Origin of the sequence: Flavobacterium frigoris (genome assembly GCF_900111075.1) — a bacterium.
GTDB classification, from domain to species: domain Bacteria; phylum Bacteroidota; class Bacteroidia; order Flavobacteriales; family Flavobacteriaceae; genus Flavobacterium; species Flavobacterium frigoris.
Genome location: NZ_FOFZ01000012.1, coordinates 1 through 57671, shown reverse-complemented (window position 1 = coordinate 57671; position 57671 = coordinate 1). Strand labels below are relative to the sequence as shown.

Sequence of the window (57671 nt, the reverse complement as noted above, 5' to 3'; positions counted from 1 at the left end):
GGAAAACTTGACTTGCATATCGAAAAACATCAAATTAAAGATACTTTAAACCAAATTATTGATCTAATCCAGTATGAATCAAATCAAAAGAAACTTCACTTAGAACTCCAAGTAGCTCCAGAAATACCAGCCTATTTCTGGGTCGATAACATACGATTAAAACAAATCCTAATTAACCTTTTAGCTAATGCTGTAAAATTCACAGAAAATGGGTTTGTAAAATTAGACATTTCAATAATCGAATTTAATAAATCTACGAGTAAAATCCGTTTTGCGGTACTAGATTCCGGAATTGGAATTTTAAAGAAAAATCAACAGAAAATTTTCAAAGCATTTTCACAAGAAGATAGCTCCACAACTAAAAAATTTGGTGGCACCGGCTTAGGTCTTACAATTTCAAACAAATTGTTAGGACTCATGGATAGCCAGTTGCAACTCATTAGTGAAATTGGAGTTGGTAGTACTTTCTATTTTGATTTAGATTTACAAATAAGTAATGAATCAGAAATCGAAATTACTCCTTTAAACAAAAAGGATGCAATTGTTCGCCATTTTGATTTTCTTTCTAATGATTTTTTTACAGCAATAAAAATAATGCTAGTTGAGGACAATAAAATTAATATGTTATTGCTAAAAACAATTATTAAAAATGTCCTTCCAAAAGCCATTATTCATGAAATTTCGAATGGACAGCTTGCTTTAAATGAATATGAAAACATAATGCCAGATATTATCTTTATGGACATACAGATGCCAATAATGAATGGCTATGAAGCGACAAAAGCAATAAGAAAATTAAATACTGGCGCCTCAGTTCCAATAATCGCAATAACAGCTGGAACTGGAGTAGAAGTAAACGAAAAATGTATAGAAGCAGGTATGAACGATTATATATCAAAACCAATCATAAAGAGCGTAATCGAAGAAGCTATAATTAAGTGGACAACTTCATAGAAGTATAAAAAGTTTATTTTTAATTAAAAAATTACATATCTTCGATACTCTTTTATTAAAAAAAAGCATCAAAAATTGAAATCATATGAAATGGCAAGGCAGACGAAAAAGTGATAATTTAGAAGACCGAAGAGGAATGTCCTCTGGTGGTAAAACGGTTGTAGGAGGAGGTATCATAGGGATTATAATACTTTTGATAAATGTTTTTGGCGGTGAAAATGCCCAAATGCTTACTCCTGTTTTAGAACAAATGAATCAAGGTCAAAATACTCCTACTGAGCAAAGAGATCTAACCGCAAAAGAATTAGAAGAGCAAGATTTTATAAATGCAATTTTAGTTGACAATGAAGATGTGTGGAAGAAAATATTTACAGAAAATAATCTCAATTATAAAAAGCCAAATTTAGTTTTATTTACTGATGCCGTTGAAACTGAATGCGGTAATGCAACCTCAGATTCTGGCCCTTTCTATTGTCCGGCTGACCAAAAGGTCTACATGGATTTAACCTTTTTCGAAGAATTGAAAACTCGTTTTGGAGCTCAGGGCGGAGATTTTGCCACTGCTTATGTAATTGCACATGAAATAGGGCATCATGTACAAACTTTATTGGGTACTTCTGATAAAATGAGACGGCTGCAACAAGGAAAATCGAAGGCAGAAGCTAATAAATTATCAGTAGCACTAGAACTTCAAGCTGACTTTTATGCAGGCGTTTGGACACACTACAACCAGAAAATGAATGATATACTCGAAGCGGGAGATCTTGACGAAGCACTAAGCGCTGCACATGCCGTAGGTGATGATGCTATTCAATCTAAAATGCAAGGACACATCGTACCAGAATCTTTTACACACGGAACTTCAGAACAACGCAAGTATTGGTTTATGAAAGGCTATAAAACCGGTGATATCAAACAAGGAAATACATTTGACGAAATAAGATAAAAAATAAAGATACTACACTAATTAAAATCGGGATTTCTTCCCGATTTTTTTGTTTACTCTTTATCTTAAACAACCCTTTTTCACCACTACCCTATTATACTAATGTCTGAAAATTAAAGGATTATAAACATTTGATTATTGGTCTTATTTTAGCCGAATTAAAAACAAAGTAACATTTTTATTGAAACAAAGTCAATCATTAAAAAAACAACGGAAAAATAAGCAGTATCTTCGCGCCAAATTAAAGAAGTACGCTAAATAATATAGTTTGCTTCATAAACAGAATTTATGTCATTCAACTCATTAGGCTTATCTGATGCTTTATTAAAAGCCATCAGCAAAAAAGGGTACACAAACCCTTCTCCAATACAACAAAAAGCAATTCCACCTATACTAGAAGGTAAAGATGTATTAGCATCTGCACAAACAGGAACAGGAAAAACAGCCGGTTTCACGCTACCAATATTACAGACATTATCGCAAGGAAAACACTTAAGCCACAGACCTATTCGTGCCTTAATATTAACCCCAACACGAGAACTAGCGGCTCAAATACTTGCCAATATAAAAGAATACAGTGAATTTTTAGATTTACGCTCTGCCGTTATTTTTGGCGGTGTAAATCAAAAACCACAAGTGGCTCAACTTAAACAAGGTGTCGATATTTTAGTTGCTACTCCAGGTCGATTAATCGATTTACAAAATCAAGGTTTATTAACACTTTCAAAAGTCGAAATCTTAGTTCTAGATGAAGCAGATCGTATGTTAGACATGGGTTTTTTACGAGACATTGAGCGCATACTGAAAGTATTACCTGCAAAAAGGCAAAACTTAATGTTTTCTGCAACCTTTTCAAAAGACATTAAGAAATTGGCAATGGGTATTTTGCACAAACCAGTTCAGGTAGAAGCAACACCAGAAAACACAACTGTCGACGCTATTACTCAAAAAGTGTATCCTGTTGCAAAAGAGAAAAAAACAGAATTAATTATCAAATTGATTACGGAAGGAAACTGGAAACAGATTTTGGTATTTACTCGAACCAAACAAGGCGCCAATAAACTTACTGAAAGTATGATTAGCGCTGGTATTCAAGCAGCAGCAATTCACGGAAATAAAGGACAAGGAGCACGAACTAAAGCCTTAGCAGGTTTTAAAAATGGAAGTCTAACCGCTTTGGTTGCTACAGATATTGCAGCTCGTGGTCTGGATATCCCATTATTACCACATGTTGTCAATTTTGAATTGCCTAATATTCCCGAAGATTATGTGCACCGCATTGGTCGTACAGGAAGAGCCGGAGCAAATGGAGAAGCGATTTCTCTATTTAGCCCTGACGAAACTACTTTTTTACGCGATATAGAGAAATTGATTGGTATAAAAATACCAACAGAGAATATTGCAGGTTTTGAGCCAGATCCTAAAGCATCTACTCAACCTATTAAACAAGGTCAAGGTAGACAACAACGCAATTCAACTCCAAGGCAACCAAAAATAGACAATCCAAACCGTAGCACTAACAATAGCTTTGGCTCGAGACGTCCTAATTCCAATAATGACAGACGTTCTAACTAAGAAATTAAGATTTCTTTTTTTAAAGAGCAGAATGATTTCGTTTTTTTAGACGTCATCTCCCGCTATACAATACAATCCTTCTGAGGGCTAAACACTAGCCCTCACAAGGATTTTCATTTCTATCGGGGCTAATATTCACTGTTATTTTTCTGAAGACCATTATACAGCTCGTCTTCTAGTAATTACAATTATTTTATAGTTCACTATCGTTTCGTTAAAAATCTCAAGTACTATACTATTTGTCACGTTGGAAGCGTCTCGGCAAAGTTGCTTACGTATCTTGAAACGCTTTCAGAGAGCCAAAGTAAGTGGTGTAGTTTATGAAAGAATAGAACACTATCGATATTGGATCATACTAAATTCATAATTGGTATTAGAAATGAAAAGTGGTTATTTCATTTTATGATTTTTACTACTATTTGTTTTTAAATTTCATCTATTCTATCATTTTAGTCTTTTTTCAATTGCTTCGGACTTTAGCCAGATGTTTGAAATTTTAGTCATAGATAAAGGCTTTAGCCAAAAATTAGATTTTGGCTAAAGCGCGATTCTATTCCTTTATACTTTGTCAAAAATGCTACAATTACTTTGATAATTCATATGGTTATCTACTATTGCAACTTGGATTATAAAGCATTACTTTCTAAAGTAAAATCCTATTACTAATGCTACCCCAACCAACCATCACGATCTAAACTTCTATATTGAATCGCTTCGGCAATATGAGAGGATATTACTGTAGCAGCTGCATCAAGATCAGCTATGGTTCTCGCGACTTTCAAAATCCTGTCGTATGCGCGGGCAGAAAGATTCAAACGTTCCATTGCAGTCTTTAACAATTGTTTAGAAACATCATCAAGAGCACAATATTCCCTGATATGTTTCGTATTCATTTGCGCATTATAATGGATATTTTCCATTTGTTCAAATCGTGCCGACTGGATTTCACGTGCCGCAGTGACTCTTTTTCTGATATCAACACTGCTTTCCGCTTTTCCATCATCAGATAATTTTTCGAAAGGAACAGGTGTAACTTCGATGTGAATGTCTATCCGATCCAATAACGGCCCCGAAATTTTACTTAAATACCGTTGCATCTCATGTGGAGAGGACGTTTGTGGAGAGTCTGGGTCATTAAAAAAACCACTCGGACTCGGGTTCATACTAGCTACCAGCATGAAAGAGGAAGGATAGGTAACCGTAAACTTCGCTCTTGATATCGTCACTTCCCTATCTTCTAATGGCTGACGCATTACTTCTAATACATCCCGTTTGAATTCTGGCAATTCATCCAGAAACAAAACACCATTGTGTGCCATCGAAATTTCACCCGGTTGCGGGTAACTTCCTCCTCCTACTAATGCCACATTAGAAATCGTATGGTGCGGACTCCTAAACGGTCTTTGATTCATTAGCCCCACTTCTTTCAATTTTCCAGCAACACTATGAATCTTAGTCGTTTCTAATGCTTCTCGCAAAGTCATCGGCGGTAAAATACTAGGTAATCTTTTGGCAAGCATGGTTTTTCCAGCACCTGGAGGGCCAATAAGAATAATATTGTGTCCACCCGCAGCGGCAATCTCCATGCATCTTTTTATAGACTCCTGTCCTTTTACATCTGAAAAATCAAATTCTGGAAAATCTAAATCTTTATAAAACTCGGCTCTAGTATCGATGGTAGTTGGTTCTAAATTTCCTTTTCCTTCTAAGAAATCGATAACTTCCTGAACATTTTCAACACCGTATACATCTAATCCGGTAACGATTGCCGCTTCTTTCACATTTTGCTTTGGAAGAAAAAACCCTTTAAAGCCCTCCTCTTTGGCTTTTATGGCGATAGGTAACGCACCTCGAATAGGTTGCAAACTGCCATCGAGCGACAACTCGCCCATAATGATATATTTGTCAACATCAATTGCTTGAATTTGTTGAGACGCAACAAGGATTCCGATCGTTAAAGTTAAATCATAAGCAGAACCTTCTTTCCGCAAATCTGCCGGAGCCATATTAATGGTAATCTTTTTACCAGGCATAGAATATCCATTATTTTTTAATGCAGCAGCTATTCTATAGCTACTTTCTTTAATCGCATTATCTGGCAATCCCACTAAATGATAGCCAATACCTTTATCAATATTTACTTCTACAGTAATTGTTGTAGCCTCGACTCCAAACACAGCACTTCCAAAAACTTTTACTAACATAAAGGATAATTTTATTAAAAATAATCAATTTTAACATACCAAACCCCACAATCTTTAGAATTACTAAAAACAATTAGCAACCCAGCGTTTACGCTTGTTTAAAAATAATTTACAACTAAAAGCGACACTATCAGTCCAAAAAACACCTTTGACTCACTGTTTCTTTTGGATGAAAGTAGAGGGATAAACAATACATTCCGTTAAAAAAAGCCTTTAGAGCTAATGAATTGTTGTTCAGTACCTTTACTAGACTTTTTAAAATCCATAATCGCTCCTCTATTTATTGCTAAAACGCCAATTGTTAAAAGGCGAAAAGGAGTCTTATTACTCTATTAATAGCTTTTTGGATATATTTCCTTATATTTGCCGCTAATTACTTGCTTTTTCGGGGTTAAAAACGAATTATTATCAATAATTCTTACAACCAAATCTACGATTTCATAATCCTGAAATCAACTTGAAAAAACACACCTTTTTTGCAGTTCGCTGCATCTTTTGCCTTTTGGAAAAATTCCATTTACAGGCTACTAAATAATCTGAAATAACAAGAAATGCACATAATAGATTATATAATCTTTGTCGTTTACATGCTGGCTATGTTAGGTGTTGGTCTCTACTTTTTTAATAAAAATAAAACTGCCGAGGACTTTTATGTTAGTGGAAGAAACATGAGCAGCTGGCATATTGGTTTATCGGTAGTCGCTACTGATGTTGGGGGTGGTTTCTCAATTGGTTTGGGAGGACTTGGTTTTACGATGGGAATATCAGGATCTTGGATGTTATTTACAGGGCTACTGGGCGCCTGGTTAAGTGCTGTGTTCCTAATTCCAAAAGTTAGCCAGTTGGGACACAAATATAAATTTTTCACTTTCCCGCAAATCTTTGGTCATTTTTACAATGGAAAAGTCGCTCTTTTGGCCGGAATTATTTCTGCAATCGGGTACATCGGATTCACTAGTTCACAGGTTTTGGCTGGAGCCAAATTAGCTTCGGCAACAATTGACGGTCTGAATATTCAAACTGCCTTAATTGTTATGGGAGTTATTGCGGTGGCTTATACTTCGATTGGAGGATTAAAAGCAGTGATTTACACCGATACGATTCAATGGTTAATCCTAATAGGTGGATTAGTTTTTATAGGAATACCAGTGGCATATAATGCAGTAGGTGGATACGATGCCATTAAAGAAACATTAGATCCTAAATATTTATCGCTGACAAATGTAACCTGGTACCAACTATTAAATTGGTCGGTCACGATTATTCCTATTTGGTTTGTTGGTATGACGCTATACCAAAGAATTTATGCTAGTAAAGGAGAAAAAGAAGCGAAGAAAGCTTGGATAATTGCCGGAGTTTTTGAATGGCCAATAATGGCGTTTATGGGAGTTATTCTTGGAATGTTAGCCAAGGTAGCGGCAACAAAAGGTATGTTTGACGGAATTACAGACGCTGCGTCAATGGACAGCGAAATGGGATTGCCTATTTTACTGGCTACCATTTTACCGATTGGTTTAATGGGATTAATGCTTTCCTCCTATTTTTCGGCCATACTTTCCACCGCTGACAGTTGCTTAATGGCTGCTTCCGGAAATATCGTTACTGATATCATTGCTAAATTTTCTAAAAAAGAGTTGACTCATAAAAAGGAATTGCAGCTTTCTCAGATCGTAACTTTACTAGTTGGAATTTTCGCGATATTATTGGCTTCCCAAATGCAAAACGTCCTGGAACTGATGCTCTACTCCTACGCCTTTATGGTTTCTGGATTATTCATCCCCGTCCTAGGTGCTTTATTTTGGAAAAAAAGCCACCCAATCGCTGCTTTTTGGAGTATGCTTTTTGGAGGAGCAACTACAATTTTACTTATAATTACCGAAAATAAGTTACCTTTAGGAATAAAATTACCCGAACATTTAGACGCAAATATTTACGGAATAAGTATTTCACTATTATTGTTCGTTACAATATCAATTTATCATCATAACAAAAAAGAAAAACAAAATGGAATTCAAAATAATTAATAGTACTTCAGGAGAAGACAAAACATATACAAATCAAATTATTGCTCAGTTTCTTTTTACTCATTTAGAAGAGTACGGAGATAAAGTGGAAGACATTCTAAAATGTATCGCTTACGTTATGAACCCTGATAAAGGAGGGAATATAGTCGTAGGTTTAGACGATAATAAAATTGTTGGAGTTGTTATTTTAAACAATACTGGAATGAAAGATTTCATCCCAGAGAATATTTTAGTATATATCGCTGTTGACAATAGCCAACGTGGTAAAGGGTTTGGAAAAAAATTAATGCAAAAAGCAATCTCGATTGCTGAAGGAAACATAGCACTTCACGTCGAGCCAGACAATCCTGCTAAAGGATTATATGAAAAATTAGGTTTTACTAATAAATACCTAGAAATGCGTCTTATCAAATAGTCCAAAATGGAGAATTTAAACCAACGCGTAGAATCACTTGTTCTACTGCGAAAGGAACTACATAAATACCCGGAAGTTTCTGGAAAAGAAGTGGAAACTGCAAAAAAAATCACTTCTTTTCTAGAAAATTATCCAGCTGATGAAGTCATAACTAATATTGGAAAAACTGGAGTCATTGCCATTTATAAAGGTAAAAAACCAGGAAAAACGGTATTGTTTAGATGTGAACTAGATGCCTTACCCATTCAAGAAATCAATATGTTCGAACATCGTTCGCTGAGCAATGGTGTTTCTCATAAATGTGGGCACGATGGTCATATGGCAATTTTATGCGGTTTAGCAACCCAATTATCCCAACACAAGCCCGAAACAGGTACAGTAATTCTTTTATTCCAACCTGCTGAAGAAGATGGTAGCGGAGCACAAAAAATATTTTCAGATGCGAAATTTGAAAGATTTCGACCTGATTACGTTTTTGCCTTGCACAATTTACCTGGATATCCAAAAAATCAGATTGTAGTTAAAAACGATACTTTTACTTGCGCAGTGAATAGTATTATCATAAAATTGGATGGGATTACCGCACATGCCGGAGAACCTGAAAAAGGAATCAATCCTGCCTTAGCGATAGCTTCGATTATTACCCAATTTAATACTTTTATTCAGGCTGATATTTCAAAAGAAAATTATTGCCTGATCACTCCTATTTATACTAAAATGGGTAAAAAGGCTTATGGTGTTTCTGCGGGAGCTGGAGAAGTTCATTTTACCGTGAGAAGCGACAGTAATGCTCAGATGAGAACGATCGAAACCACTCTAGAAAATATTGCACAAGCTGTAGCAGATGAATATCGATTAAAATGCAACATACAATGGACACAAGGTTTTCAAGCCAATGAGAATGATGAAACGGCGGTTCACTTCATCAAGAAAGCTGCAAAAGAAAATCAATTTGAACTACTGGAAAAACCTACCCCTTTTACTTGGGGAGAAGATTTCGGTTTGTTTACCCAGCACTATCCAGGCGCAATGTTTGGATTAGGATCAGGAATAGACACGCCTGCTTTACACAATCCTGATTACGATTTTCCAGACGACATTATTACAACAGGTGTATCTATTTTCCACCACATAAGCAAACAGATTACAAATGCACACTAATTCAACAATAGAACTCAGCAATTCCGCTTACCAAAAAAATCTCGCTTTTCTCCGAACCACTTTTGGAAAAAAAGTACAAATTTCATGCGTCGTAAAAGGAAATGCCTATGGACATGGAGTTACAGAAATTGTTTCAATGGCCTACAATAATGGCATAACTCACTTCTCTGTTTTTGATGTCCAGGAAGCGAGAGCCGTTAAAGCCGAATTAGAAGATAAAGCTACTGTTATGGTCATGGGACTCGTTCAAGATGAAGACATGGAATGGGTCGTCGATAATAATGTAGAATTTTTTGTTTTTGACAAAGCCCGTTTGACTAAGGCAGCTAAAACAGCTAAAAAGCTCCATAAAAAAGCAATCGTGCACATTGAGGTTGAGACTGGAATGAACCGTACTGGCTTTGAAAAAAACGAACTGAATTCAGTAATTACTTTTCTAAAAAAAGAAAAAGAACATATCTCCTTTAAAGGACTTTGTACACATTATGCAGGTGCCGAAAGTATTGCAAACTATTATAGAGTCGATAAGCAAATTAAACGATTCGAAGAAATTTATCAATATCTTTGTAAGAACGATCTAAAACCAGAAATCAAACATTCAGCCTGTTCAGCAGCATCTATAATGTTTCCTGAAACTAGAATGGATATGGTTCGAATAGGAATCATTCAATATGGATTGTGGCCAAGCCCTGAAGTATTTGTCAATTTTTTGAGTACAAAAAAGAGTAAAATCGACCCTCTTCAAAGAGTTATTACTTGGAAAAGTAAAATAATGAGCGTGAAAAAAGTAAAAATTGGAGAGTTCATAGGATATGGAACCAGTTTCCTTGCAGAAAGAAAAATGACAGTTGCAATAATTCCAATTGGTTATTCCCATGGTTATAGTCGTTCTCTAAGCAACCAGGGCCGAGTTCTTATCAATGGCCACCGTTGCATAGTAGTTGGATCTGTAAACATGAATATGATGACCGTCGATGTGACAAACCTAGAGTCAGTAAAGAAAGACGATGAAGTTGTATTGATTGGCTCTCAAGGTGATCTTTCAGTATCAGTAGCTTCTTTCAGTGATTATAGTAATCAACTTAATTATGAATTATTAACCCGAATTTCTAAAACGATTCCACGCAAAATTATAAAATAATGGCCTTTATAAAACTATACAGAAAAAAATTAGAAGAGAATTATAGTTTCTTGAATAACATTTTTGAATCGAGAAATATAGAATGGGGTGTTGTTACCAAGCTTCTTTGCGGAAATACAATATACTTAAAAGAAATTATCGCATTAGGTGTACGAGAAATGCATGATTCCCGCATCAGTAACTTAAAAAAAATAAAGGCATTAGATCCTACTATCCAAACTGTTTATATCAAGCCTCCAGCAAAACGAAGCATTGATCGTATTGTAAGCTATGCCGATGTAAGTTTTAATACTGAAATAGACACTATAAAAATGCTTTCCCAAGCAGCAAAAAAGCAAAACAAAACCCACAAAGTCATTATAATGATTGAGATGGGCGATTTGCGCGAAGGAGTTATGGGTGAAGAATTAGTTGAATTTTACGGCAGTATTTTAAGTTTGGCTAATATTGAAATTTTAGGTATTGGTACCAACCTAAATTGCCTGAGCGGGATTATGCCTACTCAAGATAAATTAATTCAGTTGAGTCTATACAAACAATTGATTGAAGCTAAATTCAACATTAAAATACCCTGGGTTTCCGGTGGAACTTCTGTAGCTATCCCTTTAATACTGAAAAATGCACGTCCTATGGCAGTGAATCATTTCAGAGTTGGAGAAGCATTATTTTTTGGCAAAGACCTGTTTACTGGCGAAACCATTAAAGGAATGCATAATGATGTATTCAAATTGTACTCGGAAATTATCGAAATTACCGAAAAACCAGATACTCCAACAGGTGAATTAGGCGAAAGCGGGGTTGGGAATACCTATGTAATGGATGATAATGCCGATTTAGGTGTTACTTCTTTACGTGCGATTCTGGATATTGGACTCTTGGATATGCAACCGCAATATATTGAAGCAGAAGACCTTGACATCACTATCGTCGATGCTAGTTCTGATATGTTAGTAATTGACATTTCAAACTCTAAAAAGAAATATAAAATAGGGGATTTAGTCTCTTTTAAAATTCAATATATGGGAGCACTTTATCTTTTAAATTCAGATTATATTGAAAAAACCATTGGATAAAATTTTAAATCCATAATGATACTCTAAAAGGGAAACTGATAAAATCATTTTCCCTTTTTTTATATAAAAATAAACAACTGTTAATTCTTACAATTATCAAGGTTTAATTCTCATGAATTAATTATATTTAGCAAAAAATTAGCCATAACCAAATGAGACAAATTACTACCCTTCTATTTTTATTAATTTTTATACCAAAAATTAATGCCCAACAATATTTTCCAAATAATGAAAGTGTCCAAAATAAAAACAATAATTACACTGCTTTTACTAATGCAACCATTTTTGTAACTCCAACACAAATAATCGAAAAAGGAACTTTGCTTATTCAAAACGGAAAAGTTATTGCAGCAGGAAATTCAGTTGTAATACCAAAAAATGCAGTGACAGTAAACTTAGAAGGAAAATCAATTTATCCCTCTTTTATTGATATGTATACTAGCTTTGGAATGGACAAACCAAAAAAAACAGAAGGTTCGCGCCAAAGTCAGTCTTATGACACAAAACGAGAAGGTTACTATTGGAATGAGCACATTCGTTCAGAAGTCAATGCTTCTGATAATTTTAATTACGATAAACCAAAAGCAGAAGAGCTATTGAAAGCCGGATTTGGAGTAGTAGGAACTCATGTTCAAGACGGAATTGCACAAGGAACTGGGGCTTTGATTGCTTTAAACAACAATGAAAAAAACAATAGATTTTTAACCGCTAAAATTTCTAATCATTTTGGTTTCGCTAGAAGTATTACCTCAAATCAAGCCTATCCGAGTTCATTAATGGGAATGATAGCATTATTACGACAAGTAAATTATGACTTAAAGTGGTATAAAAACGGAAATTCTGAAACTAAGGATTTGTCATTAAACGCCTTGTCAGAAAATGAAAAGCTAATTCAAATCTTTGCTACCGAAGACAAACTAAATAGTATGCGAGCGTCAAAAATCGCGAAGGAATTTAGCTTGACTTATGTAATGAAGGGAATAGGAAATGAATTCGAAAGAATTGAAGAAATTAAAAATACTAAAGCTCAGTTTATTATTCCCATAAATTTTCCTGAAGCTTATGATGTTTCTGATCCTAATCAGGCCAATCAAATGGAATTGAAAGACTTGCGTTTTTGGAATCAAGCACCTACCAATCTTAAAGTTTTAACAGACAATGGTGTCGTTTTTGCACTGACTACGGATAAGTTGAAGAAAATAGAAGATTTTAGAACAAACCTACTTAAAGCTATAAAATATGGTTTCGATAAAACAAAAGCATTAGAAGCATTAACGACAGTACCTGCTTCGATATTAGGGAAAAGTAATGAAATTGGAAGTTTAAAAAATGGAAATTATGCCAACTTTATTATTACTTCTGGTGAAATATTTAATGACCAAACCAAAATCTATGAAAACTGGGTTCAAGGATCCAAATATATTGTCAATGATATCAATGTTAAAGATATTAGAGGAGAATATGACTTGACTATTGCCGATAAAAAATACAAATGGAAAATTACCGGCGAAATCGAGACTCCTAAATCTGAAGTCAATACTGCGGATTCTAAAAAATTAAGCTCTAAACTTTCGATTTCAAACAATTGGATTTCAAACGTAATAAAGTCATCAGATTCTACACAAACAACATTCACCCGATTAATAGGATATATTGAGGACGTGCAAACCCTTTCTGGGAAAGCTATTTTATTTAATGGAAATGAAGTAAAATGGTCAGCGAATAAAATTGCTCCGTTTGTTAAACCTGTAGATTCACTAAAGTTGCAGAAAAACAATGTTATTATGACGACGACATTCCCAAATGTAGCTTACGGTAATACAAGTAAATTAACGACTGAAACGTTACTATTTAAAAATGCAACGGTATGGACAAATGAGAAAGAGGGTATTATTGAAGAAACGGACGTCTTGGTTAAGAATGGGAAAATCGCAGCTATTGGTAAAAATCTTTCTGATCCAACTGCAACAATCATCGATGCAAAAGGAAAACACTTAACAAGTGGAATTATTGATGAACATTCTCATATCGCAATTTCTAGTGGAGTAAATGAAGGTGGACACAACTCAAGTGCCGAAGTATCCATACAAGATGTAGTAAATTCTGAAGATATAAATATTTATAGAGAACTTGCGGGTGGAGTTACTACTTCGCAATTATTACATGGTTCTGCAAATCCCATCGGTGGACAATCAGCCATTGTAAAATGGAAATGGGGACAAGATGCAGATGAAATGCTGTATAAAAACCAACCTAAATTCATCAAATTTGCCTTGGGTGAAAATGTGAAACAATCCAATTGGGGAAATATAGATCCAACTCGTTTTCCTCAGACAAGAATGGGTGTTGAACAAGTTTTTACCGATTATTTTCAACGTGCCAAGGAATATGACTTAGTATGGAAAAATTTTAATTCGAAAAAAGGAAAAGGAGATGCTCCCAGAGTAGATTTAGATTTACAAGCAGTAGCTGAAATACTGAATAAAGAACGCTTTATTAGTTGCCATTCTTATGTTCAATCAGAAATATTAATGTTAATGAACGTTGCCGATAAATTTAATTTTAGAGTCAATACCTTCACTCATATTCTTGAAGGGTATAAGGTAGCTGAAAAAATGAAGGAACATGGAGTTGGCGCTTCCACATTTGCAGACTGGTGGGCTTATAAATTTGAGGTAAATGATGCCATTCCTTACAATGGGCCAATAATGCATAATGCAGGATTAGTAGTAGCTTATAATTCTGATGATGCTGAAATGTCTCGAAGATTAAATCAAGAAGCGGCAAAAGCAGTTAAATATGGTAATCTTTCTGAGGAAGAGGCTTGGAAATTTGTCACTTTAAATCCAGCTAAATTATTACACATTGACGACAAAGTAGGAAGCATAAAAGTAGGTAAAGATGCTGACATTGTACTGTGGAACAATAATCCCTTATCTATATATGCTAAAGCAGAGAAAACAGTAATTGAAGGAGTAGTATATTATGATGTTCAAAAAGATGAGTCGCAAAGAGTAGCAATTGCCAAAGAACGCAACGAGTTAATTGGTCAATTATTACAAGAGAAAAATAAAGGCGCAACTACTCAAGAACCAAAAAGAAAAGAGAAAAAAGAATACCATTGTGATAGTGTAGAACTTGAATAAATTGAACTTTAACCATCACAATTACTTAAATAAATTATAGACAAATGAATAAAAACATATATATAGTAGTATTGCTATTAAGTTTATCAATAGCATCAAATGCACAACAAACACCTGCGCCTAAACAATCAAAATCAATATTGATTCTCAATGCCAAGGCGCATATCGGTAATGGACAAGTTATTGAAAATAGCGCTTTAGGTTTTAAAGATGGCAAAATCACCCTGATTGCAGATGCTACAGCAATTAGAATCGATAAAAGTGCTTATGATATAACTATTGATGCCAATGGCAAAGAAGTCTATCCTGGATTCATAGCACCTAATTCTACATTAGGATTAGTTGAGATTGATGCCGTTAAATCATCAGATGATGAAAGTGAAATTGGACAGATAAATCCAAATGTGAGAAGTATTATAGCCTACAATGCAGAATCAAAAGTTATTGAAACCGTTAGACCTAATGGTATTTTAATTGCTCAGATTACACCTCGTGGCGGCAGAATATCAGGAACTTCCTCTATTGTTCAACTAGATGCTTGGAATTGGAAAGATGCAATCATGAAAGAAAATGATGGAATTCATCTTAATTTTCCATCCAGCTATAAGAGAAGCGGGTCGTGGTTTGAACCTGGCACCATTGAGGAAAATAAAGATTACATAACTCAAATTAACGAAATAAATACTTTTCTGGCTAATGCAAAAGCCTATCAAGTAGAAAATGTGAAAGAACGAAATTTAATTTTTGAAGCAACGAAAGGATTATTTGATGGTTCTCAAACTTTATTTATAAATGCTAATGAAGAAAAGCAAATCATTGATGCTGTTCAATTAGCGAAAAGCAATGGCATTAAAAAAATGGTTATCGTTGGTGGTTACGAAGCATACAAAACTGCTGAATTATTACAGAAAAACAATATAGCTGTCCTTCTAAAAAGAGTTCATGATATGCCAGAACATGAGGATGACGATATTGATTTACCTTATAAAGCTGCTAAATTATTAACAGATAAAGGTGTTTTAGTAGGGTTAGAAAATAGCGGTTCGATGGAAAGAATGAATACAAGAAACCTACCTTTTTTAGCTGGAACTTGCGCTGCATATGGACTAGACAAGGAACAAGCATTGCAATTAATCACTTCTAATACAGCCAAAATTTTAGGAATAGATGACCAATGTGGAACACTTGAAATAGGAAAAGATGCCACATTATTCCTGTCTTCAGGTGATGCCTTAGACATGCGAACTAATAAAATATCACATGCTTTTATTCAGGGTAGAATGATAAGTCTTGAAACGCATCAATCTGAGTTGAATAAAAGGTATAAGGAAAAATACAATCAAAAATAGTTATTATACACTAAACTTGTTTTATACTTTTAAAAGCAGATAATTTACAACATCGTAAATTATCTGCTTTTTTTTTTGCTTTAAATCAAAAAAATAAAACTAAGTATATAAAATTCCTACCCAAATTAGAGAATCCTTATTATTAAAGCCATATTCAAGTATACCTTTAAAAAAATAGGGGTCAAAACATAAAAACCATAAAAATAAATAGATTTGATATCATTTTAATAGGGATATTAAATGATTTTATACTTTTGTCGAAATTTAATTCTAAACAACATGAGAAAAATCGTTTTAAGCATACTATTACTTTCTCTTTTAGTAGTGACCCTATTTTCAACTTCCATTCTTTCTGCACATCCTATTCCAGCAGAAGCAGTAGCATTCGATACTGGAGATACCGCATGGATGATAGTTGCTACAGCACTTGTTTTAATCATGACCCCTGGTTTAGGCTTCTTTTACGGTGGAATGGTAGGTAAAAAAAATGTAATCAGTACCATGTTGCAAAGTTTTATGGCTATGATAGTTGTTACAGTACTTTGGGTAGTAATTGGATTCGGCTTGTCTTTTGGACCTTCAATTGGAGGTATTATCGGTAATCCTTTGCCTAACTTGTTCTTTCAAGGTGTTGGTACCAATACTGCTTGGTCTTTAGCACCAACAGTTCCCTTTCTATTATTCGCTTTATTTCAAGCAAAATTTGCAATAATCACACCTGCTTTAATTACAGGAGCTTTTGCCGAAAGAATTCGCTTCTGGGCTTATCTCCTATTTATGGTTCTATTCATAATCTTGGTATATGCTCCATTATGTCATATGACCTGGCATCCAGAAGGATTATTCTTTAAAATGGGAGTGTTGGATTTTGCCGGCGGAACAGTCGTGCATATGAGTGCTGGTTGGGCTGCATTAGCTGGCGCCATGTTTTTAGGAAAAAGAAAAGCTCAAAAATCAAACCCTGCCCGTATTACATACGTATTGCTAGGAACAGGTTTATTATGGTTTGGATGGTTTGGTTTCAATGCAGGTTCAGCTTTAGGAGCGAACGGTTTAGCTGTACAAGCTCTTGGTACAACAACTGTAGCCGCAGCCGCAGCCGGAATGGCTTGGGTATTTCTAGATAAAATTCTTGGTCACAAACTTTCAGCAATGGGTGCTTGTATTGGTACCGTTGTAGGATTAGTAGCGATCACACCTGCCGCTGGATTCGTAAGTATGCCTCACGCTATATTCATTGGTATATTCAGTAGTATTGTTAGTAACCTTGTAGTAAGCACCTTTCCAAAAGGTAAAATTGATGATGCCTTAGATGTATTTGCTTGCCACGGCGTTGGTGGTATGACAGGTATGTTATTAACAGGAGTTTTTGCTTCTAAAGCAGTAAATTCAGCGGTTACAGATCAAGGTCTAATATTTGGTGAAACAACCTTATTTATTCACCAATTAACTGCTTTAATTATTGTTTCCGTATTTGCTTTTTCAGCATCGTATTTCTTATTTTTTATTGTCAATAAAATTACACCACTAAGAGTATCCGAAGATAAAGAAGAGCTAGGTTTAGACCTCTCTCAACACGGAGAGTTTTTATAATAGTATTTTTAAAAAACTTGTAGTTAGGCTAGCCTAACGCAAAAAAATCCCAATCTGAAATTCAGATTGGGATTTTCTATTTTACACAAACTTAGTATTTAATATAGTTAAAAAAAAACGGTATGATTTTCATATTTTATCGGCAGAATACTAGATAGCTTTATACCACTTAATAAATATAAATGGTATTATTTTTTGAAGTTAGAAATTCCTAATTTTAACCAGCTACCATATTCTTCTATACTCACATAACTAATAGTTGGATTTTCTTTATTTAAACTATTGCCCTCTAAATCCGTTAAAACATACAAAGGCTGTGTATTAGTTTTATATTTTGATATCATAAAATCAGTCCACTTATCCCCTACTGTTTCAATTTCTGAACCTGTCGTTTTCGATATAAACTGTTCGCTTTTAGGTAGATCTCTCTTGTCATCAACATACAAAGATATAAGTACCACTTCATTGTTTAGAATCGGTAATATCATAGCATCAGACCAGACATTATTTTCCATTTTTCTACAATTTACACAAGCATACCCTGTAAAATCAAGCATAATAGGTTTATTTACTGTTTTGGCATAAGCCAATCCTTTTTCATAATCATCAAAAACTATTATTCCATGAGGCCCACTTTTAGCGCCATCTGGCAAAATGACATTCGCAACATTACTTGCCGAACCACCTAATCCATTAGGACTTTCACTGTATTCTAATGTAGGAGGAAAAGCACTAATAATTTTTAAAGGTGCTCCCCAAAGTCCGGGAATTAAATAAATAGTAAAAGTTAAAGTTACTAATCCTAACATTAATCGTCCTACTGAAATATGCGTCAAAGGACTATCATGTGGTAACGTAATTTTTCCGAATAAGTAAAAGGCAAGTGTTCCAAAAATAGCAATCCAAATAGCTAGGAATACTTCTCTTTCCAACAAATGCAATTGCAATACTAAATCAGCATTCGATAAGAATTTAAAGGCTAAAGCCAATTCTAGAAATCCTAAAACGACTTTTACCGTATTCAACCATCCACCAGATTTGGGTAATGAATGTAACCATCCAGGAAACATGGCGAAAAGCATAAATGGTAAGGCTAATGCCAATGAAAAACCGAACATTCCAATGATTGGAGCAATTCCTCCTTTAGAAGCGGCTTCAACTAATAGTGTACCTACTATAGGGCCGGTACAGGAGAACGATACAATTGCAAGCGCCAATGCCATAAATAAAATTCCAATAATCCCGCCTCTATCAGCTTGACTGTCCACTTTATTTGCCCAAGAATTAGGTAACATAATTTCAAATGCTCCCAAAAATGAAGCGGCAAAAACAACTAATAAAACAAAGAAAATAATATTAAACCACACATTTGTTGACAATGCATTCAAAGCATCAGCACCAAAAATCCAGGTTACTAAAAATCCAAGAATTACATAAATAACAATAATTGAAATTCCGTAAATGATTGCATTTCTTATCCCTTTCGCTTTTGTCTTACTTTGCTTGGTAAAAAAGCTTACCGTCATTGGTATCATCGGAAAAACACATGGTGTCAGTAAAGCAGCAAATCCTGATAAAAATGCTATAAAAAAGATAGACCATAATCCTCTTTGTGCATCTGATTTAGGTTCTACCACCACTTCTTTATCAGGCGAAGCAACGACCCTATTACTTGCACCAAGACTCGGCGCTAATGAATCTGTTTTTATTGTATCCGTTTCAATAGGAGCTACTACCACAGCGGCTTCTTTGGGTGCAGCAATTACTGCTACACTCGCAGGTATTGCAAAAGTAAATTTCTTCTCTAAATTGATACAAACTTCTTTACAAACCTGATAATTCAACTCGGCTTCTATTGCTACAACCTTTGGGTTCGTAACATGAATTACCTGTTGAATTTGAGCTTTTCTTTGAAAAAACGTTTCGTTTACTTCAAAAACATCATTATAAGCGGTTTTAGTTTTACTTTCCTTAGCTTTACCTACAAGGTTAAAGTTACCTTTTTGATTTTTAAAAACAACTTCTAAAGCTAATGGGCCACCATCAGGTGTAAACTGGGAATACATGTGCCACTCTTTTTCGATTACCCCATCAAAAGTCAACAAGTACGTATTATCTGATTTTTTTTCAATTTTTGTTGTCCATTTTACTGGATCTAGAATTTGAGCATTTACATTGGCAAAAGCCAAAAAAGTAATAAGGATACCTACTATTTTCTTCATTCTTCTAATTGTATTTTTAATCTATTTTGTGTTTTATTATCTATTCTAAAACGTTCATCTTGTCTAAGTCCGATCAACCAAACAATTTTATTTTCTGACCATAATATCCAGACATTTTCCTTTTCTATTAAGGATAATTTTTCATCTTTAAAAAGTTTGCTCACTTTTTTAGACTTGCCTTCCATACCAAAAGGCTGAAAACTATCTCCTTCATTCCATTTGCGTAAAACTAAGGGAAAACTTAATTTATCAGCATCGACAAATATAGTTGTATTTGTAAGAATGGAAATGTCATCTACTTTACAAAAGGAAAGTTTTAAGGGAATCTTAACGTCTTGATCCTCTTTTTCAATTAAATATTCTTCCTTTTCAGCATTAAAATCAATTGGACTCAGAATTAATGAATTTCTATCTTTCACTAATCGAAACTCAGCCGAAAAAACCTGCTTCCCTGATTGACTATCTACTAAATTATACACATCGTCCCAAGCTGTAAAGCCAAATTCATGCAACCATTGGTATAAATAAGACCTATAATTGGGTAATTTCAATAACTGATTTAAATCAAAATAAATTTCGTTTTCCTCTTGCCTTACCACTTGTTGATACACCATGATTGATGCGTCTTCAATCATGGCTTGTGATTCCTGCAAATAAGATTGTGTTTTCTGGAATGAACTAATAAAGTGCGGATTAAGCTCTTTTAACAAGGGAACTAAATCATGTCGAATTTTATTTCTCAAATACTTATCAGAGGCATTGCTACTGTCTTCTCGCCATTGTATATTGTTCTCTTTGGCATAATTTGCAATTTCTGCCCTTGAAAAATGCAATAATGGTCGTATTATCTTGTCATTTTGTTCTGGAATTCCAACCAATCCTTCTAGGCCAGTTCCTCTACTAAGATTAATTAAAAAAGTTTCGATATTGTCATCTGCATGATGAGCCGTGAGAATGTAATCGTAATTTTCTGTATCTAAAAGTTCATAAAACCAATTATAGCGCAAATCACGAGCGGCAACTTGTGTCGAAAGTTTGTAATCTTTGGCGAAAGCCTCCGTATCAAATTGGGTTAAAAAAAGTGGGATATTAGTAGTGGCTGCAAAATCCTGAACAAAATTTTGGTCTCCAAAACTCTCTAAACCACGCAATTGAAAATTACAATGAGCCAAAGCAATTGGGTTGTCTAATTCATTAAATAAATGAGCCATTACAATACTGTCCAAGCCTCCACTGGTAGCCAGAAGAAGTTTTTTATTATTTAAAAAAGGGAGTTTTTGAGCAATATGATTTTTGAGTCTATCTAACATAGTTCAAAAATAAAGATTAAAATTCAATATCGAATTATGAATAGCAATTATTGCAAGACTTCGTGCATTGCTTTTGCTTTAAGCAAACATTCTTCATATTCATTTTCTGGAATTGATAGTGAAGTTATCGCACTTCCTACTGAATAAGATACATATTGCTTTTCTTGATTGTATAAAATACTTCGGATAACAACATTAAAATCAAAGTCACCATCGGGTTTAAAATACCCTACTGCCCCACTGTACAAGGCTCTTTTCGTTTCTTCCAATTCTTCAATAATGTTCATAGCTGAAATTTTTGGAGCGCCAGTCATACTTCCCATAGGGAAAGACTTCTTTATAGCATCAACAGCGCCATATTGATAATCTAATCTAGATGTAACCGTGGAAATCATTTGATGCACTTGCATAAAAGAATAAATAGCGCATAATTCTGTAACCTGTACAGATCCTTTTTGAGCGGTATGAGATAAATCATTCCGCACTAAATCCGTTATCATAATATTTTCAGATCGTTCTTTCGGATCTGATGCTAGTTTATTCTTCGATTCTTCGTCTTTAATTGGATCCAAAAATCGTTTCGAGGTTCCTTTTATAGGTTGCGAAACAAGCAATTGCCCTTCTTTTTTCAAATAACGCTCCGGTGATGCTGAAAGCAAAAAATGTTTGTTATTTTTAAAAAATACTGCAAATGGAGGCTGAGAAATTTCGTTGAGTTTAAGGAATTTATCTAGTGGATTTATAGTCGCATTTTCAGCATAAAATTCCATACAAAAATTAGCTTCGTACAAATCACCTTGATGAATATGGGTTAGCATTTTTGAAACTTTCTCAAGATACTTCTCTTTTGGTATTCTTTGTTTTATCTCAACTGATGGTGCCTGCAGTTCTGCGTGAGTCGTTTGTAGGTTTATCTCGTTGAAATCAGCCTTTAACTCATCATCACACATGTTTAGATATTGAATTTCGACTTCATTCCCTCTTAATAAAAATATTTTTTTTGGTTGAAAGAAAAATAAATCCGGAAAATGCAAACCATCAAAGTTATTTGATTCCAGATTCTCTACGTCATTTTTTAAATCATAAGACAAATAACCAAAAAGCCAATCTTTTGTTGTTTGTTGGTACTGTTTTAAATCCTCAAAAGCATTATGAAAATCTGTTTTTATAGACGTAAAAGCATCTACTGCCACAGCACAGTCAAAACTTGAATGCTGATCCGGATAATCATTACTATCCATAAAAATGACTTCACGAAACTGTTGTGACCAAATTAGAAGTTGCTTTTTAAACAATTTTGGATTTGAAATGGGCTTATGAATTGATGTTCTCAAAAAAATTTAGCTTTAAACTTCAAAATTACAATAATAAATTTCCTTTAATATGTCATTATCGGAAAAATCAGTTGTTTTTTTTCGTAAATTTACAGTAACACGTTAGTATTAAAACACTTATTAAAATAACAATTATTTTTTTCTAACGGAGACGGTAATCAATGGGGAATATACTATTAAAAATAAATGAGCTTTACCGCATCAGTACATTTTAAATTTTTAACCAATAAAACCTAAATATTATGAAAATTGCTACCATTATTATTCGAACTATACTTGGACTTTTATTTCTCTATACCTCTGTCAGCTATTTTTTACACTTAAGCCCCGAGCCTGTATCAACAGGAGATTTCAAGGCATTCCAACTTGGTTTAATGGCCTCAACTTATTTATTTCCTTTGGCAAAAAGTGTAGAGTTCTTATGTGGTTTATCATTTTTAACGGGCAAATTCACCACATTAGCTAATCTAGTTATTTTCCCTGTAACCCTCAATATATTATTAATTAATTACTTCTTGACACCAGACAACCTTCCGCTCGCCGTTTTTGTGTTTGTGGGTAACATATTCTTGATTTTTGCTCATTGGGAAAATTATAAAGGACTATTCAAAATGGATTAATTTTTAGTCTAAAAAATAAAAACCGACTCTAGATAAGAGTCGGTTTTGTTATTTAATGAATTCGTACTTTTATTTAGTATGTTGCACCCATATTAAATCAGCTGTTTTATAACCAATATCTTCTGCTATTTTCAAGTAGTCTGAGCGAACTTCTAACGGAATTGACCTTTCACGAGACAATATCCATAAATATTTAAGACTCCCTCCTGCAACCAAAGCATATTTATACTCTTTGTCAATCGCAATAACATTATAACCCCCATAAAAAGGACCAAAGAATGACACTTTTAACATGGCTACATTCTCGTCTCCCACAAACTTCGCTTTTCCGATGCTTTGCTTCCATTTGTCATTTTGCACATCATATCCTTTATTATCCACTTTTATCGTTCCATTGTCCTTTAATGAATACTCAGCAGTAGTATTGTTCAGTCCTTTCTCAAATTTAAAATCCAATCTAGCGATTTCATACCATTTTCCTAAATATTTTTCTTTCTCGAAATTTTGAACAGCCTTTGCTTTCTCTGGAATCGTTTTACGTGAGCAGGAATTAAGAAAAACCCCTACTCCAACAAGTGCTAAAGCACCTACTACATGTCTCACTTTCATACTAATTTATTTTTTAATAAAGATATTATGTAAACACCGTTATATCTTTATATAATTTAAATTGAAACTTATAAAATTTAATCATAAAACAAAAAACCCGTCAAACATAACTTGACGGGTTCATTAGTATAAAATCGTACATACTATACGTGTAATGCTCTATTATCTGTAGCCGCTAATGCCGCTTCTTTGATCGCTTCCGCAAAAGTAGGATGCGCATGTGACATTCTTGATATATCTTCAGCTGACGCTTTAAATTCCATTGCAACAACCGCTTCGGCAATTAAATCAGCGCAACGAGCTCCAATCATATGAACTCCCAGAACCTCATCTGTTTTTGCATCAGCAAGAATTTTTACAAAACCGTCTAAATCTCCACTTGCTCTTGCACGACCTAATGCTTTGAAAGGAAAACTTCCAGATTTAAATTCCACACCAGAAGCTTTTAACTGCTCTTCTGTTTGCCCCACTGCAGCCACTTCTGGCCAAGTGTATACAACACCTGGAATCAAATTATAATTGATATGCGGTTTTTGTCCAGCCAAGATTTCAGCAACCATAGCTCCTTCTTCCTCTGCTTTATGAGCTAACATCGCTCCACGAACAACATCTCCTATTGCATAAATATTAGGAATATTAGTCTGTAAATGATCGTTTACTTCCACCATTCCTCTGTCTGAAATTTTAACTCCAGCTTTATCTGCGTTTAAACCGTCTGTGTAAGGACGACGACCAACAGAAACAAGAGAATAGTCCCCTTGTAAAGTGATTGTCTCTCCTTTGGCATTTTCTGCCTGTACAGTCACTGCATCACCGTTTCTTTCTACTGACTTCACTTTATGTGAAACGTAGAATTTCATTCCTTGTTTCTTTAAAACTTTAGTCAATTCTTTAGACAATGAAGCATCCATTCCTGGAATGATTCGGTCCATGAATTCCACTACAGAAACTTGCGCTCCTAAACGTAAATACACCTGACCTAATTCAATACCAATAACTCCACCGCCAATGATGACAAGATGTTTTGGTACTTCTTTTAATTTTAATGCTTCAGTCGAAGTAATAATTCTTTCTTTATCAATTTTGATAAATGGCAAATTAGAAGGTTTAGAACCTGTCGCAATAATAATATTTTTAGCCTCTACTGTTTCGCTAGTTCCGTCCGCTTTTGCAATCGCAACGTGAGTAGCATCTACAAAAGAACCTAATCCTTCTAGAACAGTAATTTTATTTTTGTCCATTAAATATTTTACTCCGCCTGAAGTCTGGTCAACAACTGCTTGTTTGCGTGCAATCATTTTTTCCAGGTTAACTTTTACTTCACCAGAAACTTCAATTCCGTGATCAGCAAAATGTGCTAATTCAGAATAATGATGTGAGGAAGATAACAATGCTTTTGAAGGGATACATCCTACATTAAGGCAAGTTCCTCCAAGAACTGAATATTTTTCGATAATTGCTGTTTTGAAACCAAGTTGTGCACAACGAATTGCTGATACATATCCGCCTGGGCCAGAACCAATAATGACTACGTCAAATGAATTCATAGTATATTTGTTTTTGTTGTTTTTTTATAAAATGTTGCACAAAATTAAGGAATTAAGTTTTGTTTGAAGTTTAATATTAAATATATTTTGTTAAGATTTTACACAGCGACGCATTTAATATCCTGTAAACAATGTCAAATCCACACTAAAATTTCCTAAACTTCAACCACCGTTGTATTTTTAACTTCACTAATCATAAAGGTGCTTTGCGTACTGCCAATATGCTGAAGTATAGTTAATTTTGTTACTAAAAATTCCCTGTAGGCTTTCATGTCTTTCACCACAATCTTAAGAATGTAGTCATAGTCACCACTTACATGATAGCATTCTAAAACTTCTATTAATTGTGCCACCTCACTTTCGAATCTGGTTACAAATTCTTTGGTGTGCTGGATTAGTTTTAAATGACAAAAAACCACAAATCCTTTTTCAATCTTTTCCTTATTGAGCAATACCACGTATTTATCAATAATACCTTCTCTCTCTAATTTTTTAATGCGTTCGTAAACTGCAGTAACGGACAGATTCAATTTCAAAGACAATTCTTTTGTGGTTTTTTTACTGTCTGTTTGTAATAATAAGAGTAGTTTTTTGTCTATTAAGTCTAAAGTCATTTTGTAGTTTTTTTGGCGAAAGCATAAAATATTCGATAAAAATAGAAATAAAATCTACATAAACTGATTATGACGATATAAAAAACTGATTTTACACTCCATTATTGACAATAAAAACCATATAAACGTCCTTTACATTATAAATAGTACTGTTGCAATGGATGATTTAATAACTTTTGGCCTTTTATGCCTCACCTCTTTTTTTACTCTAATCAATCCATTAGGTACGATGCCCATTTTTTTGACCATGACGACTGATTTGTCGGAACAGGAACGAAGATTTACTGCTAAAAAAGCATCCTTAGTTTCCTTCATCATTATCATTTGCTTTGCCCTTTCGGGACAATTACTATTCAAGTTTTTTGGGATCTCCGTAAACAGTTTTAAAATAGTAGGAGGAGTCATTTTCTTCATGATGGGAATGGATATGCTACAGGCTAGATTAAGCACTGTAAAAATCAAAAAAAATGAAGTCAAAAACTATGTAAATGACATTTCGATAACACCTCTCGCAATTCCTATGATTTGCGGCCCAGGCGCTATAACAAACGCCATTGTTTTAATGGAAGATGCTAGCTCAATGTCAAAAATAGTGATCCTACTAGTTTCTATTGCGGTCGTAGTCTTAACCACGTACATCATTCTATTGAGCTCTTCTAAAATTATAAAACTAATAGGTCAAACAGGTATAAATGTAATGATGAGACTTATGGGACTTATCGTTATGGTAATAGCAGTCGAATTCTTTTTTAGTGGCTTAAAGCCAATTATTCACGATCTAATGAAATAACTAACTTAAAAAAAATATTATGAAATTCAACCCCGCAGACAACATTCAAGACTTACAGTATTTTGGCGAATTTGGTGGCGTAAACCCCTCTATTTCTGATTCCTCTACCTATACTTTCCTTTCGGCAAAAACTATGTTTGATACCTTTGAAGGTAACATGGAAGGCTGTTATTTGTATTCCCGTCATTCCTCTCCAAGCAATTTGTATTTAGACAAAGCACTGGCTGCAATGGAAGGTACAGAAACGGCAAATGTATCCGCTTCTGGAATGGGAGCCATCACACCTACTTTATTGCAATTATGCGGAGCTGGAGACCACATCGTCTCAAGCAGAACGATTTATGGAGGAACGTATGCTTTTCTAAAAAACTTCACTCCAAGATTTGGTATCAAAACGACATTTGTTGACATCACAAAACTAGAGGCTGTTGAAGCTGCGATCACTCCGGAAACGAAAGTATTGTATTGTGAAACAGTAAGCAATCCTTTATTGGAAGTTGCCGATATAACTGGTTTATCAAAAATTGCAAAAAAGCATAATTTGACATTAGTTGTAGACAACACCTTCTCTCCATTATCTGTTTCTCCAGTTAAATTTGGTGCTGATATTGTAATTCATAGTTTGACAAAATACATCAACGGAAGCAGCGACACTGTGGGTGGAGTAACTTGTGCTTCACAAGATTTTATCAATCAATTAAAAGACGTAAATAGTGGAGCAAGTATGTTACTAGGGCCAACAATGGATAGCATGCGCTCTGCTAGTGTTATGAAAAACCTACGTACACTTCACCTGAGAATCAAGCAACACAGTCATAACGCTGCGTATCTTGCAGAACATTTTGAAAAAGATGGAGTAAAAACGGTATATCCTGGATTAAAAAGTCATCCAAGCCACGATTTATTCGCATCGATGATTAATCCTGAATACGGTTTTGGTGGAATGATGACAATAGATGTTGGTTCTTTGGCTAAAGCCAATGCCTTAATGGAACTAATGCAATCACGCAACTTAGGATACTTAGCGGTGAGTTTAGGATTTTATAAAACTTTGTTTAGTGCTCCTGGAACCTCTACTTCGAGCGAAATTCCTTTGGAGGAACAAGTAGAAATGGGATTGACTGATGGTTTAATCCGTTTTTCAATTGGTCTAGATAATGACATTAAGAGAACATACGAAATGATGAAAGACTGTATGAAAGAATTGGATATTCTATAATCCAAGACTGTTATAAAATAATTTTTTGATTTTTCACCAAAACCCGCTTAAAAGCCATTTTAAGCGGGTTTTATCTGTTTCATAAAAACACATCCGCCCTTTTCAATTTTGCCGACCAATATGCTTTTGTATTATGGCAATGCGGACATCCAGATTTTCAGCCGAAGAGACAAAAGCAAACATTTTGAAAGCGACTATACTTCTATTTCTAAACAAAAAACTCCAGATTTCTCTGGAGTTCTTTGTTATCTACGTATTATAAATATCTTATTTTATAAGTTCTATTTTTTGAACTTCTTCTTGATGTACACTATCAAAAAATCCTTGTTCGTGCATCCAATCATCACTATAAACTTTACTCATATAACGAGAACCGTGATCAGGAAATATAGCAATAACATTACTATTTTTGTCAAATTCACCTTCGTCGGCATATTGTCTTATCGCCTGCAAAACAGCTCCAGAAGTATAGCCTACAAATAAGCCTTCTTTTCTAGTTATTTCTCTTGCGCAATGTGCACTCTCCTCATCGGTAACTTTCATAAACTTATCGATGGTATCAAAATCAGTAGCAGAAGGAATCAAATTTTTCCCTAAACCTTCAATTCTGTATGGGTAAATTTCATCGTTGTCAAATTCTTTTGTTTCATGGTATTTCTTCAATACTGAACCAAAAGCATCAACTGCAAGCACTTTAATATTAGGGTTTTGTTCTTTTAAGAATTTTGCTGTTCCTGAAATCGTTCCTCCAGTACCACTGCAAGCTACGAGATGAGTAATTTTACCATTCGTTTGCTTCCAAATCTCTGGTCCCGTAGAGTTATAATGTGCATCAATATTCAACTGATTAAAATATTGATTAATATAGATTGACCCCTTTGTTTCTTCATGCAATCTTTTAGCCACGTTGTAATAAGAACGTTCATCATCTGCTGAGACATGTGCTGGGCAAACATAGACTTTAGCGCCTAAACTGCGAAGCATATCAATTTTATCTTTGGACGATTTTGAACTTACAGCTAGTATACAATTGTATCCTTTTATGATGCTCACCATAGCAATACTAAATCCGGTGTTCCCAGATGTCGTTTCGATTATGGTATCTCCTGGAGATAGTATCCCTTTTCTTTCTGCCTCTTCAATTATGTATAAAGCAATTCTATCCTTGGATGAATGTCCTGGATTAAAAGCTTCTACCTTTGCATAGAAATTACCTTCTAACTTTTCTGTGACTTTATTTAGCCTAATAAGAGGTGTATCACCTATTAATTCTAAAACACTATTGTAAGCTTGTATTTCTTCTTTCATAAAAAAATAGTTAGTCGAGGTGAATTTTATTACACCTCGAAACATTGCAAATTTAACAAAAATTTCCGAATTACTTTTTAATTTTCTCTAAATCTAACAAAAAACTGAATTCCTTTGCTAATTCCTTAATGGCTTCAAACCTTCCAGATGCGCCTCCGTGACCTGCATCCATGTTAGTATCTAAAAACAAAAGATTGTTATCTGTTTTCAAAGTTCTCAGCTTCGCTACCCATTTAGCAGGCTCCCAATATTGTACTTGTGAATCATGCAGACCGGTCGATATATACATATTAGGATAGGCTTGGGGTTTTACATTATCATAAGGAGAGTAGGATTTCATATACTTATAATATCTTTTAACGTTTGGATTCCCCCATTCGTCATACTCCCCGGTTGTTAACGGGATAGTTTCATCCAGCATCGTCGTTGCAACGTCTACAAAAGGGACTTGAGCAATTACTCCATGGTATAGTTTTGGCGCCATATTTAAAATAACTCCCATCAATAAGCCCCCTGCAGAACCACCCTCCGCATATAAATGTTTTGTAGAAGTGTATTTTTGCTCAATTAAAAATTTAGAACAATCTATAAAATCTTTGAAAGTATTTTTCTTTTTTAATAATTTTCCGCCTTCGTACCACTGTCTTCCTAAATCTTCTCCACCGCGAATATGTGCGATAGCGTAAACAAAACCTCTGTCTAACAACGACAATCTTGTTGATGAGAAATAAGCATCCATAGAATGTCCGTAAGAACCGTATGCATAAAGCAACAATGGATTTTTTCCATCCTTTTTCAAACCTTTTCTATATACCATAGAAATAGGTATCAGGGTTCCGTCTTTTGCAGTTGCCCAAACACGTTCTTCAATATAATTGTCCTTATCAAAGTTACCACCAAGCACTTCTTGTTCTTTCTTGACTTCTTTTTCTTTGGTGTTCATATTGAAATCAATAATCGAAGCAGGTGTTGCCATCGATTGATAGGCATATCGCAAGATATCTGTATCAAAATCAACGTTTGCAGAAGCATGAGCGGTATAGGTTTCACTTTCAAAAGGCAAATAATATTCCTCTTTTCCACTCCAGGGAATTATTCTAATTTCACTCAAACCATTACTACGTTCTGAAACCACCAAAAAATCTCTAAAAATGTCAATATCTTCCAGTAAAACATCTTCCCTATGAGCAAGAACATCTTCCCAATCCTCCATTGAAGTCTTAGATTCAAGCGTTTTCATTAGTTTGAAATTAGTCGCCTTGTCCTTGTTTGTAAGAATATAAAAATGATCTCCAAAATGAGAAATACTATACTCTAAACCTCTTTTTCTTTTCTGAAAGACTTTAAATTTCCCATCTGGATTGTCGGCTAATAAAGTCATAAATTCTGTAGTCAGCGTGCTCGAAGAGCTGATCAAAATATATTTTTTTGATTTTTCTTTACCCACAGCAACATCAAAAGTATCATCTTTTTCAAAATAAACTACTTCATCTTCTACTGTATCGGTTCCTAATTTATGTTTTAGAACAGTATCGGAACGCAAGGTATTGGCATCCTGAGTAGTATAGAAAATAGTTTGGTTATCATTTGCCCAAGTAGAATTTCCGGTAGTATTCTCAATTTTATCGCTTAAAATTTCGTCTGTTATCAGGTTTTTTACTTGCAAAGTATAAATTCTTCTTCCTACTAAATCTACAGCATAGGTAGCCAGTTGATTATCATTACTAATACTCAATCCGCTTAGATTGAAATATTTTTCTCCCTTTGCCAATTCATTACAATCAAGCATGATTTCTTCTTTTGCCGAAAGGCTTTCCTTTTTTCGAGAATAAATAGGATAATCTTTCCCTACTTCAAAACGAGTAATATAATAATAGCCATTGTATAAATAAGGAACTGATTCATCGTCTTCCTTGATTCTGGCTTTCATTTCTTCAAATAAATCTTTTTGGAATTCCTGCGTATGAGCAGTCATTTTTTGATAATATTCGTTTTCTTTATTCAGATAGTCAATCACTTCAGGATTTTCTCGATCCTTTAACCAATAATAATTATCAATCCTGACGTCTTCGAATTTTTCTAATAGTGTTGGTATAATTTTAGCAACTGGTGGCTGTATATTTTCTATCATTTTTTGAGTTTTCATATTTTAAAGAATAAACAAAAATAAACAAAGCGACTCTAAAACGCGTCTGTTTTTCGTCTTATTTAATATTGCATATTTCTTCAAAATTCGTAATTTCGTATTTCAATAATTTTTAAATTATCAAAAATGGATTTAATGGGAATGATGGGTAAACTTAAAGAAACCCAACAAAAAATGGAAGAAACAAAAAAACGCCTGGATACTGTTCTTGTTGATGAGCAAAGTACAGACGGTTTGTTAAAAATTACGATTACTGCTAATAGAAAAATAAAATCAATTACAATTGCCGATGACTTATTGCAAGACAAAGAACAATTAGAAGATTATATGATTTTAGTAATGAACAAAGCAATCGAGAAAGCGACTAAGGTTAATGAAGCTGAACTTGATGCTGTTGCAAAAATGGATATGCCAATGATTCCTGGAATGGATAATTTGTTCAAATAATCTAAATAAGTTATAAAATATGAATTATGAGTTTGTATAAAAACTCATAATTCATACTTCATAATTTACAACTTTGCCAAGGTTTCTAAAACATAGGTATGCATCACTTCTCTATAATCAAGATGGGTTACCATTCGCAATTTTCCGTGTCCCATAGAACTGATGGATATGTTTTTTTGTTTTAATTTTTCAATTAAAACGTGGTCGCTTAAATTTGGCACCAACGTAAATATTAAAATATTTGTTTCTACAGGCTCGACTTTAGCCACCCAATCCAATTTATTCAATACTACGGCTAATTCTTTGGCGCGTCTGTGATCTTCAGCAAGGCGGCTGATATTGTTGTCTAAAGCATATAATCCGGCTGCTGCCAAATAACCTACCTGACGCATTCCTCCTCCTAATATTTTTCGAATACGCAAGGCACGATGAATTGTCGCTTTATCACCTAATAAAACAGACCCTATTGGCGCACCCAGTCCTTTGGATAAACATACCGAAATCGTATCAAACAATTGACCAAAAGCTTTTGGGTCTTGTTTTTTAGCAATTAAGGCATTCCAAATTCGGGCTCCATCAAGATGGAATTTTAAATTATTGGCTACACATACTTCTTTTATTTTTTTCAATTCATCTAATTCATAACAAGCGCCGCCTCCTTTGTTAGTCGTATTTTCAACACAAACTAAACTCGTTAACGGATTGTGATAAAATTCAGGGTCATTGATTGCTCCTGCCACTTGTTCTGCAGTAATCATTCCGCGATCACCGTCTAGCAAAGAAAAAGAGACTCCGCTATTAAAAGAAGCACCTCCACCTTCATAAAGGTAAACATGTGCATATTTGTCGGCAATAATTTGCTCTCCTGGCTGTGTATGTAGTTTGATTGCCGTTTGATTGGCCATCGTTCCTGAAGGGAAAAACAGCCCTGCTTCCATGCCAAAAATTTGCGCAATGGTATCCTCTAGTTCAATCACTGTGGGATCTTGCTTGTAAACATCATCACCTACTTCAGCATTGAACATGTACTGCAACATTTCATGTGTAGGCTTAGTAATTGTATCGCTAATTAAATTTATTTCCATACATTGATTTTATATTTGTTTAAAAACACAAGTCTCGTCTTGCCAATTCTTAAAATTTGTTATTTTTGTCGCACAAAATTACATAATTTATGACAACTACCGAACAAATTAAAGGTATTGTAGAGCGCCTTGGTGCGTTGAGGAGGTATCTTTGACGTTGATGCCAAACTAATTGAAATTTCTAACGAAGAAGAAAAGACTTTTGCTCCCGATTTCTGGAATAACGCAAAAGAAGCCGAACTAATTGTAAGAAATCTTCGAAATAAGAAAAAATGGATTGAAGATTACGATAAAGCAGTCGAAATGGCTGACGAATTGCAATTAGCCTATGAATTCTACAGGGAGGGAGAACTAACAGCAGAAGAATTAGACGAACAATACAGTCTTATTGCAAATCATATTGAAGCCATCGAATTCAAAAACATGCTTTCGGATGAAGGAGATTCTTTAAGCGCTGTAGTACAGATAACTGCAGGTGCTGGAGGTACCGAAAGTTGTGATTGGGCCGAAATGCTCATGCGCATGTACATGATGTGGGGCGAAAAATATGGATATAAAATAAAAGAACTGAATTTTCAAAAAGGAGAAGCAGCCGGTATCAAAACGGTTACGCTCGAGTTTGAAGGGGATTATTCTTTTGGATACTTAAAAGGAGAGAATGGAGTACATCGCTTAGTGCGTATCTCCCCGTTTGACAGTAATGCTAAACGGCATACTTCCTTTGCATCCGTTTATGTATATCCGCTTGTAGATGACAGTATCGAAATTGATATTAATCCTGCCGATATTGAAATCACGACTTCCAGATCTAGTGGTGCCGGTGGACAAAACGTGAATAAGGTAGAAACTAAAGTACAGCTGTTTCACAAACCCACAGGAATTCAAATTCAGTGTTCAGAAACCCGTTCGCAACAAGACAACAGACAACGTGCTATGCAAATGCTCCGTTCTCAGTTGTACGAAATAGAACTAAAGAAACAATTGGCGCAGCGCGCTGACATTGAAGCTGGAAAAATGAAAATTGAATGGGGTTCTCAGATTCGCAATTATGTGATGCAACCCTACAAACTAGTAAAAGACGTGCGTACGGGTTATGAAACCAGCAACGTCGACGGTGTGATGAACGGTGAAATTGACGAATTCTTGAAAGCCTACCTGATGATGATGGGACAAAGAGACGAAGAAGAATAAAATTATCAAATCAATCAATTATAATCCTACAGAGAAATTTATCTTTTTCTGTAGGATTTTTTTGTTACTTTTGATTTTGAAAAATTAATCCGATTTATGAAAAACACACTAGTATTCTTTGTTTTACTGTTTTCAATAACTTTTTACTCTCAAAAAAAAGTATATTACACTGAACGTTTTAAAGAATTACGCTCAGCCGAAGGAGCAACTTATTTCAGTACTTATGAGGACACTAAAGAAGGAACTTCGAGAACCACTTATTTTATTGATGGAACAAAACGAAATCACGATCAATTTTCAAATTTCAAAAAACGCATTTTAAATGGTACTTCCGAAAGTTATTATAAATCTGGAAATAAAGAGCTAACTTCTTTTTTTGTAAAAGGAAAACAAGAAGGTGAACTAACCCGATATTATGAAAACGGCCAAATCAAGCGTACCGAAAATTATAAAAATGGCGAATTTATTGACGGAAAATGTTTTGATGAAACCGCAAGTGAAATTGCTTTTTTTCCCTATTTTATAAAACCCCAATTTCCAGGAGGAATAAATGAGTTTTATAAATATATTAGAAAAAACTTCAAGTCTCCTAATAATGATAAAGGAAGAATAAAAGTTGATTTTGTGGTTGAAATAGATGGTACTTTAAAAGATTTTAAAATAATCGAAGGACTTAATTATGACATGAATGTTGAAGCTTTAAGGGTTTTATTTAATAGCCCATTATGGATTCCTGGTAAAGTCGACGGTAAAGATGCCCGTGTTAAATATGGCATTCCAATTACTATTAATTAAAATTCCCACGCAAATAATTTTCATTGTTTAACTCCTTTAATTTTAGTTCTAAAATTAAAGAAGCTATTTTTACAACCATTCAATTAAAGAAACACCGACACCAACAGTCGTTTGCAGATTGTTATAATCGATCAAGGTTTCACCATAGCCGTGGGAAATTAGTAAATATCCTTTTAAATTATTTCTAACGGGATAAGACCATGAAAAGGCAGCATTTCCTCTAGCTTTTGCATTAAAGTTTAGATTATGACTGCCAATAAAAGAAAGAATATTTCCGTTTTTGGTATAAATTACATTCACGTCTCCCCTACCTACATATTCTGAAATATCAGGATTATCATCAATTGCAGCTGGCATTCGAAACCAAGGTCTCACATAGACAGTCCAATTGTTACGTTCAAACCCTGCATGTAGTATAATTCTATTCCAGCTTCGAGAAAAAGGATCACTTTTTCCATTTGATTCATGATTAAATGCGACTCCCACCATTCTTGTTTTAAAACCAAATAAATTAAACTTCACTGGGAAATTTAAAATAAGTTCGGGTTCATAGTTTACTTCTCTAAAGGGGCGCGAAAGCGTATTATTATAGATTTGCCAATGTGACTTTTGAGTATAGGCGACCCATAAGTCTCCATACCCCCAGAAAATACTTTGTAGCACTTTAGTCTTAAAACTCAATTGAAATTTAGTCTCAATACTATTATATTCAACACCTGCAGGTGCTATATAATCTGGATCTATATTTCCTGATTCAGGCCGTTCATTCGGGTTATTCGTCCAGCGCACGGGTAATACAAACATAGGCTTATAAGGGGTAATCAAAAAGGTTCCTCTCACTGAAGTAGTATCCAGCTCCCATCTCTCAGTTAAATTTCGAAGTTGCGTTTTACTGTTAAATAAAGCCTGAACCTGAGCATTTACAATAACACCAGAAAAAATAAGCAGAAAAAAAGAGCATTTAATTTGAAAATATTTCATATTCTAGAATCAAAATTTAACCCGCAAAAATAATAGTTTAACATCTGATAAAGTTATACTTTTATTATAAAAAGTTATATAAAAACTACTTTTAATCGTGTTAAAGTATCGGTAAACATTTGGAACTTTAAGACTAAATCACTTTATTTGAGAATTGTACCATAACCCAATCTATTAGTAACATTATGAAATCCTACACCATCCAAGAAATAAACGAAGTCCTTAAAGGAGTCATATCTGGCAGTACCTCACAAATAATTACAGCACCTGAGCAACTAGAGGTTGCGACTGATTCTGAAATTTCATTTATTGGAAACAAAAAATACGAAAAACTTTGGTCATCATCAAAAGCTTGTGTTGCTATTGTAAATGAGGATATTTCGATAGAGCCAGGAGAAAATAGAGCCTTCATTAAAGTAAAAAATGCTGATTTAGCAATGTCTCAAGTTTTGGAACTTTTTGCTCATCCAATGCCCGTGTTTCATGTTGACATTCACCCAACGGCAGTAGTTGACAAATCAGCGACCATCGGAATTGGGACAAAAATAGGCGCCGGATGTTATGTTGGGCCCAATGTGAAAATTGGAGAAAATGCAATCCTTTATCCTAATGTCACCATTCTGGATGAATGCACTATAGGCAAGAATACGGTATTGTGGTCAGGAACTGTGGTAAGAGAGCGTTGTCACATAGGTACTGATTGTATTATACATCCTAATGCCACTATTGGAGCAGATGGATTTGGATTTCGCCCTTGTCCTCAAAGAGGCTTGGTAAAAATTCCTCAGATAGGAAATGTAATAATAGGAAATAGCGTTGAAATTGGCGCCAACTCTTGTGTAGATCGAGGGAAATTTAGTTCTACGGTTTTAGGAGATGGTTGTAAAATTGACAATTTAGTTCAAATTGGTCACAACAGTAAACTGGGACGTTTTTGTATTATGGCAGGACATAGCGGATTAGCGGGTTCTGTAACTTTAGGCGATGGAGTAATTATTGGCGGAAGCGCCTCCATAAAAGACCATGCAACATTAGGAAGTGGCGCAATCGTAGGAGCCGGATCTGGTGTTACCTGTGATGTCCCTGCCGGTAAAACAGTGCTAGGTTATCCTGCAGTTGAAGCGCGTGATGCCTTAAAACAATGGGCTATTCTAAAACGATTAGTCAATGATTCAAAAAAATAAATAAGTAAATTTTATCATATTCGTAAAAAAACAGGAGTTCGCTCCTGTTTTTTTGGTTTTAAATCGAAATTATTCGCAAAGGAACCAAAATAATAAATTTTATTTCGTTCGATTTTGTATTTTAGCACAAACTATTTATAACACTATTACAACATGGATTTAAACTTCAATAAAAACGAAGATCACAATAAACTTTTATTGTCTCAATTAAGACAAAATTTTTCCAAAGTAAAATTAGGAGGAGGCGAAAAAAGAATTCAAAAACTACATGCTGAAGGAAAAATGACAGCGCGGGAACGCATTGATTATTTACTTGATCCTAAAGCCAAGTGCATTGAAATTGGAGCTTTTGTTGGTGAAGGAATGTATAAAGAACACGGGGGCTGTCCATCTGGAGGTGTTGTTGTTAAAATAGGATATATCGGCGGAAAACAATGTGTTGTTGTGGCCAATGATGCGACAGTAAAAGCGGGTGCTTGGTTCCCTATTACAGCCAAGAAAAATCTTCGTGCACAAGAAATCGCAATGGAAAACCGCTTGCCTATCATTTATTTAGTGGATAGCGCTGGTGTTTATTTACCGCTGCAGGACGAAATTTTTCCAGATAAAGAACATTTTGGACGTATTTTTAGAAATAACGCCCAAATGAGTAGCATGGGAATTACTCAAATTTCGGCTATAATGGGAAGCTGCGTTGCCGGAGGTGCTTATTTACCTATAATGAGTGATGAAGCCATCATTGTTGAAGGAACAGGCAGTATCTTCCTTGCAGGTAGTTATCTAGTAAAAGCAGCCATTGGAGAAAGTATCGACAATGAAACTTTAGGAGGTGCCACGACCCACTGTGAAATTTCAGGAGTAACAGATTATAAAGCCAAAGACGACAAAGACGCCTTAGACAAAATAAAAAATATCGTTGATAAAATTGGTGATTACGACAAAGCTGGCTATAGCCGAGTGAAACCAGCAAAACCAGCCTTAGACGAAAAAGAACTTTATGGAGTTCTACCTAAAGCTAGAAACGAACAATACGACATGATGGAGATCATCAACCGTCTTGTGGACAATTCAGAATTTGAACCTTATAAAGACGGTTACGGTCAAACAATTATAACTGGTTATGCCAGAATTGACGGATGGGCAGTAGGAATTGTGGCTAACCAACGAAAAGTGGTGAAAACCAAAAAAGGCGAAATGCAGTTTGGTGGTGTTATCTACTCGGATAGTGCTGACAAAGCCACCCGTTTTATCGCTAATTGCAACCAGAAAAAAATCCCCTTAGTTTTTGTTCAAGATGTTACCGGTTTTATGGTGGGATCCAAATCGGAACAAGGTGGAATCATAAAGGACGGTGCCAAAATGGTTAATGCCGTAAGCAACTCTGTAGTGCCAAAATTCACCGTTATCGTTGGGAATTCCTACGGTGCTGGAAATTATGCCATGTGTGGAAAAGCATACGACCCAAGATTGATCTTCGCTTGGCCAAGTGCAGAACTTGCCGTTATGGGCGGAACACAAGCGGCAAAAGTATTGGCGCAAATCGAAGCATCTTCCTTGAAGAAAAGCGGAGAAATTGTCGATGAAGAGAAAGAGAAAGCTCTTTTTGACAAGATAAAAGCCAGATACGACGAGCAGGTTTCTCCTTATTATGCCGCTTCTAGATTGTGGACAGATGCGATTATCGACCCTCTAGACACGCGAACATGGATATCTATGGGTATCGAAGCAGCAAATCACTCCCCTATCGAGAAACAATTTAACTTGGGTGTAATTCAAGTTTAACTTACTATAATTTATTTTTAGGAGCAGAACTACTTCGGTTTCATAACTAGTTCCCTCCCGCTATTCGCTGTATTCCCCGATTTAAAAAAACAAAGCTTATTGCCTTAGTTTCTTTAAATCGGGGGATGCCGCTTCTATCGGGGCTAATCGAGTACGGACTATTTTCAGAACACATTCATTTAAAAAAACAATAGGAATCCTATCCTTATCGTGTAGCTTTTTTCTATATATTTGAAAAAGGAATAACAATGAAACAGAGTTTCGGGTATGCATCTATTTTAGATTAGCTATGCTAGGGTTTGTATCGTAGATAGATATGTTAGCCGTAATTTTAACCAAAAATCGTATATAATTGAAAAACAAAATTTTGAAGGGAATAAAATACTTATTTATCACTTTCCTTCTATGTTTGCTCTATGGCTTCTCTGTAAAAAGATATGACAATTATTTAGGTAAGGAATATGTTCAATACTGGGACGATAATAAAAGTTTGTTTGAGTCAGTTAAGCAAAATAAAACTTTAACCTTTAGAAATTTAGATGAGTATGTAAAGACAAATGATTTGTTCCTTTATGGCGAATTTCACGGAATAAAAGAAACAATAAAAATTGATTTTGAACTCATCAAGTATTTAAATAAGAATGCTGGAATGAAAATTCATTTGGCAGAGATTGATTTTAGCCAAGCCTATTTTTTAAATGAATATCTATTAACTGGAGACGAAAAACGTATTGATTACGTTTTAAACAGTTGGATAATCAATCATGGACACAATAATCTCGATTACAAAAACAAATGGATCCAAATTCGTAAGCTAAATAGTATAAATTCTGAAGATTCGCAAATTAGAGTTTATGGAATTGATAAGGTTCAAAATATAAATGTTACCCAGAATCACTTAAAAATACTATTGTCCAAACTAAATCTTTCATCTGATATACCACAAGACGAGAATTTATTTTTAGAATGGACAGAATATGAATTGCCAAAAGTGATTGCTTCAATAAATCTAAATACCACAACCATAGATTATGTAAGGGATATTGAGCATATAAGGAAAAACCTAGTCGATTATTACAAAACAACGACAAGAGAAGATGTAATGTTTTTAAATTTCATTGATTTATATAAAAGATATAATTTTCAAGGACAAAAAATTTATGGTTCTTTTGGTGAAGCACACGTTTTACAAAAAGAAATGAATAAAAAGAAGAATTTCGGGACACTTGTGACAAATCAAAATTCACCAGTCAAATCCAAAACATATACTATTATATCTAGGTATTTAGATAGTTATATGGATGCTCCATCAAAATATTTACCTTTCTTTTTGAAAAGTAACGAGGAACACACAAAAACAACCGTTTCTTGCGACAATACTTTTTTGCTTTATCACTTCGGAATTTCCGATTTAAAAAAGATAACAAATGAAAATACTAATACCTTTTTTGATATTAATAAAATAAAATCTCCCTATCAAAATTCATTAAGATTGATGGAAAGCACAGGACTATTAAGTCTATTTTCGGGAATGAAAATTACAGATAAAAACACTTCAGCAACTGACTATGCTCAAGCAGTAATTTTAATACGAAATTCTAATTGGGCTGAACCTTTAAAATAAAAAACTCCTTTTGGGCGATACATACTAAAACCTGAGAAGAAAATTAAAGTTTGATAAAAATAGCATCTATAAATTCTTAACATTAGTGCAAGCGTCCCGCTTTTGCCCACAAACATAATATAAGCAAAAAAACCTCCAATAAAAATATCATCTTACTAATGACCTACCACTTTAGAAAAGCCACAACATCCGAAATTCCACATATTTGGATCATTTTACAACAAGCGATCGCACGTAGAAAGGCAGATGGTAGCGACCAATGGCAAGACGGTTATCCAAATCCGGACGTAATACAAAATGACATAGACAAAAATGCAGGATTTGTTTTGACAGAAGATGATACTATTATCGGCTATACTGCAGTATTGATCAACGACGAACCCGCCTATGAAAATATAAAAGGAAACTGGCTTACACACGGTGATTTTGTTGTCTTTCATCGCGTAGCAATTTCAGAGAATCATTTAGGGAAAGGCTTAGCCAAAAAACTAATGAACTTCATAGAAGAATTTGCGATAAACAACAATATCTACAGCGTCAAAGCAGATACAAATTTTGATAACTTTGCCATGATGGCTATTTTTGAAAAATCGGGTTACAGCTATTGTGGAGAAGTGCATTTTAGAGGAAGCGCCAGAAAAGCATACGAAAAAGTAATCGTTAAAAACTAAATAGCTCCTCGTTTACATCCTAGAACAATAAAAAGTTAAAACCCTTTTTCAAAAACCATGAAAAAAATATTTCTATACGTTTTTATTCTCCTATACTTTACCCAGTGTAGTTCTGTAAAAAAACACAATGCACATTTAAAGGCTCTAATACCCATAGATGAGTTAAAAGCGGATGTGGATTTTACGTATAAAAAACTACAAAAATTACACCCACAACTGTATTGGTACATTAGTAAAGAAGAGTTAGATTATAAATTCGACAGTCTGAAATCAACTATTAGAGAACCCATTACTCCGCTGGAATTTTATAAAAAATTAAGCCCAATAGTAGCTGCAGTTAGACAAGGCCATAGCTACCTCTATCCTGCTTCAATGCAAATGACGAAAAAGGAAACGAAAGCACTTATTAAAAAAGGAACAGGCCCATTTTCACAATTTGACTTTGATTTTTTTGACAATAAATTGTATGTCGTAAACAATAAGTCCTACGACAAAAGCATAAAAGCAGGATCTGAAGTGATCGCTGTGAATGGCATAAAACCACTAGCTTTAATTGAGGAGTACAACAACTACTATAGTTCAGATGGTTACAATACCACATTAAAAACCCGTACTTCCGGCAAACGTTTTTCTTCTTATTTTACTGTCGAAAATGGTATAAAGGACAGCTTAACCTATACTTTAAAATTCAACGACAGCATCCAATTAATTACTATCACGCGTTACAAAGACGATTCGATTAAGAAAAAAGAACTAAAAACCCAAAAAGGGATTACTGCGCTTGATAGAGCAAAATCGCGAACATTCAGAAGGAAGAAAAGAGTAAATGGCTACAATGCTGATTCGAAAAACTACAACAGAAACCTAGATTTCATGGAAAAAGACAGCAGTATTGCCATCATGAAGATTAGAAGTTTTAACAAAGGGGATTTTAGGCCTTTTTATAAAGAAAGCTTTCGCAAAATTGAGAACTATAAATCCAATACTCTAATTCTTGATTTAAGAGATAATGGCGGCGGAAGATTAAATGAAATTGTTGATTTATACTCTTACCTAGTCGACTCTACTTTTGTATTTTTGGAAAAGTCTGAAGTAGTCTCAAAATCAAGTTTAATGGAAGGTGCCTATTTTAACGGAGGTTCTTTTGGCCTAAAAATCCTAAAAACGATATACGCACCGCTGCTATACTCCTATTTACTATTGACAGTGCATAAAGACGACACAGGTAAAAGCTGGTATGCGACCCACACAAGACCGCATAAAGTGCATACGAATCCTTTTAAAGGAAAAATTTATGTGCTGATAAACGGAGGGAGCTTCTCGGCATCCAGTCTTATTTCTTCCAACTTGAAAAGCTCTAAAAGGGTGACTTTTGTGGGAGAAGAAACCGGCGGAGCCTTTAACGGAACTGTAGCGGGATTTATGCCTGTCATAAAATTACCGAATTCTAAATTAAATATCAGAATCGGATTAATGGTAATGACTCCACATCATAAAACCGAAATAAAAGGACATGGCATTTTTCCTGACAAGGAAATCAGTACTTCCCTTGAAGACCGACTGAAAGAAAACGATCCACAACTCAACTGGATTTTAAATGACCTAAAAACCAATAAAAAAAATTAGAAGTCGGTGCTAACTAAGACCGTGCTATTATTAGGCCAAATCACTTCTTTTCTGGTTGAATGTCTAATAAATAGCTTCCTCAAACACTATCACAAAAATTTCTGTTTATTTTTAAATTAAACACTTGTTTATCAACAACTATTATATAATTTTTTTATCTTTATGTACCTTACTCTACCATCTAAAGCAAAAATTTTATCTATTGCTTTAAGTTATTCTGTCTTTTATTTTATGCAATACTAAAATCATAACTGATTAATATATTGATCCTAAAATATAAATAAGATGAAAAAGTCAAAGGGCATATCTATAATTACAATGCTATTATTTACACATTTAATTACGGCACAGCAGTTAGAGAAACAAGCAACAATTCCTGATTATTCTAAAACACTACTATTAGAGGGTGGCTTAAATCTGTCAGTACCTGTTCATATTCAAATGTATCGGACACATAGAGTTGGAATTGGTGTTAACGTACGAGTTTCAAAGAAAATTTCTCCAAAAACAGAACTGGGTATTAGGGGGGAATACGACTACCGGTTTGTAAGGGATATTGGCCCTGATACTACTGGTACAGCAAGAGGAAGAGCTTTGCACAAAAACTTCAGTTTATTTACTCTTAAACCAAATGTGCAATTTAAACTTAGAAAAAATTGGTTCTTAGGCATTGAAACCGGCGTGGGATTTGCCATTTCAGATGAAAATAATAGCATTGGTCTTGGTTTTATAGATGAATATAATGGGGAAGCGCAGTTTGGCTCTTGCTCCGGCATATATCTTGGAAAATATTTTATTGCTAGGGCAAACCAGAGAAAATTAGGAATATCACTAAATCTGACTAACTTCGTAGCGAAAGGCCATGCCGAAAACACACTCGGTTTAAAATTTAATTACTGTTTTATGAAATAAATTAAATGAATAAAATAAGTGATACCTTTCTGTTTTTTATAAAAGTATCATAGCTAGTTTCCTCGATGATTTTTCAATCAAAAAGAAATTTAAATACTTTCTAACATTTCTTTTCTTTTTATTTTTCCGTTTTCTGTCTCAATGAATTTATCAATATAAAAAACTTCTTTTGGCTTTTCATACTTGTCTAATAAACTATAAATGTGCTCAGCTAAAGCTTGCTTCTCCCCTTCGATAACCAAAACTAATTTTTCTCCTAAAACAGCATCTGCTATTCCGCCTACAAAAAATCTGGAATGAATTCCATGTGCTAATTTTTCTTCGATTTGCTCTGGAATCAATTTAATTCCTCCGCTATTGACTACATTATCGATTCTACCCAAAAAAACAAATTGGTGATCATTTATTAATTCCACTAAATCATTAGTGACAATAAGTTCAGTAGAAATTTTTGGCGCGTCAATCACTAGGCAATTTTTATCATTTTGCGAAATTTGAATATTCGGCAAAATAGAAAATGCCTTCTCCCCTATTTTCTTAGCAGCAATATGTGTAATTGTCTCAGTCATACCATACGTCTCATACACTTCTGTTTTTCCTTTTAAAAGTCTTTTTTCAAGTGACTTACTCATTTTTGCACCACCTACAATCAGTTTTTTAACATCTTTCAACCCTTCCACTGAATTTTCAGCTTGCAAAGGAACCATGGCTACAAAATCATATTTGGTTTCATTCTTTGTTAATGGATGTGAACTTGGCGCGACAAAATCGATATCTAATCCCAGAATAAAACTGCGAACCAGCATCATTTTTCCGGCAATATATTTGGTGGGTAAACAATATAATGCTTTGTCTCCAGGTCTTAACTCAAAAAAATCGCCCGTAGCCAGGGCAGAGTTCACCATCGTTTGTTTGTTTGTTCTAATAATTTTAGGAACACCTGTAGTTCCAGAAGTCTGTAAATCGATATAGGATTTATCATCAAACCAGTCTAATAAAAAATCACCTATCGACTTCTCAAATTCATCCCCTTCTTTTATCAAACAGTAGGATACTCTGCATAAATCTTCTTTATTAAGGTGAAAACCATTCAATTTAAATTGATTGTGTACGTTTTTATAAGTTACTTGTTTCATTACTAAGCTGTTATTTTATTATATTTTTATTTTCTTGCATTTTTATTTTTCCCGTCAATTTTTCTTTCCAATCCGTCCAATTGTATTTGCTACTAAAGATATATAAAAGTATTGGGTAAATTACAATTACCGGCAAGATTACGTCTAGTCCAGCTTGCGGTTCTGAGATATCTTTAAATATAGAGTGTGTTTGAAAAGCAGACCAATCTGAAGTTACTAATAAGGCGCTAACCAAATTATTCGCAGCATGAAAACCTAAGGCTAATTCCATTCCATCATCCATCAAGGTCAATACTCCCAGAAACAATCCCGTTCCTATGTAATATACAAAAATGATATTCCCCATTTTTGAAACTTCTGGGTTAGAAAGATGCATGGCGCCAAAAATAACTGATGTCATCACTAACGGAAACCATTTATTCTTGGCCAGATTTGCAAACCCCTGCATCAAATAACCTCTAAAAACGTATTCTTCGGTACTAGTCTGAATTGGAATTAAAACCATACCGATAACGACTAAGATCGCAAAGGGTACGGGTTTAAAATTTAGTGAAAAATCATCTGGATTCATTTGATAAAAAATCAAAGTAGAAACAATCGTAAAAACCGACCATAACGAAAAAGAGAAAAACACCCTGTTCCAGTCTATTTTTTGCCTCGCCGTAGTCACGGAAAGCATCGTTTGATTGTGCAAATAACGCACTACAAAATAGATACCCCCCATGGTAAAAACAAACGAAATCAGAATGAGAAACAAAGTCAAATTTGGATCAAAAAAGTGCATCAACTTTTCAGTACTCGAAGGATAAGGGACTCCTTTTGCAACCGTTTCATAAATTATCCCCAATAGCAAAGGAACCTGGCCAACAAATGAGGTCGTAATTATTATTGCTGAACCAATTAAATATTTCCAAAATTTGTTTTCTGAATGTACTCCTTGTTCTATAAACATTTATTATTTATTTAATTATGTATACCAAATTAGACTATCAAAGTCTATTTTTGTTCCTTCGAAAAATACTTTATTTATTTTAATTTTCATTACTAAAGAAAAAACAATAAAATGATACAAATATACCATAATCCCCGTTGCGGAAAATCAAGAAACTGCGTTGCTTTCATAGAAGAGGCTGGAAAAGAATATGAAATCATAGAATATTTAAAAAATCCTCCTACAAAAGACGAACTGTTAGCATTACTAAAAAAGCTAAACATTAAACCTTTAGAGTTAATACGCCAAAAAGAAAAAATTTGGGCAGATAATTTTAAAAATCTAAAAATGACCGATGAAGAAATCATAAAAGCTATGGTCGAAAACCCCATTCTTATCGAACGCCCTATTGTAATCAAAAGAGATAAAGCAATAATTGGCAGAGAGTTAGATAAAATTACGGATTTCCTTTAGTCACCAGCAGTTTGTTTTAACAGTTTTTTGTGATTTGTACATTAAACCATATCTAAAATTTGTAGTCAAATTTGCATAACTTAAAATAGCAATAATGCAGCACTCTTTAAAACACTTTTTAACGCTCACTTTATTTTTTTCCTTTTTTATGAGTTTTTCTCAGCAAGGAGGTCCAATGGGAGAAAAAATTAAGATAACAGGAACTGTTATTGAAAAAATAAGCAAACAACCGCTAGAATACGCAACAGTAACCTTTACCAGTTCTAAAAATGTTAAAGTTGTAGCTGGAGGAATAACAAATCCAAAAGGAGAGTTCAATATAGATGTGAATCCAGGAATTTACACCGTTAAAATTGAGTTTATTTCTTTCAAATCAATAGAATTAAAAGATAAAGCGCTTAAAGCAAATACTGATTTAGGAACCATCTCATTAAGTGAAGATGCGGCACAACTAAATGAAGTAGTTATTCGTGCAGAGAAATCTACTGTCGAGATTAAACTCGATAAAAAAGTATACAATGTAGGTCAGGACATGTTAGTTAAAGGCGGAACAGTAAGTGATGTTTTAGAAAACGTTCCTTCTGTTTCTGTTGATGTTGAAGGAAACGTAAGTTTAAGAGGAAGTGATAATGTTCGTATTTTTATCGATGGTCGCCCTTCAAATGCCTTAAACATGGCAGAAGCTTTGCGCCAAATTCCTGCCGATGCTATTGACAAGGTAGAAGTAATAACTAATCCATCTGCTCGTTATGATGCTGAAGGTGGCGCCGGAATTTTAAATATCATCCTTAAAAAAGGAAAAAACCAAGGGTTTAATGGTTCGTTCATCGCTTCAACAGGAATTCCTGAAACCTATGGTTTAAGCGCAAACTTAAATTACAAAACTGAAAATCTGAATTACTTTACTTCAACTGGTTATAGTTACAGAACCAATGAAGGTGGAGGATTAACTAATGCTCAATATTTCAATTCTGACGGTTCTACCAATAAATACATCGATGAAACTAGAAATACGAAAAGAACTAGAGACGGAATTAACACAAAATCTGGAGTAGAATGGACAATAAACCCAACTACTTTTTGGACCAACGCGATTAGTTACAGAGAAAATGGCGGAAAGAATGAAGATCTAGTAAATTACAATGCTTTTGACAGCAATAGAGATTTCGCTTCAATTAGCTACCGTTTAAATAACGGAAATAACAATGGCGAAGACTTTGAATACTCCTCTAACTTAATTAAGAACTTCAATGACAAAGGACATAAACTAACGGTTGATGGGTCGTTTTCTAAAAGTAATGATAAAGATGATTCAACGATCAATGGAGTAAATGTCACTTTTCCTGAAAAGTCAACTTTTGGTACTACAAACAATCATGAAGTTCAAAAACAATATCAATTTCAAGCAGATTATGTTTTACCTGTTGGGGAAGGAAGTCAGTTTGAAGCAGGTTATAAAGGAAACTTCAATAATCTAAATAAAGCATATGATATTTTCTCTGATGATAATGGAAATAATGTTGATAATTTCTTATCAAATACATTAGAATACAAAGAAAAAATCAACGCTCTTTATACGCAGTATGGTTTCAAAGTAAATAAATTTTCTTATTTATTTGGTTTACGTTGGGAAGACACAAACATCGATGTGAACTTATTAGGTTCAGCAGAGTACAATAATAAGAAATACAATAAGTTTTTCCCAAGTGCTTTTGTAAATTATGAAATTTCAGACCAAAGCAGCCTCTCTTTAAGTTACAGTAAACGTTTATCTAGACCAAGGGGTCGCTTTTTAGACCCTACCCCTAACGTATCAAGTAATATTAATATCTTTAGAGGTAATCCTGATTTAGATCCTTCTTTGACAGATAAATTTGATATTGGATACATCAAACGCTGGGATAAAGTAACGTTTAACACCTCTATGTATTTTGAAAATACAACTGATGTATTCTCATTTGTACGTTATGAAAGTGGTGAATTTGTAGATGGTACACCAGTAATTTTGAGTACGCCTATCAACATTGGAAAAGAACAAAAATTTGGATTTGAATTTACTTTAAATTATTCTCCAATAAAAAAATGGAAAATAAACAGTAGTTTCAACTTGTATAACACGAATACAACGGGTGATTTTATGTACACTAATTCACAAAACGAAGTAATTATTCAAAATCTAGATAACGAAGCTTTTTCATGGTTTTCCCGCGTAAACTCTCGTTTAACACTACCTGGAAAAGTTGAATGGCAAGCTAGCGCAATGTACTTTGGACCTAGCAACACTGCACAAGGTAGAAGTTTAGGTCAATATATGATCAACACGGCATTTAGCAAAGATATCCTGAAAGACAAAGCAACAATCGCTTTTAACGTAAGTGATATATTCAATTCGAGAAAAATGAGATCCGAAACTAATTTACCAAGTGTAAGTTCGTACAGTGAATTTCAATGGAGAAAAAGACAGTTCAATTTGTCATTCACCTACCGAATCAACAAAAAGAAAACGGATAGAGATAAAAATGCGCCAAAAAATAATGAGGAAGAAGGTGGTGGATTTCCTGGATAACAAATGATTTAATAGGGTTAATTAATTCAATAAGTACGGGTTCGTTTTAATATGGACCCGTATTTTTTTTCAAAAAAAGGCATAAAAAAAAGGACTCGTACAAACGGGTCCTTTTTTATGTGTCAATCAAACTAAACTGATTGTTCTTTCTTTGCTTTTCTTTTTTCTTTATATGCTTCCCAAGTTGCTCCACCTACCCAATAGGATACGAAACTAACTAAAAAAAACATTAACCAAAATCCCATTGTTAGGATGGTTAAAAAAAGTAAAAAACCTAAGTACTGTGAAAATTCAAACATGTTTTCCGGAATTTTTGAATGTAAGTACAAATGTATGTTTATTATTTTTTCTTAGCAATAAAAATCCGATTCAATTTTCATAAAAAAGTATTTATCCGTATTTTTGACCTCAATTTAAGGAGATAATCCCGTCTCGTCCTAAAAACGAGATTACAATCTTATATGCCAAACAATGACATATAAGGATTTTCACTGCTATCAGGGCTAGAACATCAGGTACAGTTCAACAAATTAATAATTAAACTAACAACACATACAAATCAACAACAAAATGAAATTCAGAATAGAAAAAGACACCATGGGTGAAGTGCAGGTTCCAGCTGATAAATACTGGGGAGCGCAAACAGAACGTTCTAGAAACAACTTTAAAATAGGTCCATCGGCTTCTATGCCAAAAGAAATCATAGAAGGTTTTGCATATCTAAAAAAAGCAGCTGCTTATGCTAACTGCGACTTAGGTGTTTTGCCTATTGAAAAACGAGATGCTATTGCTACTGTTTGCGACGAAATTCTAGCTGGAAAATTAGACGATCAGTTTCCATTAGTAATCTGGCAAACGGGTTCTGGTACACAAAGCAACATGAACGTAAACGAAGTGGTCGCAAACCGCGCACAAGTTCATAAAGGATTTGAAATTGGCGAAGGCGAACAATTCATTAAAGCTAATGATGACGTCAACAAATCACAATCTTCAAACGATACTTTCCCAACAGGAATGCACATTGCCGCTTACAAAGCAGTTGTAGAAGTTACGATTCCAGGTGTTGAAAAATTAAGAGACACATTACACGCGAAAGCAACCGAATTCAAAAACGTTGTAAAAATAGGTCGTACACACCTTATGGATGCTACGCCACTTACCGTGGGTCAAGAACTTTCTGGTTATGTTGCACAATTGAACTATGGTTTAAAAGCGGTAAAAAATACCTTAGCTCACTTATCAGAAGTAGCGCTAGGAGGAACGGCAGTAGGTACAGGATTAAATACTCCGGCTGGTTATGATGTAACTGTGGCAAAATACATTGCTGAATTTACAGGCCATCCTTTTGTAACTGCCGAAAATAAATTTGAAGCACTTGCCGCTCATGATGCAATTGTAGAATCGCATGGCGCGTTAAAACAATTGGCTGTTTCATTAAATAAAATTGCAAATGACATCCGTATGTTGGCCTCAGGACCACGTTCAGGAATTGGTGAGTTAATCATTCCAGAAAATGAACCAGGTTCCTCTATCATGCCAGGAAAAGTAAATCCAACACAGTGCGAAGCTTTGACTATGGTTTGTGCTCAAGTAATAGGTAACGATGTGGCAATTACTGTTGGAGGAATGCAAGGACACTATGAATTGAATGTTTTCAAACCAGTAATGGCAGCAAACTTTTTACAATCGGCACGTTTAATCGGTGATGCTTGTATGTCTTTTGACGAACATTGTGCTCAAGGTATTGAACCAAACTACAAACGTATTAAAGAACTGGTTGACAACTCATTGATGTTGGTTACTGCTTTAAACACTAAAATTGGATATTACAAATCGGCAGAAATTGCTCAAACTGCTCACAAAAACGGAACAACGTTAAAAGAGGAAGCCGTTCGTTTAGGATATGTGACTCCAGAAGATTTTGATGCTTGGGTAAAACCAGAAGATATGGTTGGGAGCTTGAAATAGCCCCATTTACTTTAAAAAGATAAAGCCTTGCAATTCACATTGCAGGGCTTTATCTTTATATTATCTATCTTAAATAGAAATTAAATTCTTGCTTTCAAAGCAGTATATTCTGCTGTTAAATCCATTGATCTATACAATTTAAGTAGCAAATCTGAAACATTTTCATTCTTAGGTTCAATAGCATTTGCTTTTTCTAAATATGAAATAGCTTCTTTTACAACATCATCCATTTTTGTCTTTAATTTATCATAGGTCTGCATATCACTTTGAGATGTTCCTAAAACACTCATTTGATCACTTAACGCCTTCTTTTTATTAAGATTTAGATAAGCTAAATCCACATAAGGTTCTGTAAATTTAGGATTAAACACAATCATCTGTTTATAAAGATTTTCAGCTGCATTTAAGTCACCTTTTTCACTGCAAATAATGGCCATATTACGGAATATTTCGGTCTTTTTTGATGTAGCTCTAGCATTTCTTGGTCTTTCATACCCACCTGCTTTAACTCTAGCATCTCTATCCATAGCTGATAAAAAAAACTCTTCCACATTTGTTTTTTTATTAACAGCATAATATTCCATTCCTTTACCCGTGTAATTTAGAGTTTGTAATTCCTTATAATTCTTCAATGCCGAATCATAATCTTTTACCATCATAAAGTATGACGTTGAAAGATAAAGGTTTATCGTATCGTTTTTATCTATCTGATACAGACTATACATTTTCTTTGCTCCATCTGCATATTTATCTGCTTTGATATCTTTTGAAGCACTATTCTGTAAGTCGTCTTTGATTTGCTTAATAGCTTCTTTTGCTTTGACAATATATTTATATTTACCAGAAAGACTTTCCTCTCTAATTAATTCATTGTAAGCTCGCACAGCAGCTGTCAAGTTTGCTGCAGTTTCAATCTTTTTATCTGCAAAACTTCTAAAAACTTCCGCCTTTAAATTATAAAACTCAGATTTATCATCATAATCTGCATTGATAATTAAATATTCACTTTTCTCTAAAATAGCTAAAGCTCCATTTGAATTACCGTTTTTAAATTCACTTTGAGCTTCCTTAATTTGATTTTTTTGAGCTGATCCCGCAAATGAAATAAATAGGAATAGTAGTAATATAAAGTTCGTTCTCATCAGTTTGTTTGGGGTTTATGGTTAGTTTTTATTAGATAAATTAATAGCAATACCTCATTTTAACATTTAATTAAGTATTAGAGACGGCAAATTAGATTAATATTTTGATTTTTAAAAATTATTCAATATTAAATTTTAAATAAAAATCTAATTTTAGCTTTAAAATCATAAGGAATAAGATGAAAAAAAACAAAAAAATAGGCTTTTTATTAAAAAAATTGATACAATATCTCAAAAATGGTTGCAAATATTACAGTATCTCAAAAAATAACTAAATATAAAAATGTGAGTTTTTTTGACTTAAAACATGAACCAAAAATAACTTGACATAAAGAAGCTAAAAACACCACTCATATAAAAGAAACAGCTATAAAATTGATTTTACAGCTGTTTCTTTTTGTCTGTTGCTAACTAAAATTTGGTAATTCATTATTTACAGAATTAGTACATATTCTATTCTTGTTTTAGTAAGAGTTTACAAATTACTTTCCATCTACATATTCTTGCAAATACATAAATCTTGGGGTCAATTTTCCTTTTTCAGTCATTTTGGCTTTAGCCAAAACCCCGTCTTTATCATCGTTAAAAAATGCAGGAATTACATAATCCATAAACATTGTTCCAAAACCTTCACTGGCATCTTTTGGCAGTTCACATGGTAAATTATCTACAGCCATTACAACAATCGCAGCCGGATGAAACACATCTACTTCTTTATGTTCAGATGGTAAATAACCATAGAACGGATCAGCAATTGTGGATGATCTTAGCGTACAGGCAACAGGACCATCAATGTCGCAAGAAACATCACCAACTATTTTTATAGTGCAATCTCTTGATTGCAGCATTTCTCTATTAAGAATCTCAGGCGCATCATTTCCATGAAAATGTCCAGTAATAACAATATCAGAAACTTTTGTGAATCGCTCAAAATCACTAACGTATTCCTTTGGATTTTGATAGAAATCCTTGCAATCTAAAACTTTTCCGTCAATCCTTTTATTATAATCCAATACATCAATCTGTGTATAGACAGGCTGCGCATACTTTTTAGTTAAGTAGTTTCCAATAGAAACTTCCTTGATTTTCATGGCATCCAGAATTTCCTTGATTCCACCACCCACTTTTCCTGTTCCAGTAATTACGAATTTTAACGGAGGCAAAACAAGTCTTTTCAAATTATTGATTAATTCCTCTTTTCCGGATAATGTTTCTGCTTTGGCTAATTTAAACAATCCAAACTTCAGCCCGAAGCCACGAATCGTATTATAGGCTCCAACAATCCCAGCATATCTTCCAAAACCAATTAACCTGCGATTATTTTCGTTGACTATCGTTTCATGATCATATAAATCAATGTTTTTTTCAAGAATAGCCCGCAGCAATTCTCGGTTGTACGGCTGCTTTTTTATCGTATGTGAAAAAAAGAAATAAGACTTATCAGCGATTAAAGATTCAATCGGAACTTCCTTAACACCAAATAGAACATCACAATCACTAATATCATCTGCAACTTCTATTCCTAATTCTTTATATTGTTCATCAGAAAAAATTCTAATATCAGAAGATTCTACTTTCACTGATGCATCTGGATAAAGTTCTTTTAATTGTACTACTGCCTCAGGTGAAAAAACAACTCTTCTATCTGGTGGACTCTTTCTTTCTTTTAAAATTCCGAATTTCATATTTTTGCGCCGATTTTATTTAGATTTAATATAACTTTCCGAGCCGTATTTGTTACAAATATAACAATTTAAAGTAAATTTACTTTTATTTTATAAAAAAAAATATTTCGTAAAACCATTAAAAGCTGAGACACAAAATAATAGAAAAAACAACTCAAAAACTTTAATAAAATACTGTTAAGGTTTGGATAAAAAAATTAACAAACGCGATTGATTCTATATATTTGCTATTCTAGTACCACAAAAAAATGATTTTTATAAAAAAGGCAAATATACTACAAATACTCCTGCTATTATTGGTTTTGAGTTCTTGTAAACAAAAGAAGATACTCGAAATAGATACTGACCTAAAGACACCGATTGCAACACCGATTGTAATACAACAAGGTCCAAAACTGACGCCCGCATATATCGAATCAAAAAAGAATTCCATAATTTATTTTTACAATAAAAACTGGCCAAATAAAAGTGCCAATGGAGGTTTTCTTGTGGCAAAAAACGGTCAGATTATCTATGAAAAATATGAAGGTTTGGCTAACTATAAAGAGAAGTCAGCAATGACAAGTACAACGCCCCTTCATATTGCATCAGTAAGTAAAGTAATCACAGCAACTGCCATATTGAAATTAGTAAGTGTGAAAAAATTATATTTAGAACAAAAGGTAACTACCATTTTAAAAGAGTTTCCTTATCCTGATGTTACCATAAGAACTTTACTAACTCATAGAAGCGGAATGCGTAATTATGCCTATTTCACAGAAAAAAAAGGAATTTGGGATAGGCATAAAATCTTAAGTAATCAAGACATACTGACGATTATGGCTACAAAGGATATTGATCTAGAATTTAGAACTAATTCTAGGTTTAGTTATTGCAATACAAATTATGCCATGTTGGCATTGATTATTGAAAAAGTGACTGGATTAGAATATAAAGATGCGATGAAGGAAATCGTTTTCAAACCATTAGGAATGACAAATACTTATGTCTTTGATTATGAGAAAGACAAGTTAACCGCAGTACCATCTTACAAAAGGAATTTCGCTAAGGTGAATTTAGATTATTTGGATGCAATCTATGGAGATAAGAATATCTATTCGACACCTCGAGATTTATTAAAATTTGATAATGGTAGAAATTCTGCTGCTTATTTAGATCAAAAACTATTACAGGAAGCCTATGTAGGCTACAGTAATGAGCACAGAGGTACAAAAAACTATGGCTTGGGAATACGAATGATTAATTGGCCAACAGGAAAAAACTTCTATTTTCATAATGGCTGGTGGCATGGTAACACTGCATCTTATGTTACATTACCGGAAGAAAAGGTGACAATTATTGCTTTATCGAATAAGTACGACAAGAGAATCTATAAAGTACGAAAATTAGCCGCTTTGTTTGGGGACTATCCGTTTCATCTAGAAGACAACGAAAAAGAGGAATGATATTTGATGATTAATAATGTGAATGCACATGGCAAATTTCAGTTAAATTGAATACATTTGCAAACTCAAATTATTTTATGAGTTAGAATAAAAAGGGGTCGACTGGTTTTGACAGCAAGTCGAATTGAAAAGTAAGCACGTGGAGAACTGGGACAATTCTCGTTAATAAAAGGTTCCAAAACACATACACGGCGAAGGAAACTACGCTCTTGCTGCATAATCTGAATTATAGTAAGATTAGCCTCGTCCTATTAGATAGGAAAGCAGGATTTACCTCGAAAGCTTTGGTTTATAGCGGTCGATAAAGGTGAATCGTAAATTTAAACCTAGATTTCCATAAGCTTCGGGTGGACTTCGAAATAAAGAAGATAAGTCTTGTGCGACTGTTTCTGGTCAAACACAAGGTCGAAAATTCAATCAGGAAATAAACGTGTAGAAAGCCTTTTAGTTGCTTGTTTGGACGGGAGTTCGATTCTCCCCGACTCCACAAAAAAACCTTGTAACTCTTTGATTTACAAGGTTTTTTTTTAATTACTATTAATTAAAATGTTATCTAAAGTTATACTATAAAGGTAGTTCCATGTAGAATATGAGTAAATAAATATTCCAAACTAATTGATTATATTTTTTAGTAAAAATCTAGTTTTAATCATTTAACTTTATCAACAACTTGTTACGCCAAACGAAACACCGCTGCGCAAATATCTCCGACTTTGCGCCCACCTCAATTTTCCTTTATACCATCTTAATAACTACTGTATTTTGTAAATGACCAAGACTTCAAAACGTCGACTATTGGATTATCCATTTTTTCAATAGTCACTAAACCACTATCATGTACATAATTGCTGGCACTCGAGTAAATATAATCGGAAGCTTTTTCGACAATGCCTGCACGTACAGGATTCATGTGAATATAATCTAACTTTGACCACATAAACTTAGATGTATAAATTTCTTCTGCATGATTACCATATTGCCACCCGAGCCTGAAAGTGCGAACTGACGAAGTAAAATTGGTAATTTTTGTTCCTAGAATGACTTTCGGTTGCCAACTTAAATCGTTCCAACATCCATTCACGTCTGCTCTGCTTCGCCAATTCGCACTTTCAGGCTCGGGTCAGGCTCAGTTTGTATTTTTTCTAAAATACTTTTTGCCGTAAATTTTTTAAAATCACGCAATAAATCTGACAACTCACCAGTACTAGATTGTAGTACCAAATGAATATGATTACTCATAATTACATAACCATATACAAGCATACCCTTATTTTTGACACAAAAATTAAGGCAATCAATAATGCTGTCCCGATATATCTTTCTAGAAAAAACATCAACCCAATCTACAACTGTTGCAGTTATAAAATGTGCCTTGCTTTGATCGCATATTACATAGCCTTCTTTGGTCATTTTTTTATTTTTTTATACTATAAACTAATTATTGATTAGCGTTGTGACTGATAACTGTGGGCGCAAAGTCGAAGACATTTGCGCAGCGAGCAGACTATTAATTAACTCTTTGCGGAGCGGGTACTTTTTACTTATACTTTAGTTATTTCCCTTTCCTTTCGTATCAGAGAATCATATTTGCCAAACTCGGGGTAATTTTCCCAATTAGAACTCACATCAATTTTGTTTTTTGCCTCGCTATCTATTTGCTCATTAGCAATCAAATCTCGTTCTATCATATGAAATGAGCCGTCAGGCTTGAAAATATGGTCTGTGATTTTTACCATTTTATCAGTACTGCCTTCAAATTCCCAAAAAGTAATCGAACTTAAAAATAATTTATCAGCTTTCACTTCCTTAAAATTATCTGTAAAATCATAAGACATATACTTACGAAGTAACTCATCTAAAAAACACACTCTGTAAAAGCCTTTATTCACTTCTAAAAAACAATATGGCTTTTCATTTTCAAAAACTATAGAATAATAAACTAACCCATTTTCATGTGCATGTTTCGCAGCTTCATTTAACAAATTTTCATCGATGACTTTTTTCTTTCCGTAACGTGTCTTATTAAAACCATCCATTTTTGCTAATACGCTTTCAATTGGTTGCTCTACTTTTCTAGAATCCCACCAATTTGTGAATTTTACCTTTTTCATTAATTATAAATTTTGCCTTGTATATCTCTAATATCGATTCCTTTCATGTTAGCCCTATCTAAAATAGATTGAGGTATGGGTTTTGTTTGCACAGGAATTTCTAAAATCATTTTACCGTCAATCCCCTTTCCAATATCATTTTTTAAAGTTGCATTTCCTCCACCAACTTTATTAGATGCTACATCGGCAATTTTGGTATTAGGAGGATATTTATCTGTTAATTCATCAATATATTTTATTCCTGTAGATTCTTGTATATCAAAAAACTGTGTGTATTTTCTTGATACAATTTCTTGACCCCCGCTAGCGCGAGCGTCCCGCTCGTGCCCACATTATAAATCAATTCACGTCTATCTCTAAAAGTGTTTGGTCATTATTTCCATAATTTCTAGCACTGCTGTATTTCCAACCTATTGTATCAGTTACAAAACCTGATTCAACAGGATTTTGATGAATATAGTTAAGTTTTTGCTCAAAAACCTTTAGCGACCAAATCTCTATTGGATGATTATCTTGTTGCCAAAATTGTCTATGCTTTACATTGCTATTCTTTTTACCTGCTCGTTCCATCATCAAAAGCATCCATTCTCTTCGGCTCTCTTGAACATTTTCTTC

45 protein-coding genes, 1 other RNA gene and 1 pseudogene (1 of these 47 running past the window's edge) are annotated in these 57671 nt (G+C 34.1%); 28 read left to right on the top strand and 19 right to left on the bottom strand.

Annotation, left to right across the window (positions count from 1 at the left end):
- The 3 genes from BMW63_RS14055 to BMW63_RS14045 all read left to right on the top strand — a co-directional run.
- A protein-coding gene (locus tag BMW63_RS14055) for a PAS domain S-box protein (protein ID WP_245744973.1) crosses the window boundary here: on the top strand, window positions 1–954 show its 3' end. 2478 nt of this gene lie to the left of the window's left edge; 954 of the gene's 3432 nt are visible here — the last part of the coding sequence; the start codon falls outside the window, past its left edge; its stop codon occupies window positions 952–954.
- 85 nt (window positions 955–1039) lie between these two features.
- Window positions 1040–1900 carry a KPN_02809 family neutral zinc metallopeptidase gene (gene ypfJ, locus BMW63_RS14050; RefSeq protein WP_074724113.1) on the top strand — a complete coding sequence of 287 codons (861 nt, stop codon included), beginning with the start codon at window positions 1040–1042 and terminating at the stop codon, window positions 1898–1900.
- Window positions 1901–2188: 288 nt separating this feature from the next.
- Window positions 2189–3475, top strand: a complete 1287-nt coding sequence (locus BMW63_RS14045; RefSeq protein WP_074724112.1) for a DEAD/DEAH box helicase — start codon at window positions 2189–2191, stop codon at window positions 3473–3475.
- A 668-nt stretch (window positions 3476–4143) separates the two neighbouring features.
- Here the strand turns inward: BMW63_RS14045 and BMW63_RS14040 are convergent.
- A complete protein-coding gene (locus tag BMW63_RS14040; RefSeq protein ID WP_074724111.1) occupies window positions 4144–5679 on the bottom strand; it encodes a YifB family Mg chelatase-like AAA ATPase in 1536 nt (511 codons plus the stop codon).
- Window positions 5680–6230: 551 nt separating this feature from the next.
- Between BMW63_RS14040 and BMW63_RS14035 the strand changes: the two genes are divergently transcribed.
- The 8 genes from BMW63_RS14035 (at window position 6231) to BMW63_RS14000 (ending at window position 17581) form a co-directional block, all read left to right on the top strand.
- The gene (locus BMW63_RS14035) at window positions 6231–7703 is read left to right on the top strand and encodes a sodium:solute symporter family protein (protein ID WP_074724110.1); all 1473 of its coding nucleotides are present in this window, start codon (window positions 6231–6233) and stop codon (window positions 7701–7703) included.
- Window positions 7684–8118: a GNAT family N-acetyltransferase gene (locus BMW63_RS14030; RefSeq protein ID WP_074724109.1), complete on the top strand. Its 435-nt coding sequence runs from the start codon at window positions 7684–7686 to the stop codon at window positions 8116–8118. Before BMW63_RS14035 ends, BMW63_RS14030 begins: the two co-directional genes overlap by 20 nt.
- Before the next feature lie 6 nt (window positions 8119–8124).
- On the top strand, window positions 8125–9279 hold the full coding sequence (locus tag BMW63_RS14025; RefSeq protein ID WP_074724108.1) for an amidohydrolase: 1155 nt from the start codon (window positions 8125–8127) through the stop codon (window positions 9277–9279).
- A complete protein-coding gene (gene alr / locus BMW63_RS14020; RefSeq protein ID WP_074724107.1) occupies window positions 9269–10420 on the top strand; it encodes an alanine racemase in 1152 nt (383 codons plus the stop codon). Before BMW63_RS14025 ends, alr begins: the two co-directional genes overlap by 11 nt.
- A complete protein-coding gene (locus BMW63_RS14015) occupies window positions 10420–11493 on the top strand; it encodes an alanine/ornithine racemase family PLP-dependent enzyme (RefSeq protein ID WP_074724106.1) in 1074 nt (357 codons plus the stop codon). Before alr ends, BMW63_RS14015 begins: the two co-directional genes overlap by 1 nt.
- A 152-nt stretch (window positions 11494–11645) precedes the next feature.
- Entirely contained in the window at window positions 11646–14639 is a 2994-nt protein-coding gene (locus tag BMW63_RS14010) for an amidohydrolase family protein (RefSeq protein ID WP_074724105.1), read from the top strand.
- A 44-nt stretch (window positions 14640–14683) separates the two neighbouring features.
- Window positions 14684–15988 (top strand): amidohydrolase family protein, encoded by a 1305-nt coding sequence (locus tag BMW63_RS14005; RefSeq protein ID WP_074724104.1) that lies wholly within the window; start codon window positions 14684–14686, stop codon window positions 15986–15988.
- A 279-nt stretch (window positions 15989–16267) separates the two neighbouring features.
- Complete coding sequence (locus tag BMW63_RS14000) at window positions 16268–17581, top strand: ammonium transporter (RefSeq protein WP_074724103.1); 1314 nt, start codon at window positions 16268–16270, stop codon at window positions 17579–17581.
- Window positions 17582–17769: 188 nt separating this feature from the next.
- Here the strand turns inward: BMW63_RS14000 and BMW63_RS13995 are convergent, their stop codons facing one another.
- From BMW63_RS13995 to BMW63_RS13985, 3 genes are read right to left on the bottom strand one after another with little or no spacing between them, the layout of a single operon-like run.
- The gene (locus BMW63_RS13995; RefSeq protein WP_074724102.1) at window positions 17770–19803 is read right to left on the bottom strand and encodes a protein-disulfide reductase DsbD family protein; all 2034 of its coding nucleotides are present in this window, start codon (window positions 19801–19803) and stop codon (window positions 17770–17772) included.
- Entirely contained in the window at window positions 19800–21113 is a 1314-nt protein-coding gene (gene tilS / locus BMW63_RS13990) for a tRNA lysidine(34) synthetase TilS (protein ID WP_074724101.1), read from the bottom strand. The genes BMW63_RS13995 and tilS overlap by 4 nt, the downstream gene beginning before the upstream one ends.
- Before the next feature lie 47 nt (window positions 21114–21160).
- A complete protein-coding gene (locus BMW63_RS13985) occupies window positions 21161–22447 on the bottom strand; it encodes an anthranilate synthase component I family protein (protein ID WP_074724100.1) in 1287 nt (428 codons plus the stop codon).
- Between the two features lie 242 nt (window positions 22448–22689).
- Here BMW63_RS13985 and BMW63_RS13980 point away from each other — a divergent pair, with 242 nt between their 5' ends.
- The gene (locus tag BMW63_RS13980) at window positions 22690–23067 is read left to right on the top strand and encodes a DoxX family membrane protein (protein WP_074724099.1); all 378 of its coding nucleotides are present in this window, start codon (window positions 22690–22692) and stop codon (window positions 23065–23067) included.
- Window positions 23068–23136: 69 nt separating this feature from the next.
- On the opposite strand, the gene BMW63_RS13975 is transcribed toward BMW63_RS13980, so the two are convergent.
- The 3 genes from BMW63_RS13975 to BMW63_RS13965 form a co-directional block, all read right to left on the bottom strand.
- Window positions 23137–23676, bottom strand: coding sequence for a lipocalin family protein (locus BMW63_RS13975; protein ID WP_074724098.1), 540 nt, complete (start codon window positions 23674–23676; stop codon window positions 23137–23139).
- A gap of 143 nt (window positions 23677–23819) precedes the next feature.
- On the bottom strand, window positions 23820–25223 hold the full coding sequence (gene lpdA, locus BMW63_RS13970; protein WP_074724097.1) for a dihydrolipoyl dehydrogenase: 1404 nt from the start codon (window positions 25221–25223) through the stop codon (window positions 23820–23822).
- A gap of 155 nt (window positions 25224–25378) precedes the next feature.
- Window positions 25379–25837 carry an Lrp/AsnC family transcriptional regulator gene (locus BMW63_RS13965; protein WP_074724096.1) on the bottom strand — a complete coding sequence of 153 codons (459 nt, stop codon included), beginning with the start codon at window positions 25835–25837 and terminating at the stop codon, window positions 25379–25381.
- Between the two features lie 157 nt (window positions 25838–25994).
- Here BMW63_RS13965 and BMW63_RS13960 point away from each other — a divergent pair, with 157 nt between their 5' ends.
- Entirely contained in the window at window positions 25995–26627 is a 633-nt protein-coding gene (locus tag BMW63_RS13960) for a MarC family protein (protein WP_074724095.1), read from the top strand.
- Window positions 26628–26643: 16 nt separating this feature from the next.
- Window positions 26644–27846, top strand: a complete 1203-nt coding sequence (locus BMW63_RS13955; RefSeq protein ID WP_139174253.1) for an aminotransferase class I/II-fold pyridoxal phosphate-dependent enzyme — start codon at window positions 26644–26646, stop codon at window positions 27844–27846.
- A gap of 267 nt (window positions 27847–28113) precedes the next feature.
- On the opposite strand, the gene BMW63_RS13950 is transcribed toward BMW63_RS13955, so the two are convergent.
- Window positions 28114–29154 (bottom strand): cysteate synthase, encoded by a 1041-nt coding sequence (locus BMW63_RS13950; protein WP_074724156.1) that lies wholly within the window; start codon window positions 29152–29154, stop codon window positions 28114–28116.
- Window positions 29155–29224: 70 nt separating this feature from the next.
- Window positions 29225–31285, bottom strand: coding sequence for a S9 family peptidase (locus BMW63_RS13945; protein WP_139174255.1), 2061 nt, complete (start codon window positions 31283–31285; stop codon window positions 29225–29227).
- Between the two features lie 141 nt (window positions 31286–31426).
- On the opposite strand from BMW63_RS13945, the gene BMW63_RS13940 reads away from it, so the two are divergent.
- On the top strand, window positions 31427–31747 hold the full coding sequence (locus BMW63_RS13940; protein WP_074724092.1) for a YbaB/EbfC family nucleoid-associated protein: 321 nt from the start codon (window positions 31427–31429) through the stop codon (window positions 31745–31747).
- Between the two features lie 65 nt (window positions 31748–31812).
- On the opposite strand, the gene BMW63_RS13935 is transcribed toward BMW63_RS13940, so the two are convergent.
- Window positions 31813–32832, bottom strand: coding sequence for a threonine aldolase family protein (locus BMW63_RS13935; protein WP_074724091.1), 1020 nt, complete (start codon window positions 32830–32832; stop codon window positions 31813–31815).
- Window positions 32833–32921: 89 nt separating this feature from the next.
- Between BMW63_RS13935 and prfB the strand changes: the two genes are divergently transcribed.
- Together prfB and BMW63_RS13925 are read left to right on the top strand one after the other, a co-directional pair.
- Window positions 32922–34023 (top strand): peptide chain release factor 2 gene (prfB, locus tag BMW63_RS13930; protein ID WP_139174252.1). Its coding sequence is split into 2 segments (ribosomal slippage): window positions 32922–32984 and window positions 32986–34023, totalling 1101 coding nucleotides; the frame shifts between segments, so codons are not numbered across the junction.
- A gap of 96 nt (window positions 34024–34119) precedes the next feature.
- Window positions 34120–34818 (top strand): energy transducer TonB, encoded by a 699-nt coding sequence (locus tag BMW63_RS13925; RefSeq protein WP_074724090.1) that lies wholly within the window; start codon window positions 34120–34122, stop codon window positions 34816–34818.
- 69 nt (window positions 34819–34887) lie between these two features.
- On the opposite strand, the gene BMW63_RS13920 is transcribed toward BMW63_RS13925, so the two are convergent.
- Window positions 34888–35799, bottom strand: coding sequence for a phospholipase A (locus BMW63_RS13920; RefSeq protein WP_074724089.1), 912 nt, complete (start codon window positions 35797–35799; stop codon window positions 34888–34890).
- A gap of 185 nt (window positions 35800–35984) precedes the next feature.
- Here BMW63_RS13920 and lpxD point away from each other — a divergent pair, with 185 nt between their 5' ends.
- The 6 genes from lpxD (at window position 35985) to BMW63_RS13890 (ending at window position 43598) form a co-directional block, all read left to right on the top strand.
- The gene (lpxD, locus tag BMW63_RS13915; RefSeq protein WP_074724088.1) at window positions 35985–36983 is read left to right on the top strand and encodes a UDP-3-O-(3-hydroxymyristoyl)glucosamine N-acyltransferase; all 999 of its coding nucleotides are present in this window, start codon (window positions 35985–35987) and stop codon (window positions 36981–36983) included.
- A 153-nt stretch (window positions 36984–37136) separates the two neighbouring features.
- Window positions 37137–38765, top strand: a complete 1629-nt coding sequence (locus BMW63_RS13910; RefSeq protein WP_074724087.1) for an acyl-CoA carboxylase subunit beta — start codon at window positions 37137–37139, stop codon at window positions 38763–38765.
- A 352-nt stretch (window positions 38766–39117) separates the two neighbouring features.
- Complete coding sequence (locus tag BMW63_RS13905) at window positions 39118–40389, top strand: TraB/GumN family protein (protein WP_074724086.1); 1272 nt, start codon at window positions 39118–39120, stop codon at window positions 40387–40389.
- Window positions 40390–40547: 158 nt separating this feature from the next.
- On the top strand, window positions 40548–41060 hold the full coding sequence (locus BMW63_RS13900) for a GNAT family N-acetyltransferase (protein ID WP_074724085.1): 513 nt from the start codon (window positions 40548–40550) through the stop codon (window positions 41058–41060).
- A gap of 57 nt (window positions 41061–41117) precedes the next feature.
- Complete coding sequence (locus BMW63_RS13895; protein ID WP_074724084.1) at window positions 41118–42686, top strand: S41 family peptidase; 1569 nt, start codon at window positions 41118–41120, stop codon at window positions 42684–42686.
- 285 nt (window positions 42687–42971) lie between these two features.
- Window positions 42972–43598, top strand: a complete 627-nt coding sequence (locus BMW63_RS13890; RefSeq protein WP_074724083.1) for a hypothetical protein — start codon at window positions 42972–42974, stop codon at window positions 43596–43598.
- Window positions 43599–43687: 89 nt separating this feature from the next.
- On the opposite strand, the gene BMW63_RS13885 is transcribed toward BMW63_RS13890, so the two are convergent.
- Both BMW63_RS13885 and BMW63_RS13880 read right to left on the bottom strand, forming a co-directional pair.
- Window positions 43688–44734, bottom strand: coding sequence for an AMP-binding protein (locus BMW63_RS13885; protein ID WP_074724082.1), 1047 nt, complete (start codon window positions 44732–44734; stop codon window positions 43688–43690).
- Between the two features lie 10 nt (window positions 44735–44744).
- On the bottom strand, window positions 44745–45686 hold the full coding sequence (locus BMW63_RS13880; RefSeq protein ID WP_074724081.1) for a CPBP family intramembrane glutamic endopeptidase: 942 nt from the start codon (window positions 45684–45686) through the stop codon (window positions 44745–44747).
- A 111-nt stretch (window positions 45687–45797) separates the two neighbouring features.
- Here BMW63_RS13880 and arsC point away from each other — a divergent pair, with 111 nt between their 5' ends.
- From arsC to fumC, 3 genes are all read left to right on the top strand, one after another.
- Window positions 45798–46139, top strand: a complete 342-nt coding sequence (gene arsC / locus BMW63_RS13875; RefSeq protein WP_074724080.1) for an arsenate reductase (glutaredoxin) — start codon at window positions 45798–45800, stop codon at window positions 46137–46139.
- Window positions 46140–46233: 94 nt separating this feature from the next.
- The gene (locus BMW63_RS13870) at window positions 46234–48705 is read left to right on the top strand and encodes a TonB-dependent receptor (RefSeq protein ID WP_074724079.1); all 2472 of its coding nucleotides are present in this window, start codon (window positions 46234–46236) and stop codon (window positions 48703–48705) included.
- A 570-nt stretch (window positions 48706–49275) separates the two neighbouring features.
- The gene (gene fumC, locus BMW63_RS13865) at window positions 49276–50673 is read left to right on the top strand and encodes a class II fumarate hydratase (protein WP_074724078.1); all 1398 of its coding nucleotides are present in this window, start codon (window positions 49276–49278) and stop codon (window positions 50671–50673) included.
- Window positions 50674–50753: 80 nt separating this feature from the next.
- On the opposite strand, the gene BMW63_RS13860 is transcribed toward fumC, so the two are convergent.
- Together BMW63_RS13860 and BMW63_RS13855 are read right to left on the bottom strand one after the other, a co-directional pair.
- Window positions 50754–51815 (bottom strand): hypothetical protein, encoded by a 1062-nt coding sequence (locus tag BMW63_RS13860; protein WP_074724077.1) that lies wholly within the window; start codon window positions 51813–51815, stop codon window positions 50754–50756.
- Window positions 51816–52297: 482 nt separating this feature from the next.
- Window positions 52298–53500, bottom strand: coding sequence for an NAD(P)-dependent oxidoreductase (locus tag BMW63_RS13855; protein ID WP_074724076.1), 1203 nt, complete (start codon window positions 53498–53500; stop codon window positions 52298–52300).
- 248 nt (window positions 53501–53748) lie between these two features.
- Here BMW63_RS13855 and BMW63_RS13850 point away from each other — a divergent pair, with 248 nt between their 5' ends.
- A complete protein-coding gene (locus BMW63_RS13850) occupies window positions 53749–54945 on the top strand; it encodes a serine hydrolase domain-containing protein (protein WP_074724075.1) in 1197 nt (398 codons plus the stop codon).
- Between the two features lie 94 nt (window positions 54946–55039).
- Window positions 55040–55435, top strand: a transfer-messenger RNA (tmRNA) gene (ssrA, locus tag BMW63_RS13845).
- A gap of 255 nt (window positions 55436–55690) precedes the next feature.
- On the opposite strand, the gene BMW63_RS18620 is transcribed toward ssrA, so the two are convergent.
- The 4 genes and pseudogenes from BMW63_RS18620 to BMW63_RS13825 all read right to left on the bottom strand — a co-directional run.
- Complete coding sequence (locus BMW63_RS18620; protein ID WP_317040292.1) at window positions 55691–55882, bottom strand: hypothetical protein; 192 nt, start codon at window positions 55880–55882, stop codon at window positions 55691–55693.
- Between the two features lie 140 nt (window positions 55883–56022).
- Entirely contained in the window at window positions 56023–56355 is a 333-nt protein-coding gene (locus BMW63_RS18615) for a transposase (protein ID WP_317040291.1), read from the bottom strand.
- Between the two features lie 131 nt (window positions 56356–56486).
- Window positions 56487–57056, bottom strand: a complete 570-nt coding sequence (locus tag BMW63_RS13835; RefSeq protein ID WP_074724074.1) for a hypothetical protein — start codon at window positions 57054–57056, stop codon at window positions 56487–56489.
- A 339-nt stretch (window positions 57057–57395) separates the two neighbouring features.
- Window positions 57396–57671: pseudogene (locus BMW63_RS13825) on the bottom strand (transposase); the annotation flags it as partial.

Coding starts and splice junctions, on each gene's coding strand:
- BMW63_RS14025 (WP_074724108.1), top strand. CDS start 8,125: ATGGAGAATTTAAACCAACGCGTAGAATCACTTGTTCTACTGCGAAAG.
- BMW63_RS13890 (WP_074724083.1), top strand. CDS start 42,972: ATGAAAAAGTCAAAGGGCATATCTATAATTACAATGCTATTATTTACA.
- BMW63_RS13950 (WP_074724156.1), bottom strand. CDS start 29,154: ATGAAAGAAGAAATACAAGCTTACAATAGTGTTTTAGAATTAATAGGT.
- BMW63_RS13925 (WP_074724090.1), top strand. CDS start 34,120: ATGAAAAACACACTAGTATTCTTTGTTTTACTGTTTTCAATAACTTTT.
- BMW63_RS14035 (WP_074724110.1), top strand. CDS start 6,231: ATGCACATAATAGATTATATAATCTTTGTCGTTTACATGCTGGCTATG.
- arsC (WP_074724080.1), top strand. CDS start 45,798: ATGATACAAATATACCATAATCCCCGTTGCGGAAAATCAAGAAACTGC.
- BMW63_RS13995 (WP_074724102.1), bottom strand. CDS start 19,803: ATGAAGAAAATAGTAGGTATCCTTATTACTTTTTTGGCTTTTGCCAAT.
- BMW63_RS13945 (WP_139174255.1), bottom strand. CDS start 31,285: ATGATAGAAAATATACAGCCACCAGTTGCTAAAATTATACCAACACTA.
- BMW63_RS14005 (WP_074724104.1), top strand. CDS start 14,684: ATGAATAAAAACATATATATAGTAGTATTGCTATTAAGTTTATCAATA.
- BMW63_RS13920 (WP_074724089.1), bottom strand. CDS start 35,799: ATGAAATATTTTCAAATTAAATGCTCTTTTTTTCTGCTTATTTTTTCT.
- lpdA (WP_074724097.1), bottom strand. CDS start 25,223: ATGAATTCATTTGACGTAGTCATTATTGGTTCTGGCCCAGGCGGATAT.
- BMW63_RS18615 (WP_317040291.1), bottom strand. CDS start 56,355: ATGACCAAAGAAGGCTATGTAATATGCGATCAAAGCAAGGCACATTTT.
- BMW63_RS13880 (WP_074724081.1), bottom strand. CDS start 45,686: ATGTTTATAGAACAAGGAGTACATTCAGAAAACAAATTTTGGAAATAT.
- BMW63_RS13960 (WP_074724095.1), top strand. CDS start 25,995: ATGGATGATTTAATAACTTTTGGCCTTTTATGCCTCACCTCTTTTTTT.
- BMW63_RS13975 (WP_074724098.1), bottom strand. CDS start 23,676: ATGAAAGTGAGACATGTAGTAGGTGCTTTAGCACTTGTTGGAGTAGGG.
- BMW63_RS14015 (WP_074724106.1), top strand. CDS start 10,420: ATGGCCTTTATAAAACTATACAGAAAAAAATTAGAAGAGAATTATAGT.
- BMW63_RS13860 (WP_074724077.1), bottom strand. CDS start 51,815: ATGAGAACGAACTTTATATTACTACTATTCCTATTTATTTCATTTGCG.
- lpxD (WP_074724088.1), top strand. CDS start 35,985: ATGAAATCCTACACCATCCAAGAAATAAACGAAGTCCTTAAAGGAGTC.
- BMW63_RS13965 (WP_074724096.1), bottom strand. CDS start 25,837: ATGACTTTAGACTTAATAGACAAAAAACTACTCTTATTATTACAAACA.
- BMW63_RS14030 (WP_074724109.1), top strand. CDS start 7,684: ATGGAATTCAAAATAATTAATAGTACTTCAGGAGAAGACAAAACATAT.
- BMW63_RS13900 (WP_074724085.1), top strand. CDS start 40,548: ATGACCTACCACTTTAGAAAAGCCACAACATCCGAAATTCCACATATT.
- fumC (WP_074724078.1), top strand. CDS start 49,276: ATGAAATTCAGAATAGAAAAAGACACCATGGGTGAAGTGCAGGTTCCA.
- BMW63_RS13855 (WP_074724076.1), bottom strand. CDS start 53,500: ATGAAATTCGGAATTTTAAAAGAAAGAAAGAGTCCACCAGATAGAAGA.
- BMW63_RS13870 (WP_074724079.1), top strand. CDS start 46,234: ATGCAGCACTCTTTAAAACACTTTTTAACGCTCACTTTATTTTTTTCC.
- BMW63_RS13835 (WP_074724074.1), bottom strand. CDS start 57,056: ATGAAAAAGGTAAAATTCACAAATTGGTGGGATTCTAGAAAAGTAGAG.
- BMW63_RS13940 (WP_074724092.1), top strand. CDS start 31,427: ATGGATTTAATGGGAATGATGGGTAAACTTAAAGAAACCCAACAAAAA.
- BMW63_RS13850 (WP_074724075.1), top strand. CDS start 53,749: ATGATTTTTATAAAAAAGGCAAATATACTACAAATACTCCTGCTATTA.
- BMW63_RS14040 (WP_074724111.1), bottom strand. CDS start 5,679: ATGTTAGTAAAAGTTTTTGGAAGTGCTGTGTTTGGAGTCGAGGCTACA.
- BMW63_RS13895 (WP_074724084.1), top strand. CDS start 41,118: ATGAAAAAAATATTTCTATACGTTTTTATTCTCCTATACTTTACCCAG.
- alr (WP_074724107.1), top strand. CDS start 9,269: ATGCACACTAATTCAACAATAGAACTCAGCAATTCCGCTTACCAAAAA.
- BMW63_RS14000 (WP_074724103.1), top strand. CDS start 16,268: ATGAGAAAAATCGTTTTAAGCATACTATTACTTTCTCTTTTAGTAGTG.
- BMW63_RS13910 (WP_074724087.1), top strand. CDS start 37,137: ATGGATTTAAACTTCAATAAAAACGAAGATCACAATAAACTTTTATTG.
- ypfJ (WP_074724113.1), top strand. CDS start 1,040: ATGAAATGGCAAGGCAGACGAAAAAGTGATAATTTAGAAGACCGAAGA.
- BMW63_RS14010 (WP_074724105.1), top strand. CDS start 11,646: ATGAGACAAATTACTACCCTTCTATTTTTATTAATTTTTATACCAAAA.
- tilS (WP_074724101.1), bottom strand. CDS start 21,113: ATGTTAGATAGACTCAAAAATCATATTGCTCAAAAACTCCCTTTTTTA.
- BMW63_RS18620 (WP_317040292.1), bottom strand. CDS start 55,882: ATGTGGTCAAAGTTAGATTATATTCACATGAATCCTGTACGTGCAGGC.
- BMW63_RS13885 (WP_074724082.1), bottom strand. CDS start 44,734: ATGAAACAAGTAACTTATAAAAACGTACACAATCAATTTAAATTGAAT.
- BMW63_RS13980 (WP_074724099.1), top strand. CDS start 22,690: ATGAAAATTGCTACCATTATTATTCGAACTATACTTGGACTTTTATTT.
- BMW63_RS13935 (WP_074724091.1), bottom strand. CDS start 32,832: ATGGAAATAAATTTAATTAGCGATACAATTACTAAGCCTACACATGAA.
- BMW63_RS14045 (WP_074724112.1), top strand. CDS start 2,189: ATGTCATTCAACTCATTAGGCTTATCTGATGCTTTATTAAAAGCCATC.